Genomic DNA, 54015 nt, shown 5'->3' with positions numbered 1-54015 from the left:
GGTCAGCGCCGAGATGTCTGACCCCGAGATGCTGCGCCAGATGGTGCTGGAGCTGGTCGGGCGGGCCGGGCAGGCGGCGTCGATGGGCGAGGGGGCCAGTGTGATCTTGCCTGCCGAGGTGGTGGGTCCCGAGGCGATCACGGCCAATGCCGATGACATCCAGTCGGGCGCGCTGACCCAATATGTTCTGGGTCTGGCGCAGGACAAGTTGAAAGAGGGTGTGACCCTGTATGCCGCAAGTGATCTGCACGCCGGTATCCGGGCGCAGGCGGGTGAGGATGGCGTGGCCCTGGACCTGTCGGATCAAGCCATTGCCGCGCTGCTCATGCAGCATTTGCAGCCCCGGTTCCGCGCCGTGCTTGAGGGGGTGATCAAGTAGCCATGTCTGATCCCGATGCCTATGTCGCGCTGGTGTCCAGCCTGCCGAGTTCGGAGCGGTTGTTTGTGGCCAAGCGGCCCCCGTTGTCACGCTTGCGGCTCAACAGGCGCCTGTCGGCGCTGAGCGAAACACATGCGCAGACGCTTGCGCGGATGGAGCGGTTGCTGAGCTGGTCGGCCTATGATCCGGGGTCGGACCTGGACACGTTGGTGGGGCGGGCAAAGGAGCTGATGGCCGATCTGCCATATCGCACGTTGCGTCGCATCGTGGACGAACGGATGGAGTTGCGCACCGCCGTGGCCGCGCTGCGGATGCGGCATGGTGGAGCAAAGCCGCCTGAAACGGATTGGGGCTATGGCGTCTGGACCTCTCAGATCGCGGCCAATTGGACCGAGCCCGCCTTTGGCCTTGAGCGGTCACTGCCGTGGCTGCGGCAGGCGGGGCAGTTGCTGGAACAGGGAGACCCGCTGGGCCTGCAACGCCATCTGCTGGACGTCACCTTTCGCCAGTTGCAGCGTCATGCAGGCCGCCATCACTTCGATTTCGAAGCGGTGGTGATCTACGTGCTGAAGTGGAACATCTTTGACCGCTGGGCCAAGGCCGACAGTGTGGCTGCCGCACAGCGCTTTACCGAGCTGTCCGAAGATGCGCTGAAGAATTTCCCCCACCTGCAAGCGGAAGGAGCCACAGCATGACCGCCGCCGTAAAGAAGGCTCAACATCCCGAGGCCGACACCGCTACCGCCCGCATCGTTGCCGTGCAGGAGGGGTTGGTGCGGATTGAATCCATGGACAATCCTGATGGAACGCCGGGGGCATTGGTCAAGAACGAGATGGTCTATATCCTGCCCAGCCGTCCGGCGGCGGGAGGCCGGCAGGAGCGGCTGAAGGCCGAGATATTGCGCGTGCGGGGCAATACTGCAGACGCGCAGGTCTATGAAAGCACGCAAGGCGTGGCCGTGGGCGATCCGGTGGTGCAAAGCGGGCAGCTTCTGTCGGTGGCGCTGGGGCCCGGGTTGCTGGGGCAGGTCTATGACGGGTTGCAGGCGCCGCTGAAGCAGGTGGCCAATGCTTATGGCATTTTCCTGCCGCGTGGCGCGGATGTGGACCCGCTGGATCGCGCGGCCAAGTGGTCGTTCACGCCGTCGGTGAAGCTGGGTGACACGGTCATCGCTGGTCAGACCATCGGGACGGTGCCCGAGGGCCGCTTTACCCACAAGATCATGCTGCCGTTCAACTGGACGGGCACCTACACCGTCAACTGGGTGCAGAAGGGGGCTGTGACCGTCAATGACCCTGTCGCGCGCCTGACCTCGGATGGCGGGCAAGAGCATGTGATCCCGCTGTCGCAGCGCTGGCCGGTGCGGCGGCCCATGGCAGGTGATCTGCTGAAATCGGGTGCCGTACAGCGCAAGTTTCCCGACACGCCCATCCTGACCTCGCAACGGTTGATCGACACGTTCTTTCCCATCGCGCGGGGTGGAACGGCGTGTATTCCCGGACCCTTTGGGGCGGGCAAGACCGTGTTGCAGAACCTGATCGCGCGCAATGCGCAGGTGGATATCGTGATCATCGTGGCCTGCGGGGAACGCGCGGGCGAAGTGGTCGAGACCATCACCGAATATCCCGAGATGACCGACCCGACCTCGGGCGGGAGCCTGATGGATCGCACGATCATCATCTGCAACACGTCGTCGATGCCTGTGGCCGCACGTGAAGCGTCGATTTTCACCGGGATCACCTTGGGTGAGTATTACCGCCAGATGGGGCTGGACGTGCTGCTGATCGCCGACAGTACGTCCCGCTGGGCGCAGGCGATGCGCGAAACGAGCGGGCGGCTGGAGGAAATCCCGGGCGAGGAGGGATTTCCCGCTTACCTCGAAAGCTCGATCAAGGGCCTTTATGAGCGTGCTGGGGTGATCGAGGCTGCGGATGGGGCCACGGGTAGCCTGACGATGATTGGCACCGTGTCGCCGGCGGGCGGCAACTTTGACGAGCCGGTCACGCAAGCGACCCTGTCCACGGTGAAGTGTTTCCTCGGCCTGTCGTCGGAGCGCGCCTACAAACGCTTCTATCCGGCGGTGGACCCGCTTCTTTCGTGGTCGCGCTATCTGGACCAGATGGCGGACTGGTATGATCGCCATATCGAACCGGGCTGGACGGGCAGGGTGAAGGCGCTGCAAGCCCTGCTGGAGCAGGGCGAGCAGATCAGCCAGATGATGAAGGTGACGGGTGAGGAGGGTGTGACCCTTGGCGACTACGTGACCTTCCAGAAGGCACTGTTCGTCGACATGATCTTTCTTCAGCAAGACGCGTTTGACGACGTGGACAGTTGCGCGCCGCTTGACCGGCAGCAACGTGTGTTCGGGCTGATGCAGCGGGTCGTGGATGCCACGATGACGCTTGAGGACAAGGGTGCGATCCGCAGCTGGTTCACCGAGATCACCGGCCTTTTCAAGAACTTCCACTACGCGGCGGATGGCACGCCGGAATACAAGTCGCTGCTGGCGCAGATCGAAGCGAAGATTGCGGAGCTGTGAGTGCGCTTTACGCCGCTGTCGAGGCCGTGTTGTTTTTCTTTTCGATGATCACGATGCCGGGTTTCAAGGCTGGGTCGGCCTGTGTCAGCGTGAAGCGTTTGCCAACCAGTTGCAGCGTGACCAGCGCGCCATCGGGTTCATTCATCAGGTGGCCTTTGGCCCTCACGACCGCGTCGGTGTCGGCAAGGGACTGGGCAAGCGCGTGGGCATCGACTGGTCCCGGCGGCGTGAAGGTGCGGGAGGTCAGTTCAATGTGGTGCGGCCCCGCGTCAAATACAGCGGGGCTGCGCTGCGAGATGTCCGGCGACAGCACGTGGTGCAGGATGTCGCTGCTGTTTTCAACCAGAGTGGCGCCGCGCGCGTGGCGGCCGATACTGAACCGGCTGGCGTTCAACTGGTCCTGTGTGGCGAGATCGGTTTTTGTCAGCACGACAAGGTCTGCGGCCCCCAGTTGCCGGGTGATCGTGTCGGCCAGATAGTTGTCCTGAAGCTGTGCTGGCAGTCCCTCAGCGTCTGCCAGCACGACGACGCCCAAAACCTGAATGTCCTTGCCGAACAATCCGACCGATGCCGCGATCTTGTCGGGCAGGGCCACGCCGGATGTCTCCAGCAGCACGTGATCGGGCTTGGGATCAAGGGTACGCATCTTGCTGAGCGCCAGCATGAGATCATCGCCATAGGAGCAGCAGACGCATCCACCCGCCAGCGCAATCAGGTCCTCGTCCTGCGCTTCGATCAGATCGGCGTCGATCGGCAGTGCGCCGAATTCGTTGACCAAAACGGCCAGCCGTTGCCCGTTTGCGTTGCGCAGGATCTGATTGATCAGGGTCGTTTTACCTGCGCCCAGATAGCCGGCAATGATTGTCATAGGCAGGGTGTCAGACATCGGCGGCTGCGAAGGGTTTTCCGCCAAGGACGGTGCCCCAGACCCGTGTGTCTTTCAGCCGTTCGGTGCCCATTTCTTCCGGGTCGTCTTCGAGCACGGCGAAATCCGCCCGCTTGCCGGCTTCGATCGAGCCGACCTCTCCATCCATGTGGAGGGTATAGGCGGCGCCGAGAGTGATAGCGTAAAGCGCTTGATCGAGCGTGATCTTTTCCGCTTCTCCCAGTGTCCGCCCCGATGCGGTTTTGCGGTTCATGGCGCACCACCCGGTGAACAGGGGACCAAGTGGCGTGATGGGCGCATCCGAATGAATGCCGAAGGGCACGCCTTCCCGTGCGGCGGTGCCTGCGGCGTTCATGCGTTCGGCCCGTTCCGGGCCGACCGTCAGGTCGTAGTGCTGGTCGCCCCAATAGTGGTGGTGGTTGGCAAAGAGGTTCACGCACAGGCCCAGTTCCTTGATTTGTCGGAATTGGGCCGTGTCGGCCAGTTGGCAGTGTTGCAGGGTGAAGCGGTGGTCGGTGGACGGCGTTTTGCGCAGGGCCTTGCGCATGGTGTCGATGACAAGTTGCGTCGCCTCGTCCCCGTTGGTGTGGCAATGCACTTGTATGCCTTTGGCGAGCGAGGTTTCGAGGATGTAGGCCAGTTGCTCGGGCGCGATGTACCACAGCCCGTTGGGTGCACCATTATAGTAGCCGGGCGCGCGCAGACGTGCGGAGAACCCCTGGATCGAGCCGTCGACCACGATCTTGATCCGGCCCAGGCGCAGCTTTTCGGTGCTTTGCGGGGCGAGCGCCTCGACATGTTTGATCAGATCCTCGGGGCTGACACCGTGGTGAAAGCGCAAGGGGACGATGCGGGCGGGGTAGGCGGTGTTGTCGGTGACTTTGTGCATCAGCTTAACCGCATCTTCGGGCAGGCGCGCGGCAAGGTCAGTTGCCGTTGTGACCCCAGCCCGCACGCAAAGCTTGCCGAAGCGCCACATGCCCTGTTCGTCGCAGGCGAGCATGTCGCGGTCGAAGCCTACGTGGATGGAGACGGGGCTCATCACATCGGGGCCTTTCAGTTCGCCGGAGGGCAGGCCGTCTGGCCCAAGCGGCACGCCCTCGTGATTGATTCCGGGTTTCATCAGTCCTGCGAGTTCCAGCGCCTTGGAATTGACGTTCATGATGTGGCCCGAGGCATGCATGATCCCGATGGGGCGGGTGGTCGAGATCGTGTCGAGCTGCGCACGGTCTACGCGCTGGTTGTCGAAATAGATCGGATCGAGCGACCAGGCGGGCAGGGGGGCGTCGGGATCGTCAAGCTTCGCCTCTGCCGCGGCCAGCTTGGACAGGACGGCGTCGAGGTTTTTGCAGCCGGCCTGCATGTCCCCCTCGGGCGACATGCGGTCGAAGAAGCCGACATAGGTGTGGGACCAAAGCGCGCCTTCCTGCAGATGGCAGTGCCCTTCGACAAGGCCGGGCATCAGCACTTTGTCTGCAAATTGGGTGTCGAGCTCATAGTCGCCCCAACCCTTAAGCTCTTCCAGTGATCCTGCGCCAAGGATGAGGCCATCGCGTATGGCCACATGGGTTGCGTGCGGCTTTTGTGGGTTCATCGTCAGGATTTTGCGGGCGGAGAGTATTTTGATCACGTGTGGGGGCCTGCGGCTGAAAACGTCTGTCGTGCAAGGCTAGGCGGTTTTCTTTTTGCCAAAAACTGGATTTAATCGCCGCATAAATACTATTTTATGGGGGAATGATGGCAGTCGGTCTGACGTTGAAGCAGATGCGTTACGTTGAGGCGACTGGACGGCTGGGATCAATTGCGGCTGCAGCAGAAGCGCTGAGCATTTCACAAAGTTCGATCACGGCGGCCATTGATGCGCTTGAGGCGGAGTTGGGGTTTGGCATTTTCACGCGGGTGCCGGCCAAGGGCATTCAGAAAACCCCCGGCGGGGCCGACACGCTGAAACTGATCAGTCGCTTCCTGGCCGACTACAGGGATTTCGAGGCGGAGCTTTACGCGCTTGGCGGGGCCGTGACGGGCACGATCCGGTTGGCCTGTTTCGCAACGGCGGCGGCGACATTCCTGCCGCCTGCGATCAAGCAGTTCCAATCGGAGTTTCCCAATGTGCAGTTCGAGCTGGTCGAGGGCGACATGGACAATGTTGCGGAGTATCTGGACACGGGTGCGGCCGATATCGCCTTTACCTATGATGAAGTGATCGGGAGCCACCATGACTTCGATCTGATGGTCGAACTGCCGCACTATGCCATGGTCAACACGCAGGACCCGCTGGCACAGCGAAAGTCGGTGAGCCTTGCCGATTTGCAGGACCAGCCGATGATCAATCTGCAATTGCAGCGGTCGGGCACGTATTATTCGGACCTGTTTGCCGATGCGGGTTTGACGGTGCGCGTGGCCCATGCCACGTCATCGGTCGAGATGATCCGTACGCTGATTGCCTCAGGATTTGGCTTTTCCATTCTGAATGCCCGTCCTGTAAGCGCGGCGCTCGACAGTCGAGGCATCACCGTTCTGCCCATCACCGACCCGATCCCGGCGCGGCGCTTTGGCCTGGTGACCCAATCGCGGGTCACGCTGCCCTATCCCGTGCAGCGGTTTATCGAGCGTTGCCATGCACTTCGCGACGATGGGGTGTTTGAAAACCTGGCTGTACGTGCCGAGTGAGTTGAGATGATAAGAGCTATTTTTTAGCGCTTTCACACGTATTAAAACTATTTTTTCGAATGATGGGTGCCGCCTAACCTTCTCTCAACAAAAAAGAGACCCTGGGAGAAGAACCGATGAAGATCGCTGTGTTGAGACACCTGGCCATTGCCGCGGGGGTTGCCGCCCTGCTGGGAACGACGGCCATGGCCGAAGACCCCGTGCGTGGCGGGACCCTGATCACGACCCTTCCGCAGACCCCGCGTCACCTGAACCCGGCCGTCCAGTCAGGCATCGTGACGGGTGCGCCGGGGGCGCAACTGTTCGCGGCGCCGCTGCGCTATGATGAGGATTGGACGCCGCAGCCCTACCTTGCCGAAAGCTGGGCGTGGTCGGATGACGGCCTGTCGATGACCCTGAACCTTGTGCAGGGCGCCACCTTCCATGATGGCGAACCGATCACGTCCGAGGACGTCGCATTCTCGGTCGAGACCATCAAGGCGAACCACCCGTTCAAGACCATGTTCGGTGTGGTTGAGGCGGTCGAGACGCCGGATGATCACACTGCCATCCTGAAGCTGTCACAGCCGCACCCGGCGCTGCTCCTGGCCATGTCATCGCAGTTGATGCCGATCATTCCCAAGCATATCTACGGCGATGGTCAGGATCCGAAATCGCATCCCCGCAATGGGAAGGATGTGGTTGGCTCTGGTCCGTTCAAGTTCGTGGAGTTCACGGCAGACCAGCAGGTTATCCTGGAGCGCAACGACGACTTCTTTATCGAGGGGCGTCCGTATCTGGACCGCATTGTCTATCGCATCATCAAGGACGCGTCGGCCCGTGCCATCGGCATGGAAAACGGTGAGCTGCATATGACGACGTTCGAGAACACCGTGCGCAACATCAAGCGGATGTCCGAGAACGATGATCTGGTTGCCACGGACGAAGGCTATGCCGCCATCGGTCCGATCAACTGGTTGGCGTTCAACACCGGGTCGGACGGGCCGCTCGCCGACAAGCGGGTGCGTCAGGCGATTGCCTATGCCATCGACAAGAATTTCATCCTGAACGCCATAATGCTGGGGCTGAGCCAGGAGTCGAAGACGGGTATCCACCCCGGTTCACCGCTCTACTACCCGGATGTGAACGGGTATGATCTGGACATCGACAAGGCCAATGCGCTGCTGGACGAGGCGGGGTATGAAAAGGGCGCAGACGGCATCCGCTTTTCGCTGACCATTGACCATGGCAACCCGACAACAAAGCCGCAGGCCGAGTTCACCAAGGCGTCGCTGGCCAAGGTTGGTATTGATGTCAGCGTGAATTCTTTTGTCGACTTTCCGACCTGGGCCAACAAAATCTCGAACCACGATTTCGACATGACCTGGGACACTGTGTTCAACTGGGGCGACCCGGTGATCGGGGTGCACCGCACCTATGACAGCCAGAACATCAAAGAAGGCGTCATCTGGTCCAACACGCAGCAATACGCCAACGAACGGATCGATGAGCTGATGGCGGCAGCGGGGCAGGAGATTGACCCCGATAAACGTGCAGCGCTTTACAAGGAGTTCCAAGAGATTCTGGCAGATGACCTGCCGGTCTATTGGACCAATACGCTTCCGTATCACACGATCTACAACAAAAAGGTCGGTAACCCGCCTCTGGGCATTTGGTCATCCTCCTCTCCCTATGACCTTGTCTTCTTGAAAGAGTAAGTTGTCCTGAGAAAGACCTTCCTGCCCCGATGTTCGGGGCAGGTTTTCATTGAGGTGGTGGTGCATGGGATTTCTGGTCGTACTGGCGCAACGCACCCTTTACGGGTTGCTGCTGTTGCTAGCTGTCCTGGTGCTGAATTTCACCATGATCAATCTGGCACCGGGCGATGTGGTTGATACGATTGCCGCCGATATGGGCGGGGCCAGTGCCGAGCTGGTGGCTCAAATCCGGGCCGAGTACGGGTTGGATCAACCCGTTATCGTGCAGTTGGGCAACTACATCTGGCGGGTGTTCCAGTTCGATCTGGGCCAATCGTATTTCTACAATCGCCCCGTGACCGAGATGATCTTTGAGCGTTTGCCCGCCACGTTGCTGCTGGTGTTTTCCGCGCAGATCTTTGCGCTTGTGGTGGGCATTCTGTTGGGCGTGTTCGCGGCGCAGCGGCCCAACGGTATCCTGAGCCATATTGTGACGCTCTTTGCGCTGTTCGGCTATGCCGCGCCTGTGTTCTGGACGGGTATCCTGCTGCTGATTGCCTTTTCGCTGAAAGTCCCGCTCTTTCCCGTCGCAGGGATGCGGGACGTGACGGTTGAAGGTTTCTTTCCCCAAGTGCTGTCGGTTGCGCACCATCTGGTGCTGCCGATGTTGACGCTTGGGTCGATCTTCATCGCGCTTTATTCCCGCCTGTGCCGCGCCTCGATGCTGGAGGTTCTGGGATCGGACTATGTCCGCACGGCAAAGGCCAAGGGGTTGTCGCCGCGTGACGTGACGATGAAGCACGCGCTCAAGAACGCGCTGCCGCCGGTTGTGACGCTGGCAGGTTTGCAGTTTTCGGCCGTGATCTCGGGCGCCGTGCTGGTCGAAACTGTGTTTTCATGGCCGGGGCTGGGGCAGCTTGCGCTGACCTCGATCCTTGCACGGGACACCCCGACGATTTTGGGTATCCTCTTTTTCTCCGCACTTGTGGTGATTGTTGGCAACCTGCTGACGGACCTTGTGCTGCGCCTGATTGATCCGCGGGTCAGGGGGAAGGCATGAGCGAGCAAACGCAACTCAAGGCTCGGTCGCCCTTTGCCGAAGCGTTCGAGATGTTTCGGCGCAACCATGCGGCGGTGGCGGGGCTGGTTATTCTGCTGGCGATCGTTGCCATCGCCCTTCTTGGGCCGGTGCTCTATCCCGGCAACCCGTTTGACATGGTCTGGGCTCCGTTCACCCCGCCTGGGACAGAAGGGTATCTGTTTGGCACCGACTACCTTGGGCGGGACCTGTTGTCCCTACTCATCCACGGTGCGCGGGTGTCGCTGACGGTTGGCCTTGCCGCTGCCTTTGTCACCGTCACCATCGGCATCACCATTGGCGCGCTTGCCGGGTTCTATCGCGGTTGGGTCGAAGAAGTGTTGATGCGCCTGACCGAGTTTTTTCAGGTCCTGCCGACGCTTTTGTTTTCCATGGTCATTGTTGCGCTGTTTGGCGCGTCGCTGATGATGATCACCATTGCCATTGGCCTTGTCAGCTGGCCTGCCGTGGCGCGGATCACACGGGCGGAGTTTTTGCGCATCCGCGAGCTGGAATATGTCACCGCCGCCCGCGCCGGGGGCGTGCGCAATGGCGGGTTGATGTTCCGGGTGATCCTGCCCAACGCGCTGCCACCCATCATCGTGCAGGCGGCCCTCATGGTTGGTTCGGCCATCCTGTTCGAGGCGGGCTTGAGCTTTCTGGGTCTGACTGACCCGAATGTCGCCAGTTGGGGCCAGATCATCGGGTCGAACCGGCAGTATATCCTCGACGCCAGCTACACCGTCACCGTGCCGGGCATCGCCATTTTTATTACCGTTCTGGCCATCAGTCTTGTGGGTGACGGCCTGAACGACGCCCTGAACCCAAAGCTGAGGGAACGATGAGCGCACCGCTTCTTTCTGTCGAAAACCTGCGCATCGAGCTGGCCACTCGGGGCGGAATGGTGCCGGTTGTCGATGATCTGTCGCTTTGGCTGAACCCCGGTGAGACCCTGAGCATTGTGGGCGAATCCGGCAGCGGCAAATCGATGACTGCGCTTGCGGTTATGGGGCTGCTGCCGCGCATTGGCCGTGTCGCCGCGGGCCGGATCATGTTCGAAGGTCAGGACATGACGCAGATGGAAGACGCCAACCTGCGTCGCATCCGGGGCAACCAGATCGGCATGATTTTTCAGGAGCCGATGACATCGCTCAACCCGGTCTATACCGTAGGAGAGCAGATTGCAGAGGTGCTGCGCCATCACCAGAACCAAGGCGTTGCGCAGGCCTGGGCCAATGCTGTTGATCTGCTGGATGCGGTGCGCATTCCCAACGCCAAGGGCCGTGCCGGCACCTATCCGCACGAGATGTCCGGCGGGCAGCGCCAGCGGGTGATGATTGCCATGGCGCTGGCCTGTCGGCCCAAGATCCTGATCGCGGATGAGCCAACCACGGCCCTGGATGTGACTGTGCAGGCCGAAATCTTTGACTTGATGCGCGAGCTGGCGAAGGAGACCCAGACTGCGACGATCCTGATCACCCATGACATGGGTGTGGTCGCCGAAATGGCTGATCGGGTGGTTGTCATGCTCAAGGGTGAAAAGGTCGAGGATGGCACTGTCGCCAACCTGATCAACCGCCCGCAGCACGCATACACGAGGTCGCTGATCGCCAGCGTGCCGCATCTGACGCCGGAAACGCGCGACCTGAACGAACAGAAGGCAGAGGTTGAGCAGCCCCTTCTGAGTGTCCGCGACCTGACCGTGCAGTTCCCCGTGAAGAAACGCTGGGGCAAGCGCGAGATGTTCACCGCTGTGAACGGCATCAGCTTTGATGTGGAGCGGGGCAAAACGCTGGCCATCGTGGGGGAGAGTGGGTCGGGCAAGACCACGGCAGCCCTTGCGGTGGCGCGGTTGGTGGCGGCGCAGGCTGGGCAGGTGACTCTGGATGGCACGGACATGCTGTCGCTTGAGGGCGAGGCGTTGCGCCGGGCGCGCACGAATGTGCAGGTGATCTTTCAAGATCCCTATTCGTCGCTCAACCCGCGCCTGCGTGCGGGCGCTATCGTGCGCGAACCGATGGACAATCTGGGCAATTTGCCCGCTGCGCAACGCGATGCGCGGGTGGCGGAGTTGTTTGAACAGGTGGGGCTGGAGCGCGAGCAGATGCACCTGTTTCCGCACCAGTTCTCGGGTGGGCAGCGGCAACGGATCAGCATTGCGCGGGCGCTTTCCACCAACCCCAGTCTGATCATCTGCGACGAGGCGGTGTCCGCCCTTGATGTGATCATACAGGCTCAGATTCTGGATCTGCTGCACGACCTGCAAAGAGATCTCGGCCTGACCTATCTTTTCATTAGTCATGACCTCGGCGTGGTACAGCAGATGTGTGACGACGTGGCGGTCATGTATATGGGCGATATCGTTGAATACGGTACGCGCAACGCGGTGTTTGCATCGCCGCAGCAGGACTACACGCGGAACCTGCTTGCCGCCGTTCCATCTGTGGAGAGTGTAAGAGAACATCCGGCGCAGTGACTGGTTGCAAACGTCCTACCCGCCGAGTGCTTTAATCAGGTATTGCGATACGGCCATATTAGTGGTTTTAAGACCGTAACCCGGGTCCCCAGCCGCTTGCCAGGTCAGCCCTTACTCTCGACCGAGGAGCATGACATGGGGACAACGTTTGCACGTCTTTTTGCATTGATCTTGATACTGGCGCCCACGGCGGTTGCTGCCCAAGAGACCGATGTGACCGGCAAGGTGGCCGTCGAGTTGAACACCGTATCGGACGGGGAGGGGACCTGTACCCTGACCTTCATGGTCACCAACGGCCATCCTGTTGATATCGACAAGCTTGTCTATGAAACCGTGCTGTTTGATGCCGCCGGTCGCGTGGACCGATTGACCCTGTTCGACTTCGGAGCCTTGCCGGTGGGTCGCCCGCGTGTCCGCCAATTTGCCGTGCCGGAATTGTCCTGCGAGGGCTTGGGTCGCGTGCTGTTCAATGGTCTGCATACCTGCACGGCCGAGGGTCTGGCGCAGGGCGACTGCGCCAAAGGCCTGCTGCCGTCGAGCCGGGTCGAGATCGAGGTGCTGGGCTGATGTTGGATGCGATTTTTGCACAATTGATGGCCGTGTTCGATCTGGGCGGCCCCGTGGTTATGGTGCTGATCGGGGTGTCGGTCGTCACCCTCGCTGTTGTTCTCTACAAACTGTGGCAGTTTTCGGTGGCGCATGTCGGTCACCATGCGGCGTTGCGCACGGCTGTGGCGGCTTGGGACGCAGGCGATCGGACAAGTGCGCGGACGGCGCTTGAGCAATCAAAGAGTTATCTGGCACCCGTTGTGGCCGCAGCATTTGAAGGGCGTGACAAGGACCGTCTGCTGGCCATGGCGGAGGAGCGTTTTTCCCAGTTGGAGAGGGGATTCCGATACTTGGATTCTGTGGCACAACTGGCCCCTCTTCTGGGGCTGTTTGGTACTGTTCTGGGGATGATCGAGGCGTTCCAGTCGTTGCAGGCCGCGGGGGCACAGGTGGACCCCTCTATTCTTGCGGGTGGGATATGGGTGGCGCTTTTGACCACGGCTGTCGGGCTGGTCGTCGCTATGCCGACAGCACTGTTGCTGTCCTGGTTTGAGGCGCGGATGGAGGCGGAGCGGGTTGTGGCCGACACCTTTGTTCTGACGGCTCTTGCTCCTGCCAATCGGGCGGGTGCATCCGACCCGGGCGCGAACATGATGCCCGCCCATGGCTAGAACGCGACGGGTGCGGCGGTTGTCGATGACGTCGCTGATCGACGTGATCTTTCTGTTGCTGCTGTTCTTTATGCTTACGTCGACCTTTTCGAAATTTGCGGAGGTCGAGTTGACTGCCGGAGGGCCAGGGCAGGCTGCAGCACCCGCAGACGTGCCGCCGCTGTTTTTGCAGGTCGGTGAGGAGATGTTGGCGCTGAATGGTGAACGTGTCGGGATCGCGCTGCTGGAAGCATCGTTGCGTGACACTGTGCCTGCGGCAGAGGTGCAGCCACTGATTGTCAGCTTGCAGGGTGGGGTGACGGCACAGCGGCTGACCGATGTGCTGGTTGTCCTGCGTGCCGTTCAAGGATTGCGCGTCACCGTGTTGGGGGATGCGTGATGCGTGGGCGTGCGCCAAGGTCAAGGCGAGAGCCGACCATTGCCCTGATCAACATCGTGTTCCTGATGCTGGTGTTTTTCATGGTCGCAGGCACGTTGGCACCGCCGTTGGATCGGGACATGACCCTTGTCAGGACCGCCGATCTTGAGGGGCGGCCCCCATCGGATGCGCTGGTCATTCGCGCCGATGGGACTTTGAGTTTCCGTGGCACTGATCAAGCGGATGCAGAGATTTATGTGTCCGGGCTTGACCCCGAAGCGCGGGACGAGGTGCGCATTGTGCCGGACCGCACGCTGCCCGCCGCTCAACTGGTCGCTCTGGGCAGAGATTTGCGCCGTGCCGGTGCTGGAAAGGTGATCATCGTAACTGAACGGGGGCTGGAATGATTGCCGGGTCACGTTCTGTCGCAGTGCTGGCGGTTCTGATGGCTGCCACCCTTCATGTGGGTGGGTTGATTCGTCTGGACCTTATCAAACCTGTCGAAATGGAAGGTGGGCAGACCGGGGCGACCGAGGCGTCACTGGGCAATGCTTTTGCCGATCTGGCCCAGGGCACGTTGACCGGCATCGAAACCACCGATGTGACGGAACCTGTCCCGGTTGAGCAGACAGTGGAGACGGTTGAGCCGACTGAGCAGACGATCAATCAGGCGCCCATCAAAAACATCCGGGTCGCGGAGCCAGATACACGTGTCGAACAGCAAGACGTGGATGACACAATACCCGGCGTCGAGCCAGATCAGGTGACGGCCAGTGCGTCTGCGATTGATGCAGCGCCGGTCCCACAACCCACTCTGCGTGTCGCGCCCTCTGTTTCCGAGACACCGCCCGCGCTGCAACCAGCTGCACCACCCGACACCCTGACCGCGGTAGACCCTGACCGGTTGAATCTGACGCAATCGTTGCGGCCCAAGGTCCGCACCCGTGCCTTTGAAGAGCGCAACAAGCCGGATGATCCGCCGCCAGCGCCGCGTCAGACAACACAGCAGACGGCAAGCCGAACCCCTGATCCCCCTGCGCCGCGTGGCAATCAGGCGCGGACGAACACGCGCGCTGGGGCGGCAGACGGCACGGCGGTGCGTGCGGCACCGCGGGCAACGGGGAACGCGGGAGCAGCGCAGGCAGGCAACGCGGCAGCATCGAACTATCCCGGCGAGATCATGCGAAAGCTGCAACGTGCACGTCGCCCGCGTGTCGGGGATCGTGGTGTGGCCACCGTCAGCTTCCGCATCGCATCGAATGGTGGATTGAGTGCCGTGTCGGTGGCACGCAGCTCCGGCTCTCGCGATCTGGACAACGCGGCCTTGCAGGTGATCCGGGGTGCCGCACCGTTTCCTGTCCCTCCACCGGGCGCGCAGCGGTCGTTCAGCATCCAGATCAAGGGGCGATAATAAGTTCGCAGCGGTTGGTTTGGGAACGACAACGCTTTATCCCCGCGCTCTTAGTGCGGTTGCAACGGGAAGCCGGGCAGCTGCAAATGCGGGTAGAGCCCCGCCGACCCCTCCGATGGCAACGCCCACCAAAGCGGTGATCGTCATCACATCGGCATTAACGACAAATCGGAACGCCATCTGGGCGCCGTTGGCCCCCATCGTGCTGGTTTGCCAGCCGTTCAGTGCCAGCCACGAGAGGGTGAGACCAAGACTGGCACCAACCGCAGAGAGAAGGAACGCTTCCAGCCAGGTAGAGAAAAAAGCAGAAAAGCGATTGAAACCCAGCGCACGAACCGTAGCGATTTCGACCGTCCGATCCGACAGCGAGCTCATCATGGTGTTGAGCGCGCCCGCGGTGGCACCGATCGCCATCAACAACGAAATGGGCCAGCCGAACATTCGGATCAGTTGGGCGGTTGCCTCGGATTGCCCGGCGTAAAGATCGGCTTCGGTGAAGGCCATGAGCTGTGCGTCGGCAAACTCGGACATGGACAATTTGAGCCTGTCGATTGCGGTAGGTTCGGTCAGCTTCAGCCGCAGGCTTTGCACCTCTCCCACGCGGTTGAACGCCGAAGCGACCGCGTCGAAACCTCCCCAGATCTCGGACTCGAATGCACTTCCACCGGCGGAAAAATGGCCGACCACCGTCCAGACGACCGGGCCCAGCCGGATGTCGTTTCCGATGTCGAGGCCCGGATATTTTGTTGCCAGTTGTTCCCCCACCAGAATCTCGCGCGCGCCTGATGATACGAGGCGACCTGATGAAAGCGTCACGCCCGATCGGATCGTCAGACCAGAGGCCTCCATTCCGCGGAGCGCCAGCGTCGTTCCCGCTGTGTCGAGCTGCGTGCGATACTCAACCGGGACCACAAGTTCACGTGACAGGATTGGTGTGCCTGAAGCATTCCGCAGGACGCCGATGTCATTGCCTTTTGCCATGATGGACCGTGCGATATCAGGAGGGATTTCGGAGTTCACTTCCTCGCGCGTGCCGCCGCCCAGGATAACGGCAACGTCGGGTGATCCGGCGCTTTGGAGCGTGATTTCAAAACCGCGCGCCATGGACAGGAAACCGCTCAGGACGCACACGACCAGCATGATTGATCCGACCATTGAGAGCGAGATGGCCATGCGCCGAGGCACACTGAGCAACGTGGCCCGGCTCATTGCCATGGTTTGTCGTATGGAAGCCATCATTGGTGTTACCTCGTTCTGAAAGCTGACAGGATTGGCGTGCGCATGGCCGAAAGTGCCGGAAGTGCTCCGGAGGTAAGACCAAGCAGGAAAATCAGTGCAAAGGCCCGGAGGGCTACATTTGTGTCCAGAACCAGCCCAAGCGCGGGTGGGGCGGCAAGGCTGGCCAGCTTGGCCAGGCAAATGCCGATCGTGCCGCCGACCAGGAACACGAAGAGCGCTTCGGCAAGAACCATCATCATGATCCGGGATGACCGAAACCCCAGAACCTTCAAAACGCCGATTTCAAAGCGGCGCTCGCGGAGCGCAAAAACCAACGTGTTTACGACAATCATCAAGAGCGTCACGAATGAGACGCTGACAACCAGCGTGACCACGCGTTTGACATCGGCGTATTGGCTGAGGAACGCGCTCAGAAACTGCTTTTCGGACAGCGTGCGCGTGGGCGCCGCCGAATTGGCAAAAAGCGCATCGATCCGCGGCGCCAGTTGCTGTGGGGAGACATCCGGTTCAGGGCGCAGCGCGAAGGTGGATACTGTATCCCTGTTTTTGCCTCGTGCGTTGTTGATGTAATCATACTGGGCGAGGATGAAGTAGGTGTCGGTGCTGGGGCTTTTGCCATCGAATATGCCCGCAATTTCGAAACGCCAGTCTCGGCTTCCATCGGCTTTTCTGGTGCGAAAGGCCGTCACGGTCAGTGTGTCGTCGATGCTCCAACCCTGTGCTTGGGCCAGTGCGCGGCCAACAAGAACCTTGTCGCGCCCATCATCGAGCGCATCGACCATAGCGTTTGTCAGCCCGAGTTCTTTGCCGCTGACTGCAAGTAACTTGTCCGGGTTGCCCGCGCTGACTGCCACGACGTTGCGTGCGTCGCCCACACTGCCGCGCAGGCGCGTTATTGGGCTGACCGCGGCAACGCCCTGCAGTTCAGTGATCCGAGGTAAGTATGCCAGCGGCAAGGGTTGTGCCCGACCAGCAGCATTCATCACGCCAAGAAGATCATCGCTGGCGGCGGCTGTACCCTGTGATCCGGCGATGAAGCTGGCTGTCAGCCCGTAGATCAGGAAAGCCATGGCGACGGAAACGATCAGAAGACTGCCTCGCAGCGGTTTGCGCACCGCGCTTTTTCGGATGAGGCCAAGAAAAGTCATGCTGCCACCTGCTCGTTTTCGACAAAGACTCCTTTGTCCAGATGCAGTGTCCGATTGGCGGCGTTGGCCGCTTCGGGATCATGGGTCACCATGACAATGGTCTTGCCCAATTCGCGGTTCAGATACCCGAGCATGGCCAGAACGTCGTCGGCGGATTTGCGGTCGAGATCTCCGGTTGGTTCGTCACAGAGCAGGAGGCTTGGGTCGGCCACGATGGCGCGGGCGATGCTGACGCGCTGCTGTTGACCGCCCGACATCCGCGTGGGGTTCTGTTTGCCACGTCCGCCGAGACCAACCAGGTCGAGCACCTTGGCGACCCGCTCACGCCGCACGGATGCAGGGATCGGCTTGAGCAGCAGCGGCAGTTCGACATTCTCCGCCGCCGTGAGCATCGGCAACAGGTTGTAGAACTGGAACACGATCCCGAGGTGATGCGCGCGCCAGGCTGCGCGAGCCGCCTCGCCCATGTGGTCCAGTCTTTGGCCGGCGATTTGAATGTCGCCGGTGTCGGCGTGGTCGATGCCGGCAAGCAAATTGAGAAGTGTTGATTTGCCGGAGCCGGAAGGGCCCATCACGGCAACGAAATCGCCACCTTGGATGGTCATGTCGAGATTTGTGAAAATTGGTAAGCTCTCATTGCCGGTTCGGTAGGTTTTGCTGACGCCGCTGAGGGCAATGAACGGGCTTTCGGTTTTTAATGTCGTCATCAGTTTCTGGCTCCGGTTTCTTGTGTGTCGTGCGAGGAGGAAGGGGACAGCGCAATGCGGATGCGGGCGGCCATGCCGGGCCGGATACCCGGCGGCGGCGCGATGGGTGCAAGTCGCAGCGCGACAGTTCCTCTGGCTGCGTTCACGTATGGTGCGACCCGGTGGAGTTCGAAGTTGAAGGTGTGATCTGGAAAGGCGTCCAGCACAGCCTCGCCAACGAGGTTCGCCTGAAGGCGTCCGATTGCCTTTTCGGCCACATCAGCATCGATCGCCAAGGTGTCGAGCCGGGCAATTATCATCAGACCGATCCCGTCGTGGATCGCGTCAACGCGGTCGAGCACTGCGTCGCCGACATGCGCCGAGAGTTGGGTCACCGTGCCCGGGATCGGCGCGCGCACGGTTAGGTCGGCAACCCTGTCTTCGGCGATTTGTAGCGCCAGCTCCGCGTCGTCGAGCGTGGCCTTGGCCTGCTCGACAGAGTTGGCTGCGATGAGGAAGGCATGTTCTGCGTCTTCAAGTCGTTCGCTAGCGATCACCCCTCGTTGGCGCAACTCCGTCCGCCGGTTCAAAATGTTCTTGGCCTGCGCCTCGGATATGCGTGCGGCTGCAAGCGTCAGCTTCGCTTCAGTGTGCGCGAGCTGTGCCTCTTGGGCGGCGAAGCGGACACCGGACTCTTCGACCAGAAGCAAAGCTTGCCCTGCAACCACGTGATCCCCGGGCTCGACCAGAATGTCGGTGATTGTACCACCGCGTTCGGCGTAGATGACGGCCATGTCCGGGGCGATGACGTAACCTGATCCGGTAATCTCCCGAACCATAGGTGCGGCTACCGAGGGCGAGGCCTCTGACAAAGGTGGAAGTTGTTCTTTCGCTGCCGGCGCGCTTTGGAATGGCGTTTGGGTCCCTTCTGATCGTAGGCCGAAGGCGGCACCGGCCAACAGCAGTGCAGTGCCGGCGAGGACGGCGGCCAATTTCAGAGGAAAGCGCCGGAGCGGTGTTGGCACCATGTCGGGTGATGGGACTGGAGACATTGAAAGCTCTCGCAATGTCTCTGCCATCTGGCGGTTGTGATCGGTGAATGTGTTCATGCCACCAGGATCGGCGGCGTGCTGTTTGTCCGCGACCTAGATCACGATCCGGGACGTTCAAAATCGCGATTTAGTCACTTCAGGTGGCTGTCAGGCTTCAAACTCTTGTTGCAATCCTTTGGCTTTGCGCCACTCCAAAGGGGTCATGCCGGTAACGCGACGGAACTCGCGGTTAAAGTTCGATTTGGTCTGAAACCCGGCGTCGAACATGATTTCTGTTACCGACTTGGTGCCAGATCGTAACTGTTCGCAGGCTTCGCTGATGCGGAAATCATTGACGTATTGCGAAACATTCTTTCCCGTCGTTCGATTGATGGCCCCGGAGATTTGCCGGGCCGGGGTGATCAGCCGTCGTGCGAGCCGATCAAGGTTCAGGTCAGCATCCCGATAAATACGGGTTTTTGTCATCAGCTCTTCGATCTTGTTCATGATCACCGGGTCATCCGGGGCCTCTGGTTCCGGCTGCATCCGAACCGGCGGGGGTGCGTGATCTTCCGGTGCTCGGCCTCTGCTTGCAACAGCACCGGCTATGGAGAGGAAGAGCAAGGTTGCGACATTCCCAACCGAAACCAGTTGCGGCACGTGGCGCGCGTCCATGAAGGCAATATCGAAGGTGATCAGGGTGTCGATCGCTGCCGAGAACAGCAGGACGAGCGCTGCAAAGACCAGAGCGCGGTGAACGGTCCCCACGCCTTCAAGCGCAACCAATCTGAGCGAGTCTTCGCCCGACCGCAGAAGAAGCAGCAGCAGGACTGCGTAGACAATGAACGTGCCGATGATGATGGCATCAAGCGCAAGCGGCCAAGCCAGCATGGAGAGCGAGACGAGCAGCAGTGGAATACCATGAGACGCAACTGTCAGGGTCTTTGCATAAGGGCGTGGCTTGGCGAGATGCAAAGACCCAAAATACACCACTGGGGCCATCACGCTTGCAATGAGGGGCGAGAGAAACCGCAACCACTCAACCCCATAGCCGAAGCGCAGGCCGATGAGAGCGGATTGCATTGCGGCCAAGGCGATGAGTGCAAGAAATGCGAAGTTTGTCGGATGTTCATTGTTCCGCTGCACCACACTGAGGAAGAGGAGCACCAGCAGAAGCGCAACGACAAAAGGCAGCGGGATAAATATCATGGACTCATATCGACCTGATGGCTGTTACATCCTGCATCTGACCGAAAGATGCGCCACACACCGCCATTGGTCTAGGGGCGTGTCATCGTTTGCTTTCTGTTCCAACCGCCAAAGAGTTTTTGATTTTCACCATGTCAGGGCGGCGGTTGGCAAATTCCAAATCCAAGCGGCGAGAAGGGCCCACGCAAAAAGGGGCATAGCAGCGAAGACCACAAACCGCTCCGTTCGCATTGCATTTGCGCTTTGCAGCGGGCGTAGAAGCCATGCTGCGGACCACACAAGGGTCCCCACGGCAGCCGCATAGAGGCAGGTTAGAGTCCAAAGACCGATACCTGCGGAGGCATGAGAAGAAAGGTCTCGACCATTCAGCAGTGGCACCAGGACAACCATGTAAATACCGACGCCCACTATCCAGCCCAAGCCCAACGAGCAAGTCATACCTGTCAGGTGGCTTTTTGAGCGCCACGTTATCACCGCGCCCGCCAAACACAGAAGAGAACCGGCCAAAGCCGCCCACAGCGCTGAGTTTAGTGAGGCTGCGCTGTGCCAAAACCCTGTGCGGTCGAATGTGTGAATCCCGCCGCTAAAGTGAGCGCCGATGACACCGCCGGATACATCGCGTCGAAACCCAAGACGAAAATCGCCTTCTGGCGTTTCGAATTGGTCCTCCGCTATTGCTTGAAACAGGCGGGAATGGTCAAGGCCGGACAAAAGAAGCATATCGTCATCGGCGATTTGTAGGTCCATGCGATGGGAATTGAGGGCATGCAATCGATCCAGACCAGTCTCGTTGCGCCGCGTGGGGATGTAATGACCAGTGAAATCGCGCAGGCAGGCGGTGTCGCAGTCGGAACGCGCCGCAACCGGACGTTCATGCGGTGCAATCACTTCTCTGAGCACACGGCGTGGCAACCTCGTGAGCGCACTGCCACTGGGACCATTTGCGGCAACAAAGAACCCCAGGTCCATGGACGGGACGAGCACCATATTGGTGTGGAACCCAAAATGGCTGCCGCCATGGTGGTAGACCGTGTGACCGGCCCAGCGTTCGGTCCAGTACCCAAGTGCGCGCCCGGAAAACTCTGCAGCGTCCGGCCACGCGGGTTCGTACATCTTATTAATGCTGGTTGAGGTCAGAGCAGGCGTTTCATCGCCGGTGCCTTTCGCCAGCAACAGTTGCATGATCCGGCCCATAGCTTCGGCCGTCAGCGCGAGACCGCCCGAGCTTAGATGTATCGCGTGAAAAGGCGATGGATCGATGGCGACATAGCGACCGGTATCCCAAACATGAAACGGGCTGGTCCCTCGAAGTTCGGATGGCTCATGCATGAAGCGGGCGTTGTCAATTCCCAAAGGGGACAGGATGGTATCGGTAATATATTCTTCGAACGGCTGGCCCGAGACTTGAGCAATGATTTCACCCAGCAAAACGTAGCTGGCATTCGAGTAGGATATGACATCTTCGGGTGGACGAATCTGCCGTGGCAGGATTTTTGAAATCTGTTCAATCGCCGGTGTGTTGCCCTGTTCGCCATGCACCGCGAAATATCCCGAATAGCGTTCTTCCAGCCCCGCTGTATGGCTGAGCAGATGAGCAATTGTAACATCACCGAAACGCTGGTTCAGCTGTAGCCTGGGAAGGTGCCGCGCAATGGGGTCGTCCAAGGAAAGCCGACCGTTGTCTTCCAGTTGCAGGATCGCCAGTGCAGTGAACACCTTGGTGACGGATGCCAGCGGGATGATGTCAGCCTCGGGGCTCATAGAGCGTGCGGTTCTGACATCCGACAGCCTATAGCCACGTGACAGGATGACGTCATCGCCGGAGACGATAACCACCACGGCACCCGCAACGGCGTCCTGATCCAGACCGGTCGTTACGAATCCATCCACAAAGCCTTCCAGCGTTTCCTGCCACTGCTGGTTCGCGGTAGCTGTTCCGGTCGAGCTGGCGCAAACGAGTGCGATCAACAGAAGGCGGTGGACAGCAGACAGAGCATTCTGCCGGAGCTGGTGGATCATGTCACGGAGCCCATTTGTACTGGCGATTTTCGCCGAAAGTATTTGAACAAGGTCGATAGCCACCAATATCGGTGCTGTCTGCGTTTTTTGAAGCGGACCCAAGCACAAAAAGCGATTTATGTTGAGGCAGCTCAAAGCATACGCGGTTGCGTCAAAGCGGACGCGTTTACTTAGGCGTCTGCCGAGATTTCCTGTATCACTGAGAAGCCTTCGAACGTTGGTGCGCCCTCGTGCAGCTTGGCCGTGTTGCCTGCGTCCTTGTGCGCTGCACGGAAGGCGTCTGACCGGGTCCAGGCGCGAAATGTCTCTTCCGATGACCAGACCGTATGCGAGGCGTAGAGCCGTGTGCCGTCTTCGTTTTCGGGTCCTTTGAGCATGTGAAATTCGACAAAGCCATCCATGGTTTTCAGGTGGCTGTCGCGCCCGAGCCAGAGCGCTTCGAATGCCTCTGCTTTATGCTTGGTTACGGTGAAGCGGTTCATGGCGATAAACATGGGCGGCCCTTTCAGATGGCGGTCAGGTGGTTGTCGAAGGCGAGCGTGTATGTCGTGCGGTGTGTGAGCGTGTCACGCGTCAATGTGTGGACCTGGCCGGTGCCGTCCGTCACAAGGCAGGTGTCGTCCGGTGCGGCACACAGCCCGCAGACGTCGTGCATCCGGTACGTGCCAACCTGCTGACCTGTTTGGTCGAATTGAAAAGCCAGACCGCCGCGGGGTGAGGACGCTGCGTAGTGCCCTGTTCCGAAGGCGCTAACGCTGCCGATATATCCGTCCAACTGGTAGAGCATTGTTTCGTCCATATCCGTTGGCTTCAATGTGCCGTTGCCGGTGTAGAGCGCCACCAGAGGGGGTGTGTCGAACGGATCGCCCTGCCATTGGAAGCCACAGACGACAGTTCCGTCGGGAGCTGCCGCGATATGGCGGAGGGAGTTGTGGTGACGGGCCTCTGGCACTTCAGCGAAATCCGTCATCCGTCCGCTCGTGTCAAACAGCGCGAGGTTGGGTCGCATGGTATCGAGGTTGAGCTTGTCTCGTCCTGTTGCGGGATGGGTGCGGATGCCCCCGTTGGCGACGGCGAGCGTGCCGTTTGGCAGGCGCAGGATCTCGTGCGGTCCGATTCCGGCTGATGTGAAATCATCGAGCCGTCTGTAGCCTGCGCTGCAGTCCCAGACGCCGATGCGTCCCTGTCCCGTCGCGATGTCGTTTTCCGGGGTGAAGAGCAGGGTGCCATCGCCGGAGAAGGCGCCGTGCCCGTAGAAGTGCCGCCCTGTCGGTGCGCGCAGGGTTTGGGTGACGTCACCGGTGCTGCAGTCGATCACCTTGGCAAAGGTGCCGGGGCGGCGGGCGATAGCAACGGCTTCGGCCAGGTGGGGATGGGCGGCAGCCGCATGGCCACGGGCGGGCAGGGGGATGCGAAAGGCGATGTCGCCAGCGGCCGTCAGCCCAATAAGCAGGTAGCGCCCCTCGCGATCCATCGCGGCGCTGAGTGCGATCGGGTTGCCCACATCTGCCCATCCGAGCGTGGGTGTGAGCGAGGCCGAGGTCAGCCCGGCAAGGAAGGCGCGACGCGAGGGCATCAGTCTCCGTCGAGCGCGTTGAACCCGGCAGTGATGCCGAGGGGTGTGCCGATCTCGTCAATCACGGCGACCTGTACGGCGCGCACGGCCTGTTGCAGCACCTCGACCTTGAAGCGTTGCTCGGCGTCGGCGACGCCCTGCAGAGCCGGGTCTTCCAGGGCGTCGGCCCGTGCCTGCGCTTCGGCAAAGGCAGCGCTTGTCGCGCCAAGATCGGCGTTGGTCATCGCTGCGGCGAGCCGTTCCAGGGCTGCAAGCTGTAATTCGATATGGCGGAGGGACCGTTCCGAGCGCCGCGCTTCGGCTCGGCTGGGCCGAGGGCGGTCAAACGTTCCAAGGGGGCGACCAAGGCGTTGATCATGCAGGAATTCAAGACCGGTGGACAGGGCCGTGTAGAGGGCGCGTTGCGCCTCCATATCGCTTTGAAAGCGGGCGTTACCGCCGGTGCCTGCGCTCAGCATCTGGTCGGCGAAGGCGGGCCAGGCAGCGTTTAGGCTGTCGGACTTCTGCGCCAGACCCGTGGCGATGGCCTGTGTCAGACGGCACGCGTAATCCGCATCGGGCTGCGGATCGTAGAGCATCCGTTCGAGGGCCGTGAAGCCCTGAGCCGCCGCAGAAACATCGCCAAACGCTTCTGGTTGATCGACGATGGGATCAGCAGCAGTGGTCAAACGTGCGAGCGCTTTGCTGGTGCTGTTCTTGGGGTCGGGCCAAAATGACATGGTGAGTGTAAGCGCCTGATCTTCCAACGGCCCGAAATGGATGTGGCTGATGCTGATCCACGCGTCATACGCGGCGTGAAACGCCGGTTGCAGCGCGTCGGGGGTGCAATCGGCCTGTGCCGCCTCGGCGAGTTTTGCCGTTTCGTCCGCAAGGCGCATGTAGCCGGGCAGGATGTGATCATCCAATGCCGTCTGCACGTCGGCAAAAGCGGGTAGGGCGAGGAAGGGGAGGATCAGGGCAAAGCGCATGTCAGAGGCTTTCAAGGAAACGGATCAAGGCGGCGCGGTCGGGTGGCGGCATGTCGATGACCGTTTGTTTGTGTGGTTTGGCCTCGCCCCCGTGCCAGAGGACCGCTTCAAGCAGGTTGCGGGCGCGCCCGTCGTGTAGGAACAACGTGTGGCCGGACACGGTTTCCGTCAAGCCGACACCCCAAAGCGGCGGTGTGCGCCATTCCTGGCCATTCGCGCGCGCCTCGGGCCGGTTGTCGGCCAGACCGGGGCCCATGTCGTGCAGGAGCAGATCGGTATAGGGCCAGATCAGCTGAAAGCTTTGTTCGGGTTGTCCGTCGAGCCGGTGCGTGACGTGCTTGGGTGTGTGGCAGGAGATGCAGCCGGTATCATAGAACACTTGCTTGCCCCGTAGCACCTGCGGATCATCGATATCGCGGCGCGCGGGCACGCCAAGGTTCGAGGAATAGAACGACACCAGTTCAAGCCCCACATCGCCGATCTCGGCATCGTCGTGCGCCGTTGTATTGCCGTTGGGTGCCGTGCGGCATTTGGTCTGCGCTTCGGTACAGTCGCCGTAACCTGCGGGGTGCAATGTGGTTGAGATACCGATGTCACCGGAAAAAGCGCCTGCCGATTGTTCCCAGACAGAGGGCTTGCCCGCCTTGAGGCCGAACCGCCCCAACATCGGCACATTGTATGCGCTGGACATGACGATTTGGGCCTTGCCCGAGATGCCATCACCATCCGCATCATCGGGATCGGCCATTGCGAGGATATCCGCCGCGGGGATCGCGTCGAGCAGGCCCAGCCCGATCATTTGCGGCGCCACGCGCGGGCTCAGCATCACATCTGGGTGCAGCGGGCCGTAGCCGAGGTTGATCAGGTCATAGGCGGGGTGTCGGAGGGAGGCGGTTTCACCGCCCGAGAGCGCGATGACCTCTTCGGTATAGGTGATTTGCAGCTTTGCCTCGGCATCGACCCCTGCGACCGAGAAATCCTGAATCTGGCCGCCGTAGTTCGGGTCGGGCTGGGTGGTGATGTAGTCTGCAATGTCCTCGAGGGATGCGCCGCCGGGGATTGACACGCGCACGAGCATTGATGTTGCTTTGTCGTCTGGCCCCGCAGGTGGATGACCCCGCCCGTCTTTCAGGTGGCAGCGCTGGCACGACCGCGCGTTGAAGAGTGGCCCTAGCCCGTCGGATGCAAGTGTGGACGAGGGCGAAGACACCCACAGCTTTTTGAACAGGCCGTTGCCGACTTTGAAATCCAGCTCTTTTTCAAAGCTGATATTGCCCGATGGCTGACTGAATGCGTTGCGTGTGTCGCTGACGCGTACAGTCGCGGCCCCGGCCGGATTGTTTTCGAATTGTTCGGCTTTTGTGAAATCGGTGGTGGGTTGCGTGACAGCCGAGATACGCTCGGCCTCGGCCGCTGTTCTTGGAATCACAGGCAGGTGTAAGTCTGTGAGTTCGGCCACTGCACCGGCAGGAAATGTCAAAAGTCCGACAAGTATGGTCGGGAATATGCTTGTGATCTTACTCATAGCTTATAAATATACTCAGGAATTTGTATTGGCGAGGTGATTCCTGCTTCGCACCCTTGGAGAGACCTGCGACATGGTGCCCTTGCGATTGGATATGGTGGCTGAACCGCGGCCCATTCGGCCAGTATCAGCCGAGGCGTTTGCCTTTATCAATCACTTGCGTTTCATGTCCATGTCATGCCGGTCCAAACCGCGCGCCGACTTGTTTGAAGCCTGCGCCTTGTTGCATGTGACCCGCACTGCCTCGCAAGAAGCCCATGCCGAGGCGTTGATGCGATGTTTGAGCCAAGCCCTTGGAAAACCCGCGCGATTGCATACGCCCGGCACGCTTGAGATGTCTTTTGATGAGACGTGGCTGATACAGCTCGGTCAGGCTGTGGTGCGTCGGGATGAGGCAAGCGTCGGCTTTCTGCTGAGGTCCCGCGTGCTGCCGGAACACCGTCGTTTGGTCCGTTTTCTGGTGGGCCGTATTTCAGAGTATTTTTCTCTGAGTTAGAATTGTTCTAAAAACCACTTGCCTATCTGATCTGGGTGCCTAACTAATACTGGGCAAGCCAGCCAGCACCGTGCAAGCCAGCGTCAAAATAAAGAGGATTGTAGGGATGACTCAAACAGCTGTTGCGCTGTCTACTGATGCACGCGCTGCCATTGCCGAAGCGTTGAACCAGTCTGTTGCGGAAACCGCGGTGACGACGATGCTGGCGCAGAATTTCCATTGGAATGTAAAGGGCATGGCCTTTGGCCCGCTGCACGACCTGTTTCAGAAGATTTACGAAGATCATTTTGTTGCGCAGGACGATCTGGCCGAACGTATCCGCGCGATCGATGCGTTTGCCGAGGGTACGCTTGCGGGCATGTTGGCGCGCTCCAAGGTCAAAGAGCATGACGGCCATGCGACCGACAAAGAGATGATCAAGATCATGCAGGAAGCGCAGGAAACCCTGGCTGCAACACTGGCGGGCTGTGGCGAGTTGGCAGCCGAGCATGGCGACACACTGACCGAAGACTTGTGCATTGCGCGCGGTCAGGAGCACGAAAAGTTCGCATGGTTCCTGCGGTCCCATCTGGCGTGATGTGAGCAAGCAGTAATTTTTGAAGCCGTTCCGCTGGGGCGGCTTTTTTCTTGTCACTCAAGGGGTGCCGCCGCCCCGAAGGGTGGGGTGAGTGCCATTTGGTCGACACACACGCTTTTGTCTTCGAATGACGAACCAAGGCGGCAGGCGCCGATGATCATGTCGTAACGCTCGACCTCGGCGCAAGGCGCGTTGGGCGTTTCGAAAACCGCTGACACCGAAGCGCCGGGCGCGACATTGAAAAAGGAAGCGCCCTTGGACCGCCCACTTGTTTGTCGCCGATATAGTTCAGAAAGAACGCGTTGATTTCAGTCAGATGCGCATCACTGTCATTGGTCAGGGCCACGGTGATCGTACAGTAATAGTCGCGTTTGCCGGTGTCCGTGATGGCCAGACTGTAGTCGGCAACGGCAGGGGTAGAGAGAAGGAGACAGGTGGCAGGAAGGCGGAGCATGGCGCGATCCTTGTGTCAGGATGTCAGGCCGCGTCGCGCACCGCCTGAACGGATTTCGCTTTCTTCTTGAGGCATTTGCGCAGGTATTGCGGCACCCAGTGCTTGTACTGGCCGAGCATCTTTTGCTGGGTCACCACCATCTCGACAAAGGCTGCGCGGTGCTTGTCCTTCTTCAACTGCTTGAACATCGATTTCTGCGTCTTGGTCATGGAACAGCCGATACAATGACCTTCGCGTTTGAACTTGCAGACGTCGATGCAGGGGCTTGGGGTCTTGGCCATTCGGTAACCTCGCTGTTGCTGAGCTGAGCTGGGTATTCAGGTCTGGATTTGCAACGCGCGCACCGGAAACGCGGAAACATCCGGTGCGCGCGAGGGGGCCACCCGGAGGATGGCGATGTGCGCGGCGGGGTTTAGGGGAACCCCGGTGCCACGCATGGGGAACCGTTACTGGAACACAGCGTCGGGGTTGTCGAGGCTGTCCGAGCCTTCGAACTCGATCGCGTCAACGCCAAGGGCTACCACGGCCCGTTCGATAGACCGGGTTTGATCCACCAGCGCTTCAACTGCGCCCATGATCAGCGCCTCGCCCGCGTCATTGCCGCGCTCAAGCATCATGTCATAGGCAAACCCGGCTTCGGCGGCCGTTTTCATCTCTGACATTTCCAGCATCGTTGCATCCAGCTTGGCGCGCAGTTCGGTGTCGACACCCGCGTCAGTCGCAGCGACGAGCGACGACAGACTTTCGCCCGACACGATGGTGCCGTCGATGGACGTATAGCTGCCCAGATAGACGTTGCGGATGCCAAGCGCGTCGTAGAAGTGACTGTTATGCGTGTTGTCCGAGAAGCAGTCGTGCTCTTCCTCGGGGTCGTTCAACAGCACGCCAAGGCGCATTCGCTCACCGGCCTGCTCGCCGTAGCTGAGCGAGCCCATGCCGGTCAGGATGGTGCTGATGCCTGCGTTTTCGTCTGCGGTCAGTTGGGTGCGGGCATCCCCGCCGTCCTGCCATTGCGCGACCATCCATTCCAGATCTGACACCAGCAGCTCCGTTGCTGCTGTCAGATAGTCGGCGCGGCGGTCGCAGTTCCCGCCTGTGCAGGCGTCACCCGCGGCGTAGTCCGTCCAGGGGCGATTACCTGCACCTGCGTCGTGGCCGTTAAGATCCTGACCCCACAGCAGAAATTCGATGGCGTGATAGCCGGTCGCGACGTTCGATTCGACGCCGTCCGCCTCGTGCAGCGCACCTTCGAGCAGTTCAGGCGTGATGTCTGACGCGTCAACAGTCTCACCTGATAGGGTGAAGGTTGCGTTCGCCACAACATTCAATACGGCATATTCGTTTTCATCTGTCGCCCCGCCATAGGAGGCGTCGACATAGTCGATCAACCCTTCGTCCAGTGGCCAAGCGTTCACCTTGCCTTCCCAGTCATCGACGATGGCGTTGCCAAAGCGGTAAACTTCAGTCTGTTGGTAGGGCACGCGAGACGCCAGCCATGCCTCTTTCGCCGCCTGCAGGGCTTCGGCCGAAGGGTTTTCGGTGAGGTCAGTTACCGCTGCCAACAACGTTTGAGCTGTGGTCAGGCTGTCAGTGTATTTGGCAAGCGCAATATCAGCATAATTGTCTAAAACGGCGGCCTTATCCGCAAGTGCGGGGGCGGCTGCCAATAGCACTGTCCCGAGTGCAGTGGTCATTGTCAGTTTCATAGGTGGCTTTCCCTTATTTTGTTTTCTGACGGGTTAGTGCAGGCGCACCTCGTTGGGTTTGGCTGCGGGTGGTACTGGTCTGTGGATGCGTCGGATCGTGGTGCCGACTTCGCCCGCCATAAGGGCGATGTGCTCAGCGTGGGCCGGACCCGACAGCAGCGTTGCAATCAGCGCTGCGTCGTTCAGATGTCCGTCGGATGCCGTGCGGACAAGGTTTACGAAAACGCATTCGTCCGAACCAACGCAGTTGCACCCCACCTCGTGCCGGACAAGCGGTCGGGAAGCGGTGCAGATGATCTTGTTCAGCAGACCTTCAAAGGTTTGCCATGCGCGATCTGCTTCGGGCGCGGGGAACACATTACTATAATCCTGGCGCGCCTGCGATTTGCCGGCAGGCCCTTCGCACCACAGGCGCAAATTCAGGACAAGGTTGGCTTCCCATTCGTCCATGCGGTTGAGAGCGGCGACGGCCGCACCTCCACGGGCGTGATGTGCGCTGCTCATTTTGTGAGGATCAATTTGCCTGCGCGGGTGATGCGCAGATAGTAAACCTGTCCATCCAGCACGATGGACGCCTGCACACCGTCCTTGATCAGATCGCGTGCGTCATAGGTATCGATCTGCTGCGGGTCGGGCGCGGTTGTTGTGTTCGGGACCTGTGTCATCGCATTCATGATGCCCGCTCCAGATGATCAAGCATGCGCTCAAGACATTGATCATCGCCGTAGAGCCCACCAAGGGCACCCTGCAGCAGTTCCTGGCAGCACGGCTTTTCACAGCACCTGCGGGCTTTTTCGCGTCTGCTTACGTGTCGTCTCACCATGTCTCACCTCCTGTTGGGCCAGCGGCGTCCGGGCTGCCCGAATAGGGTGGCTGAGACTCATTGCAGATATGTTGATTGTTTTTGTCGGGTACGTCAATCCTGACAATTCCAGTAGGAAAAGAAAAGGCGCGGTCTTTTACCGCGCCTTCCTAATTCTTCATCGTTTGAGCGGAATTACTCCCAGCCCACCTCGTTAAAGATCTTCTGAGCGGTCGGCACGTTCTTGGCCACCTCGGTCAGGTCCACGCCATCGGGGCGGAACAGCCCAAGCGCAGCCACCGATGGGCTGAGGCCGACGCCAGGTACGGCAGGGTATTCATCGTTGCCAGCCGAGAAGTATTGCTGCGCCTGATCGCTGGCCAGATACTCCATGAACGCAATTGCGTTTTCCTTGTTCGGAGCGTTTGCCGCTACGCCGCCACCTGACAGGTTCATGTGCGCGCCTTCGGCATTCTGCGCGGGGAAGACCCAGCCGATATTGGCGCGGGCATCGGCAGGCAGACCATCGACATCTTTGCGGATGGCGCGGGCGAAGTAGTAGGTGTTTGAGATCGAGATGTCGCACTCGCCAGACACCAGACCGCGCAGCTGGTCCGTGTCGCCGCCCTGGGGCGAGCGGGCAAAGTTGTCGACCACACCCTGTGCCCAGCCTTTGGCAGCTTCTTCGCCGTGGTTCTGGATCACAGCCGACAGCAGAGTTTGGGAGTAGACGTTCGAGGACGAACGGTGACACACTTGGCCTTTATAGTCAGGGTCCGCGAGATCCACATAGGTCGCGGGCGGGTTTGCCACGTCATTCTTGTCATAAAAGATGATGCGCGCGCGCTGGCTGAAGCCGAACCACTGATTGTCGCCGTCCTGAAGGTTGGCGGGGATACGCGCTTCGAGCGTTTCGCTTTCGATCGACTGCAACACGCCTGCGTCCTTGGCGCGTTCCAGGCGCGAAGTATCTACTGTCAGTAGGATGTCGGCGGGCGAGTTGGCACCTTCGGCTTTCATCCGCTCGATGAGCTCGTCGGCCTTGCCTTCGATGCGGTTGATGGTGATGCCGGTGGCTTCGGTGAATTCTGAATACAGGCGTTCATCGGTGTCGTAGTGGCGTGATGAATACAGATTCAGTTCGCCTTCGGCCGCAGCACTTGCGGCGGTGATGGCCGCAGCAGCAAGGGTGACGAAATAGGTTCTTGCAGTCATGGAAATACTCCCTGTTCCCACAGATCTTAATCTTACAGAAACAGTCAATTACAGCAGCCCCGGCGGAAAGCAAGCCTTTCCGAGCAAAATTGTCGGAAATGGCTTGCCGAATCCTGAGTTTTTCTATCATCTTTCTAAAACCAAGCCGCGAAACCAATCGTATGCCCGGGAATTCTGTTGTGAATGGGGGCTTTGGCGATGTCACGAGATCTACCGGGGATACTGCGGCTGCTGGATTTTGCAGCCAAGTTTGCGGACGGAGTAAAGCCTGATCTGCTGCGAATGCGAACGCATCCGATGGATGTCTATTGCCATCGGGTCTTGCCTGAACGCGGGTCCGCAACTGTCGCTGACCGTGACGGCCGACCCGCCAAGGATGAGTATCATGGCTGATAGACCACACAATTGTTGCCACCTTATGTCTATGGGCGACACGTCCTTAGAAGCGTTAGATGCGGATGCCGTCGAGTACGGATTCCTGTCCGCCGCGCGGTATTTCTGTGTGTCCTTTTCTGAACCGCTTGGCGGCGCATGGGTGACGGCCATGCTTGGGGCGGACTATTTCTTTCCCGGCCCCGACAGCGCGGAAAAGATGCGCAGGGCCTTGGCGGTCGTACACGAAATGCGCACGTCCCGTCGGTCGACCTTTCGCTTTTCCAATCCCCGATGCGAAGGATGTTCCAGCATTGTCACTGAAGACGAACGGCACTTGCTGCAACTGGTGCAGCATGCGCGGGCGCACCGTGTATCCATGCTGGCCTCATCAGCTATGCTTTTGTGCGAGGGCCATGCGACCGACCGCGTGATTGCTGCCGCGCGCGGCTTTGCCGATTGTGTCGGTGCAACGACGCGCGACACGATCCGGGTGTGATCTCAGGCGTCTTCGACTTCGAACAGGGCGGGGATGGCCGGGCAGGGCACCAGTTCATTGTCGATCACATCCGCCAGCGTTGTGCGGTGCAGGAACACATAGACATGCGCACTGAGCCCTTCCCAGAGGCGGTTGGACAGAGACTGAGCCTGCGTGCCTGACGCGCCGCCCTTGGCCCCGGCACCCTGACGCAGCGCATTTACCGATTCGTCCACGGCGGCCAGTACAGCATCGATGCGGATGTCATGGGGTGCGCGGGCCAGCTTGTATCCACCGGCGGGGCCGCGTACCGAGATGACAAGCCCGTGCCGCCTAAGCTTTGCAAAGAGTTGTTCGAGATATGGCAAAGAGATGTCTTGCCGCCGGCTGATGTCGTTCATCGACACCAGTCCGGCATCTTGGTGAAAGGCGATGTCGACCAGAGCGACCAGCGCGTATCGTCCCTTTGTGCTGAGCTTCATGGCGCGTCTCCTTACTCTGCGAAACCTGCATTGCCAGATGCATCGATGCTGTGCGGCAACACGAATGGGGCCATGCCTTGCGGCGCCGTATTGACCCGCAAATCACATCCATAAGCGCGCGACAGCACCCCGTCTGTCATCACGTCGGCAGGGCGGCCTGCGGCCAGCACCTGGCCTTCGGCCATGACAAGGACCTGATCGGCGAACAGGCCCGTCAGATTCAGATCGTGCATCACGGCCACGACACCGCCACCTGCGCGCGCGAAGTTCTGGGCGATCCGCATCACTTGCAATTGATGCGCGATATCGAGGCTGGAGACCGGCTCATCCAGCATGAGCCAGTTCGGGCCACTTGCAGTAGCGGGCGCCCACGCCTGCGCCAGTACGCGGGCCAGTTGCACCCGTTGCTGTTCGCCGCCTGACAGTTCCTGATAGTAGCGGTTGGCGTAACCGGCTAGGCCCACCCGCGCCAGCGCGGCGCTCGCCCGCCCTTCGTGATCTGCTTCCGTGCCTGAGGTCAGGCCGATCTTGACCACCTCGATGGCGTGAAAGGGAAAGGCAAGGGTTGAGGTCTGGGGCAACACCCCCCGCACGGCGGCCAGTTCCCAGGGCTGTGCACGGAACACATCGATGCCGTTCAGCGTGATGGTGCCGTCATAGGGCAGGTCGCCGCACATTGCCTTGATCAGGGTCGATTTGCCGGACCCGTTTGGCCCGACGATGGCTGTCAGTGCGCCGGGCAGCGCGTCAGCGTACAGCCCGTCGATGACGGTCTTGCGTCCATAATGCACTGCGAGGTTGCGCACCGTAAGCGTCACAGGTCCACCATCCCGCGCTGTCGCAACAGGATCCAGAGAAAGACTGGCGCACCCAGTACCGCCGTGACAATGCCAATGGGCAGTTCGGCAGGTGCGATGATGACCCGCGCGATCACGTCCGCCAGCACCAGCAGCAACGCGCCCAGCAAGGCCGCGTTGATCAGGAGCGGGCGGTGGTCGGGACCCATGGCCAGCCTCAGCAGGTGGGGTACAATAATTCCGATGAACCCGATCCCGCCAGATACAGCGACGGCGGCACCGGTGGCGGCTGCCACTGTCAGGATTGCCATATTCTTGACCCGCTGCACGTTCAGTCCGATATGCGCTGCCGTTGCTTCACCGAGTGCGAGCCCGTTCAGGCCGCGACCCAAGGCACAGGCCGCCAGAACTGAGATCACGATGATCGGCCCAGCGGCCAGTGCCTTGGCCCAGCTGGCGCCACCAAGCGATCCCAACCCCCAGAACGTCAGATCCCGCAGCTGTCGGTCGTCAGAAATGTAAACGAGGATGCCTGACAAGGCCCCGGCCAAGGCGCCAAGGGCGATGCCCGCAAGTAACATCGTTGCCACAGACGTGCGCCCGCGCCGCGTCGACACCCGATAGAGCAAGAGCGTGCTGCCCCATCCGCCCAGAAAGGCAGCCACCGGGACCAGGTGATCCCCAACATTCCGCACAAGCCATGCAGGTGCAAATCCAACCAAAACAATGGCAGAGATCGCCCCCAGACCCGCACCCGCGCTGACGCCCACCAGTCCGGGGTCCGCGAGAGGATTGCGAAAAAGCCCCTGCATCACCGTGCCGCCCACGGCCAGCGCAGCCCCAACCAAAACACCAAGCGCCAGCCGCGGGGCGCGAATGTCCCAAAGCACGATGGCCTCGGTCCGTGTCAGGGCTTGCCCCCTCACCACCTTTTGCAGTGCCGGGCCCAGCGACACATCCGTCGCGCCAATCGTCAGGCTGAACAGGCCGACAACCACAAGGGTAACCGCCAACCAGACATGCATGTGCCGCGCCCGTGACACACGGCTTTTCGGCATATGATCAGCCAGTGCCAAGGGCGCTAGATCGGATACAGGGCGCGGTGCAGCGCAGTGACCGCATCCGCCGTGCGTGGGCCGAATCCCAGCAGGAACAGCCCATCCATGCGCACTACATCACGTTTTTGCGCTGCGGGTGTTGCCAACAGGGCAGGCAGCGCAAACAGCTCTTCGTCGGTCGAGGCGTGATCGCCACTGCGGTCCATCATCAGGATTGCGTCGGGGGCAGCGGCACTGACCGCTTCGTCCGACAGGGGTTTGTAGCCTTCGAATTCGGACACGGCATTGGTTGCCCCCGCCATTCGGATGATCCCGTCCGCCCCGGTGCCTGTGCCGGAGGCCATGATCCGACCCCCTTGGGTCGACAGGATGAACAGCACCCTCTTCTTCTCCGCGTTCAGGCGTGTCGCGCGATCCTGAGCCGCGTAAAGCGCGACACGGGTTTCGGCCGCGAGGGTCTGGGCCAGTTCTTGCACATCGAGGGCAGCGCCAACCGCGTTGATCTTTTCCACGATTGCGCCGGCATCATAGCCTTCCGGCACTTCGGCGAAATTCACTGCCGCGGACCGAAGAATGTCGATCACCTCGGGCGGGCCAGCGCCTTCGGCCGAGACGATGAGGGAGGGGGCGAAGGACAAGACACCTTCGGCGGACAAGCTACGCATGTAGCCTACATCCGGCAGCGCCTGCGCCTCTGCCGGGAAGGTCGAGGTGGCGTCGCGCGCGAGCAGCCGGTGCCCCTGACCAAGTGCATAAATGATCTCGGTCACGTCGCCGCCGATGGCGATGACGTCTTGCGCATCGCTGGCGGCAAGAGCGTGGGTGGGCTGTGCCGCGGCGAAGGCCAGCGACAGGGCGATGAAGTCGCGGCGGTCCATCACGTAGCCACTCCGTCCAATTCCGCGACAATGGCGCGGAAGGCCGGGCGGCTATCACGGCCTTCCTTGGGCACGCCGAAGATCTGAAAGATAAGCGCGCCGTCGGCATCGAATGCTTCAACCGATGTGGCGGTGCCGCGTTGGGTGGGTTTGTCTACGGCCCAAACCTCGGCCACGTGATCACGGCGCAGGTGAAGGTTGAAGCGCGGGTCCATCACATTCTGCCAAGGCCCCATGGGTTTGAGACTGTGTAGCGTGCCGGTGTGGATCTGGATGCAGCCGCGATTGCCGACAAAGAGCATAATCTCGGTTTCCGTGCGTTGCAGGTCGGTCAGCAGCGTGTCGACAGCGGATGGATCGAGCGACCGGGCAAAAGGTGCCCCCGCCGCACGGTAGGCGCCCAGCCGGTTCATCTTGAGCTTCGATACCAGCCGCAGGAATTGGTGCGTGTCTGTCAACCGCTGCCATTCCTTGCGCAGAATGTCGATCTTGTCCTCAGCGATCTTGGGCGCTTCGGGAGCTTGGCGTTCGGCAAACATGGCTTCGGGTGACTGGTTGTCGGAGGCCAGTGTCTTGACCAGATCGGCAAAGGCTGCGCGGTTCGAGCCGTGTTGCAGGATGATCTTGTGCACCGCGTCGCCTGCGGCATCGAACACCTGGAGGCTGCGCCGCGTGCCTGCGTCGCTGTCCCGTTCGACCAGAAAAGCATGTTGCCAGTGGCTGGGGAAGATGCGCAGGTCGATGTTTTCGGTCAGGATCATCGCGGCGTGGTGGCCGGGGTGATAGTTGTCGTAGGTCCCGATTTTCTCGTGCACGCACGAGGCGTTACGGGTGAGGGCCATGACCTCGCCCAGCTTTTGCGCCGCGTCCATCACCGTGTCAGGATGCGGGTCGATGCGGGTGACGCCACGGCTGCAATAGGCGTCGACCAGCATGCCTTCGCTTATGCCGAGGCCGTCGGCAAAGTCGCGGTCGCGGGTGTCGGGGTTGTCCGCGCGCCGGGCGCGGATCGTTTCGGCGGAAAGGTGAGGTGCAGACACGCGGCCAGATCCTGATGCTTGAAAAGGGCAGGGGGATGGCTGGGCCGGGCGGCTTGGCTGCGTTCGGTGATTTCCGATAAAAATAGTAGACTTTAAAGGCGAGGACAAGCGGCGATGCATATTGCACCGCCGGCGGTCATCAGAACGTGATGTTGACCTTGACCGCTTGCGACCGGTCACCAGCCAGTTCGAAGGCGTCGACCGCTGCGTCGATGTCGATGGCATGGGTGATGAGCGGGGTCACATCAAGCCGTCCGGTGCGCATCATTTCGACGGCTGTGAAGAACTCCGCATGGAAGCGGAAGGACCCTTTGAGCTGCAGCTCTTTGGCTGTCATCGCCTGCATCGGCAGGGTCATGTCGCCCCCGAGCCCGAGTTGCATGATGGTTGCGCCGGGGCGCATTGCCGTGACCGCCGAGGCGAGGGCAGAAGCCACGCCGGAGCATTCGAAGAGCACGTCGAAATGGCCTTTGTCTGCTTCGAATTGGCTAAGCCCGTCGGGGGTTTCGGCGACGTTGACGGTGTGATCTGCGCCCACGTCGCGCGCCTTGGACAAAGTGAAGTTGGAGATGTCTGTGGCGGCGATCTCGACCGCGCCTGCCGCCCGCGCGACCAGAACCGCTAGAAGGCCGATGGGGCCGCAGCCGGTGACAAGCACCCGTTTGCCCATCAGGTCGCCTGCCTGTTTGGCGGCGTGCAGGACGACCGACAAAGGTTCGGCCATTGCCGCCTCGCCTGCGCTCAGCTCGCCTGCCGGGGCGCATTGGGTGGCCTCGGCCACGATGTATTCGCGGAACGCGCCCTGGATGTGGGGGAAAGGCATGGCAGAGCCGTAGAACCGCATGTTGAGGCAATGATTCTGGCTGCCCTCAGCGCAGTATTTGCAGGCGCCGCAGGGGCGGGAAGGGGACACGGCGACAAGCGTGCCTGTATCCAGGTCTGTGACGTTGTCGCCTACAGCCTCGATATGTCCCGCGACTTCGTGCCCGAGGATCATCGGTTCCCGCAGTTGGATCGGACCGAAGCCGCCGTGGTTGTAGTAGTGCAGGTCCGAGCCGCAGATGCCGCCCGCGGCCATCTTGACCAGCACCTGGCCCGGGCCGGGTGTTGGCATGTCGCGGGTTTCGACCCGCAGGTCCTTGGCCGCGTGGGCAACGATGACTTTCATTGTGTGGCCTTTCACAGAACGGGGGTCAGCAGGGCGTCGCCTGCGAAATGGGCAGTCAGGTTGTCGCGCAGAAGCTGGCCCATGGCCTTGCGTGTCTCGATTGTACCTGAGGCGTGGTGTGGCTGCACCAGCACATTGTCGAGGTCCAGAAAGCGGGGGTCGAGCGCCGGTTCCTTTTCGAACACGTCGAGCGCTGCGGAGCCAAGCGCACCGGAGCGTAGAGCTTCGATCAGCGCATCCTCGTCGATGTTGGAAGCGCGCGAGATGTTGATTATCATGCCGTCGGGGCCGACCGCTTCGATGATGTCCTTGTTCACGATATGACGTGTTTTGGCTGAGGCGGCGAGGGTGACAAAGAGGAAGTCGGCGTGCTGTGCTAGCGTCAAGGGATCATTGATGAAGGTCCAGTCTGGCGCGTAGTCCTTGGCCGCGATATCGGAATAGGCGATGTCCATGCCAAAGCCCGCCAATCGCTTGCCCACCTCGAACCCGATGCGGCCAAGTCCCAAGATGCCCGCCTTGCGCCCGAAGACGCGGCGTTTTAGCGGATAGAGCCCCTTGTCGGCCCAAGAGCCATCGCGCACCCATGTCTCTGCCCCGACCATACCCCGGGATTGGCACAGCATCATGGCGACGCCGAGGTCCGCCACATCCTCGGTCAGCACGTCCGGGGTGTTGGTTACGCGGATGTTGCGCGGCTTGCAGGCGCTTAGATCGACGGCGTCATAGCCCACCCCGTAGACTGAGATCAGTTCGAGCGCGGGGCAAGCGGAAATCATGTCGGCATCGGCGCCCAGCTCGCCCCGCGTGGCGATGGCCCGTACATGTGGGCCATGTGTGGCAAGGAACGCAGGGGCGTCTGATGCCTCGAACAGACGTTTGACGTCAAAGGCTGCGTCGAGCGGGTCTTGGTCCCAGTCCGGGTAAGGGCCGACTTGGAGGACGATGGGTTTTGGCATTGCGATTCCTCGTTGACACGCGATGTTATCGGTATCATGTTATCGATAACAATTGGCGGCCGTCAATCCCGCCCCACATATTCGGAGTGTCGCATGTCAGACCTTTTCTCGCTTACGGGCCGCCGCGCCCTGATCACCGGATCATCGCAAGGCATCGGCTTTGCTTTGGCCAAAGGGCTGGCGAAGGCGGGGGCCGAGATCGTGTTGAACGGACGCGATACAGGCAAGCTGGCGACAGCGGCTGAGGCCTTGGGCGGTAAGGTGCATCAGTTGGCGTTTGACGCGACGGACCATGATGCAGTGCGCGCTGCGGTGGACGGGTTTGAGGCTGACACAGGCGCGATCGACATCCTGATCAACAACGCCGGGATGCAGCATCGGACGGAGTTGGAGAATTTTCCCGCTGACGCGTTCGAGCGGCTGCTGCAGACCAATATCGCGAGCGTTTTCCATGTGGGCCAAGCCGTGGCGCGCCACATGATCGCGCGCGGGGCGGGTAAGATCATCAATATTGCATCCGTGCAGACGGCACTCGCACGCCCGGGCATTGCCCCCTACACCGCGACGAAGGGGGCAGTTGCTAACCTGACCAAAGGGATGGCAACGGACTGGGCCAAGCATGGCTTACAGTGCAATGCCATCGCGCCCGGGTACTTTGACACGCCGTTGAACGCGGCCCTCGTGGCTGACCCTGAGTTTTCGGCGTGGCTTGAAAAGCGTACCCCGGCGGGCCGCTGGGGTCAGGTTGAAGAACTGGTGGGCGCGGCTGTCTTCCTGTCCTCGCCCGCATCAAGTTTCGTCAACGGTCACACGTTGTTCGTGGACGGCGGCATCACGGCGTCGCTCTAATGCGGTGCTACGTTCTGATGGGAGTGTCGGGCTGCGGCAAGTCGTCGGTTGGCACGGCTTTGCAGGTGCTATGCGATATGGAGTTCGTTGATGGTGATGATCTTCATCCGCAAGAAAATATCGACAAGATGGCGAAAGGTGTGCCGCTGGATGATGACGACCGCGCGCCCTGGTTGGCCGATGTGGGCCGAATGCTGGCGAGGCACGAAGGCGCCATCGCCATTGGCTGTTCAGCGCTGAAAAAGAAGTATCGTGACTGGATTCGGGCGCATGTCGACGAGCCGGTGCACTTCCTGCATCTAGACGCGCCACGCGATGTGCTGGCCCAGCGGGTCGCCCATCGGCCCGGACATTTCATGCCTGCGTCCCTACTCGATAGTCAGTTCGCGACGTTGGAACGGCTGGATCGCGATGAGTGGGGGGGAGAGATCGATATCGCGCGCCCCTTTGAGCAGGTGGTCGCGCAATCCGAGGATTACGTGAGGGGGACGATGATATGAGCGATAAGATTGCCTTGATCGGGGCGGGCGCCATGGGCGGCGCCATTGGAACAAGGTTGCTGGAGACCGGAAATTCCCTGCATGTCTTCGATCTGGATAAGGAACGGGTAGACGCACTGGTGGAGAAGGGGGCGGTTGCGGCTGCCTCTGCGACCGAGGCAGCGCGCGACGTGGACTTCGTGATCACCAGCCTAAACGCTTCGCGCATCGTGGGCCTTGCCGCCTTTGGCAAAGACGGGATTGCAGACGGGGCGAAGCCGGGCACTGTCATTATCGATATGTCCTCGATCGAACCGGATGCGACGCGTAAGTTTGCAAAGATGGCTGCAGAACGTGATCTGGCCTGGGTCGACAGCCCATTGTCTGGCGGCGCACCCAAGGCGCTCATCGGCGAGTTAACTTTGATGGCGGGGGGCGAGGCCAAGGATGTGGAACGTGCCCATGTGGCGCTGAAGCATGTGGCGTCGAACTACACTCACATGGGGCCGTCCGGTGCCGGGCAGACCACGAAGCTGATCAACCAGGTGCTGTGTGGTTTGGGCTTTATGGCCGTGGCAGAGGCCACGCAATTGGCGCTGGATGCGGGTGTGGATGCCGAAAAGATCCCGCAGGCGCTCAAGGGTGGGCGGGCAGATTCAGCTCTGTTGCAGGAGTATCTGCCCCGGTACGCCAACAAGGATTACCGCCGTACGGGCCGCATCGACAACATGGTCAAGGATTTGAACATGGTGAACGATCTGGCACGGCAAACCGGCACGTCGATGCCCATGACTGCCCTATGTGCCGAAATTCACCGGATGCTGACCGCTGCCGGACTGGGCGGAGAAGATCAGGCAGCGCTCATGGAATTCTTCCAAGGCGCAAAAGAGGAGATAGAAGTATGATCACGCGGTTTGCCCTGTTCGAAGGATCGGTGAAGCCTGGTCAGGCCGATGCCTTTCGCGCTGCCGTGCTGGAGCGGTTGGTGCCCTTGTGGAAGCAGTTTCCCGGCAATACGGATGTGCGGGTGATGTTTAGCGACGACCGGGACGAGGGCGCGCCAGAGTTTCCGTTGATCCTCGCCATTACCTATCCCGATGCCGCCGCGATGCAGGACGCGTTGGACAGTCCGTTCCGCGCGCAATCGCGGGACGTGACCGGAGAGATTGTGGCTGAGCATTTCGATGGTCGCATTCACCACCACGTCACCCAGCTAAACGAATTTCGGGCGTAAGCCATGGGTGCGCGTGTCACCATGCGGGACGTGGCGCAGGCGGTGGGAATGTCGCCCATGACCGTCAGCCGCGCCCTGCGCGACGACCGCACTGTGAACGCCAAGACGCGCGCGAAGGTGCGGCAAGTCGCAGATGATCTTGGCTATGTCTATGACAGCACAGCACAGGCCTTTCGCACGCAGAAAAGCGGGTTTGTTGCGGTTACACTTCCGTCGGTGAACAATGCAAATTTTGCCGAAACGTTCCGGGCGCTTACAAACGGGTTGGGTGAGTCCGGATTACAACTGCTTCTTGGCAGTACGAATTATCGGGTTGAACGCGAGGAAGAGTTGGTGCGCCAATTGCTGACCCGCAACCCCGAGGCTCTGGTGCTGACGGGTGGCCACCACACCGATGAAACCCGAAAGCTGGTGCAGGGCCGAGACCTGCCGGTGATTGAAATGTGGGATTTGCCGACCGATCCGTTGGGTCATGTCGTCGGATTTTCGAACAGTGATGCCATGGATCACATCGTGGAGCATCTGGCGCAAACGGGGCGGCGCAAGTTGGCCTTTGTCGGTGCGTCGGAAGGCGCGGATATGCGCGGCGCAGTGCGTCGGGCTGGTGCAGTCGAAGCTGCTCGTGCCCGTGGACTGCCCGCTGTCGCAATGATCGATGCCGGTCCTGCGCCGGTCTCTATGCGTCACGGCGCTGCCGTAATTGAAACGATGGGACGCGAAGTGGCACAATATGATGCTCTGGTCTGCGTGTCCGACCCGGTGGCATTTGGCTGTTTGAGCGCAGTGCAACGTATGGGTCTGAGCGTGCCTGATGATCTGGCAATCACGGGATTTGGCCACTTTGAGGTCGCCAAAGTGTCAAACCCGCGGATAACCACCGTGGACGTCCAGGCCGAGGATATCGGGCGACAGGTCGTGTCTTTGTTGCATGGAATATTCAATGAAGAGATCGACGCACCAGTCAGAATTGATGTCGGTTCTGCTTTGGTGGTGGGAGAGACAAGCTGACCCAGACCGTTTCGTCAAACGTTTGAACGTGAGCCTAATATGAGCCAATAATCATAGTTATGTAAATTATTAAGCTGATGTTTGGTGCGTTATCTCGGCACCAATGGCCGTAAGCGCTGCCCGTGCAACGTCCTTATCCTGCTCAGGTGTGCCCGATCCAACACCAATACCGCCGATGCATGTTCCATCAACATAGATCGGCAACCCGCCACCAAGTCGTGTAACGTCGTTGCCCGTGGCGGCCGCAATGTAAAGGCCGACCTGTTCCGGGATTGCATCGCTGGGCGCGCGGATCGAGGCGGCAGTACGTGCCTTGGTTTCGGCGCTTTTGAGGCTGAGGAATTTTGCTCCGGACATCCTGATCTGACCCAGAGCGACCCCACTGGCATCCACGATAACGATACATTGCGGTTGCCCCATTTCTTCTGCTCTCGAAACGGCGGCCTGCAGCATTGTCAGGACAGCCCGGTGTGTCAGCACCAGTGAGTTTTCGACATGCATGGCTTCCATCCTTCGATCGTGTTTGTTATCGGTAACATAACAGTGCCACACAAAAGAGGAAAGCACATGTCTGAAGCAGAAATCGGTGTGATCGGGTTGGGCACAATGGGTGCCATGTTGGCGCTGAACATTGCCGACAATGGGTTTTTGGTGGCGGTTCACAATCGTACGTCGGAGCGCATCCCTGAGTTCATGGACAAGGCGGGTGATCTGGCCAAGCATATTACGGGCCACGCAGAGCTTGAGGATTTTGTGCAAGGTCTGGCCAGCCCCCGCAACATTATCCTGATGGTGCCGGCGGGCGATGCAGTGGACGCGCAGATCGCACAGCTGCGTCCACTGCTAGATGCCGAAGACATGATCATCGATGCGGGCAACGCGAACTTCCACGATAGTGAGCGGCGTGCGAGGGATGCTGAAGATTCCGGCGTGCCGTTTCTAGGTGTTGGAGTGTCAGGCGGGGCAGAAGGGGCGCGTTTTGGTCCGTCGATAATGGGCGGTGGGACATCGGCGGCATGGGACCGTGTGGCTCATATCCTTCGAGCGATTTCGGCAAAATACGACGGCCAGCCCTGTGCCACCTACATGGGTACAGGCGGTGCCGGGCATTTCGTCAAAACGGTGCACAACGGGATCGAATACGCCGACATGCAGCTGATTGCCGAAGCTTACGGGGTCATGCGGGATGGTATGGGGATGGATGCAACTGCCTGTGGTGCCGTGTTTGATCGGTGGAATGAGGGCTTGCTGCAAAGCTATCTGATCGAGATTTCGGGCAAGGTGTCTGCCGCGACAGACCCTGAGACTGGCAATCCGGTGCTTGACATAATTCTGGATCGTGCGGGGCAAAAGGGAACCGGGCGCTGGACCGCAATTGAAAGCCAGATGCTGGGTGCGCCAGTACCGGTGATTGAGGCGGCGGTCTTTGCTCGAAATATGTCGGCCGCACGGGACTTACGCTTGGCGGGCGCGGATGCGTTTGGATCGACCGGCGGTGCGATGTCGGATGGCGCGGTGAGCTTCGATGATCTCGAACAGGCGCTGATTGCAGGCAAGGTGCTGTGCTATGCCCAAGGCTTTGAATTGTTGATCAAAGCCAGCGCGGATTATGGTTGGGAGCTACCCATGGCAGAGATTGCCGAGGTCTGGCGCGAGGGATGCATCATTCGTTCCGCCATGTTGAACGACATGGCATCTGCGCTGACAAATGCGCCAGAACAGAACCTCGCCCTTGCTCCGTATTTTGCGGACATTCTGAAAACGAATATAGCCGGGCTGCGTAAGGTTGCCGTCGTGGCGATGGGTGCGGGGCAGCCGGTGCCTGCACTGGCTGCGGCGCTGAACTACTTCGACACGCTGACCAGCGCACGGACGACCGCCAACATGCTGCAAGCACAGCGCGACTATTTCGGAGCGCATAGCTTTGAGCGCACCGACAAGGACGGTGCGCATCATGGCCCGTGGCTGGATCAGCACCTAAACGGGTGAGACCCCGTTTACGTTGAGGAAGACCGAATAGAGCGAGGTTGTGCCGGCGATAAAGAGCCGGTTCAGCTTCTCCCCTCCGAAACACACATTCCCGACCAATTCGGGGATGTGCACTTTGCCGATCAGCATGCCGTCGCTGTTGATGCAGTGCACGCCATCGGCGGCTGAGCTCCAGATCCGGCCATGGGTGTCGAGGCGGAAGCCATCGAACAGCCCTTCGGTGCAGGTGGCGAACACCTCGCCACCGGACAGTGTGCCATCGGCGTTGACGCTGTGGCGGCGGATGTGCTTGGGGCCGTCTGCGTCGTGGGTGATGCCGGTGTCGGCGATGTAGAGCAACGCCTCGTCTGGTGAAAAGGCGAGGCCGTTGGGTTTGACGTAGTCGTCGTCCGCGATGCTGATCTCGCCCGATTGGTCGACGCGGTACACGTGGCAGGCACCGATTTCGCTGTCGGCGCGGTCGCCTTCGTAGTCCATGAGAATGCCGTAGCTGGGGTCAGTAAACCACACCGAGCCGTCGGATTTCACGACCACATCGTTGGGCGAGTTCAGCCGCTTACCTTGGTAGTTGTCCGCAATGACTGTGATTGAGCCGTCATGCTCGGTGCGCGTGACCCGGCGGGCGAGGTGTTCGCAGGACACCAACCGCCCTTGCCGGTCCACCGTGTGGCCGTTGGAGTTGTTGGACGGCTGGCGAAAAGTTGAGACTGACCCATCCGTGTCGTCGTAGCGCAAAATGCGGTTGTTTGGGATGTCGGACCACAGCAGGTATTGCCCAGCGGCAAACCACACAGGCCCCTCGGACCAGCGGGCGCCTGTCCAGAGCCGCTCGACCCGCGCGTGGCCCACGAAGCATTCCGCAAATTCGGGTTCAATGACTTCGAACCCGGTCCCCTCGATGACGCCGAACATCGTCTCTTCCTTCTTCTGTTTCGCCCAGTCGGCGCATCCCCCAGCCGGGGGCTGGCCCCTGATTGCCAGGATGGTCGGGGTCGGTGCCCCAGATCGCCTGATATGTGTCCACGGCCATCCCTCGTTTTTGCATCAGCACGAATACGGCCAGCAGTGTCGTCCACCATATCGCCAAAACCAGCCACATCCAGACCGGTCCGTTGGCTTTCCACAAGCCCAACGCGATTGTTAGGATTGCCAGCAGGATGACCGCATATCCAATCATCTTGTGCAATGCTTCGAACATGCGCCGCCAAGGTGTCATGTCGTAGTGGTGCCCGCGCAACTGTGCGTCTGTGGGTCCGCCTTTGGAACCCCGGCACAGCCCCAGCACGACTTGCAACAATGCGCCCACCAGCACGACGTAACCGAGCCAATTGTGCAGGTTCATCGTGGCAAGATCGCTTGGCAGCACCAGCGCCAGACCAAAGATCGACAGACCGACCACCAGAGACTGTCCCATCCAATGGCTGCGCCACCAGACCTGGTTGTCCAGTTCACGTGGCCAATCCTGCCCCGGCATCACCTTGAAGAAGCGGGCGATAATTACTGCCAATGGCGCAAGTATGCCCCACGCCAGCACCATCGACCGGGCGTGCCACGAGATGGCGAAGCCCACCTCATGCGCACGCGTCGGATCGATGGGGGCGAGAAGCCAGTCCATCAACCTTTGACCGCCCCTGCCGTCATGCCGGTGATGATCTGCCGGCTGGCCAGCAGCGTGAAGATGATGGGTGGTATGGCCAGCAGCATGCCCGTGGCCATGATAACCCCCCATTCCACGTTGAATTCCGACATGTTGTTCACGATCAGGATCGGCACAGTGCGCGTGTCACGGTCCGACAGGGCGGATGCGAGCAGGTACTCATTCCACGCGATGCGGAAGGTGAAGATGGCGGCAGCGGCGAGGCCGGGTTTGATCAGCGGCAGGACGACTTTGAAGAACACCTGAAAAGGCCCTGCCCCGTCGACGCGCGCGGCCTCTTCCAGTGAGCGCGGTACCTGAACGATGAAGCTTTGCAGGATCCAGATCACAAAGGGCAGGTTCATCGCCACGTAGATCAGGATGATACCGGAGTGCGTGCCTGCAAGGCAGACATCACCCCGGCCGCCAAACGTGTCCCGGATCGCTCCGCCAATGAGGCCATCGCGATCCAGACAGAACTCGTTATTCCACAAACCAAACACAGGGACGAGCAGCACGGCAGGCGGCACCATGCGGACCATGAGTGTGCTAAGCGACACGGTATCCCGCCCCATGAACCGGAACCGCACCAAGGCGTAGGCCGCCATGCACCCGATCACCAGCGTCAGTGCGGTCGAGACCAGCGCGATGATTAGCGAGTTGATGAAGGCGTTGCCGAACTTAAGTGAGCAGAAGTCTATGTGGTCCGGCTCGTACCAGAGCACATCGCACAGCGCCTTTTCATAGTTCTGAATGGTGGGCAGGAAGATCAGACCAGAGGTGCCCGAGATGATGTCCACGTCCAGTTTGAACGAGTTCATGAACATCAGGATCACGGGGCCGACAGACATGAACACCAGCAGGGCAATGACAGCGTAGAATGCCGGATTGGCGCGGGAATTGGGGGTCGACATCAGCTTTCCTCCTCGACCAGCGCATTCAGGCGAGCGGCACGTGCTTCCTGCCAGCGGTTGAAGGCGAACATGCCGACGGTCAGCAAGAGCAGCAGGATCAGCAGGTAGTTGGACATGGCGGCGGCGACGCCGAGTTCACGGAATTCGGTGGCGGTGCGGCTGATCCGCAGGGCCAAGATTTCGGTCGACAAGCCCGGGCCGCCTTCGGTCATCACGAGGATCACTTCCAGCACTTTGAAGGCGTCGATCAGGCGTAGAAGTGCGGTGACGATCAGAACGGGCATCATCAAAGGCAGTTTGATGTGGATGATCTGCTGCCAGGCGGTGGCACCGTCGATCCGGGCCGCCTCCAGCGCAGACCGCGGCAGCGATTGCAGAGCAGCAAGCGAGAGAATGAAGATGAAAGGCGTCCATTGCCAGATATCGGCAATAATGACTGACGTCAGCGCATAATCCCCCAGCCAGTCCACGCGCGGCAGGCCGATGCTGTCGAGGAAGCGATTAAACGTGCCGACCGTTGGGTGGTACATGTAGCGCCACATGAGGCCGACCACGACGGGAGCGATCATCATCGGCAGGATGAACATTGTGCGCAGGATCGAGATGCCACGGATCTCGCGGTCGAGCAGCAGCGCGAGGCCCACGCCGATGATCATCTCGATGGTGACGACAAAAAAAGCAAAGCGCAGCGTGACGCCCAGGCTTTCGTGAAAATTCGGGTCGTTCCAAAGGAAGATGTAGTTCTTAAGGCCCACGAATTCGGCCTCGCCAATGGTCTGGCTCGGATTCCAGTCGCGGAAAGAGCCCCAGACCATGTAGCCCAGCGGGTACATCAGCGCGATTGCCATAATGATCACGGCCGGTGCCATGAACATGTAGGGCGTCAGTCGGTTGGCCATCGCGGTGCGCATGGGTCATTCTTTCCAAGGTCGTAAGGGAAAAGACCGGGGCGCGGGTGTGACACCACACGCCCCGGCAGGAGGAAAGGCTTACTGCCAGGTGTAGTAGCCAGCGTCGTCCATCACGGCGCGGGTCCGTTCGGCCACGCCATCCAACGCTTCCTGAATGTCCAGATCTTCGGTCAGCACCTTGGACATGGTCGTGCCGATGTCCGCGTTGATCTTGCCCCAGACGGGGATGATCGGGCGCCAGTCGGGATCCGCATATTTCAGAGCTTCACCAAAGGTCGCGGCGAACGGGTATTTTTCGTTCAGGCCCGCATCCTGGTAGGTCGAGAAGCGTGAGGGGTTACCACCTTCCATGGCGACCATAAGGTCACCCTGCTTGGAGGTCAGCCACTGCATGAGCAAGAAAGCAGCTTCCTTGTTCTCTGCATTCTTGGGGATACCGATGCCGAAACCACCGGTTTGGCTGCCGCGACGCACACCTTCGGGATGCATGGCATAGCCGACCTTACCTACAACTTGGCTGCGCTCTGGATCTTCGAACCCTGGCATGAACGCGATGGAGTCCATGAACATTGCCGCCTGACCGCTGGCAAATGCGTTTGCTGCTTCAGACGGGCCAAAGCTCATCGCACCTTCGGGGCCACAATCCACAATCGTTTTCAGCGCATTGGCTGCTTCGACACCCGCGGCGTTGTTGATGATCGGGTTCCATGCGTCGTCAAAGACGCGACCGCCTAGCGGGGCGAGGTGCAGAAGGAATGCGTGACTGGCCTGGTGGCCGGATGCCGCGCGCGAGGCCATACCACCCATGCCAGGCTCGACCTCGGGAATTTTGCAAGCTGCATCAAGCAGTTGGTCATAGTTTTTGGGTTCGGCGATGCCGTGCTTTTCAAAGATGTCCTTGCGATAGGCAAGAACAGAGGTTTCCGAGCCGAACGGGATACCAAAGAGCGATCCGGTCTTGCCCGGCAGATATCCCTTGGTGCCACCTGCAACGCCGATGTTCTCGACATAGCCGTCGATCAGGTCATCGGCGTCATAGCTGGGGTCAGCTAGCTTGGGGTTCATGAAATACTTGGCAAGGTTTTCCAGTTGGTCGGCAAAGACATAATCCGCCTTGGAAAACACGACGTAGGCAATGAGGTCATATTCGCCTTCGTCCTGCGCCAATTCCAGCGTCTGACGCTCGCGCATCTTGAGGTAAGGTAGCTGATCCACCTCGACCTCGATGCCCGTCTCCTTGGTGAACTCGGGCAGTACCTTCATCGCGGCGTTGTAATGCGGGTGTGCGGGGAAGTTTACGATCAGGGTCGTGCCCGCGTATTCCTCGTAGGGATTGGCAAATGCCGCCCCCACCATGATAGCGGCGGTCGTCAGACCCACCGCCGTGGTTTTTAGTGCTTTGAACATGTGTTCCTCCCTTAGAACTTTTTTGGTTTTCAAAGTGCGATTTCAGTTGTGCGGTCGAACAGGTGCACGCCGCGTTGGTTGACTGCGAAAGTGAGGGTCTGGCCAAGGGCGACGGGCGTTTCCGAGTTCACCTCGACCATCACCTGCGCTGATCCGCATTTGCACAGCAGGACGGATTGCGCGCCGACATATTCCGACACTTGCACGTCAAGGGTGAGGGCTTGTGCCGGGTCGGCGTCCTCTGCGTAGCTCAGGTCCGATGGGCGGATGCCCAGCGTGATGTCGCGGCTGGAATGCGCTTTGGCCTTGGTTGCGATGTCACCCGATAGCTTCAGATCGAACCCGTCACCGGTGACCCAAATGTCCCCTGCCCGCTCGTCCAGTGTGCCGTCGAGGAAGTTCATCGGCGGCATGCCCATGAAGCCCGCCACGAACTTGTTGACCGGGCGTTTGAACAGCTCTTCGGGTGTTCCTTGCTGCTGGATGTAGCCGCCGTGCATAACGACGATGCGGTCAGCCAGCGTCATCGCCTCGATCTGGTCGTGGGTGACGTAGATCATGTTTTTTTGGACACGCTGGCTCATCAGCGCCAGTTCTGCCCGCATCTGGCCTCGCAGCTTGGCATCTAGGTTCGACAGCGGTTCGTCGAACAGGAATATGCCCGAGTCTTTCGCCAGCGCGCGGGCCATCGCGACCCGCTGGCGTTGACCACCAGACAGGGCACCTGGTTTGCGGCCCAGAAAATCGGTCAGACCAACCATTTCGGCCACGTCCTTGACCTTGGCGTTGATCTCGGATTTCGGGCGGCGGGCAAGGCGCAGGGCAAAGCTGATGTTCTGCGCCACGTTCATGTGTGGGTAGAGCGCGTAGTCCTGGAACACCATTGCCAGATCGCGTTCCTTTGGCTCTAGATGGCTGACCGGCTTGTCGTCGACGTAGATCTCGCCATCTGACACGTCTTCGAGCCCAGCGATCATGCGCAGGGTCGTGGATTTGCCGCAGCCAGAGGGGCCTACGAGTACGGTAAACTCGTTCTCGGCCATCTCAAGTTCGATCCCGTGCAGGACCTCGACGTTGCCGTAGCGTTTTACCAGATTGTCGAGCCGGATGGTGGGCATGGGTACACTTTCGTTCTGTGTTACCGGTCACATTAACAATTGTGACCGGTAACACAAGGAAAATTGCCCTGCGTAAACGCCTGAAAAGCCTTGGTTTCGTTATTTCGTGCTGTCGCGGAAGGTCAGATTGACTGGCACAGGGATCAATGTGCGACTCACCGGATTGTCGTCTGACAAGAGGCGTCCGATCAGTCGCCCGGTCTCGCGTCCGATGGTCTTGGGATCGACGGAGACCGTCGAAATTGTCGGCGTGGCAAAGCGCGAAACCTCGAAATCACCAAAGCCGGCGATACCGATGTCTCCGGGCACGGACTTGCCCAGTTTCAGCATTACCGACAAAACGCCAAAGGCGGGTGCGTCGGACACGCAAAACACGCAATCGGTGTCCGGAAAGTCGTTCAGCAAACGGGTGGCGGCGGCAGCACCCTCTTCGATGGACAAAGGTGGTTTGCCGATCTTGAGCGCCCGGTCCATGGGCAGGCCCGCCTCTTCCATCGCGTCGAGATAGCCTTTGCGCCGCGCGGCGCCGCGGGTCCAGTCGTCATCGGCTTCGCCCACAAAGGCGATGTTGCGATAGCCTCGGTCAATTAGAGCGCGGGTCATGTCTGCCGCGGCCCGCCGGTTAGAAAAGCCGATCGTGTGGCCGATGGGATTGTCAGGTCGTTCCCACAACTCGATCACAGGGATATGTGCGTCGCTTAACAGCGCGATGGTCCGATCCGAATGCCCGTCGTAGGACAGAACAATCGCCTCGGGTCGGCGTTTGAGCATGTCTTCGACGAGTTGTTCCTCACGCTCAGGAGAATAGTCGGTGTGCCCAAGCAGGATCTGTTGCCCTATCCCCTCCAGCTCTTCGGTGAGCGCCTGCACCGTTTCTGCAAAGTGTAGGTTGTTCAGAGAGGGAACAAGCACGGCAACAAAGCCAGAGCGTTTGGTGGTAAGGCTGCCTGCCATCTGATCAGGCACATAGTTCATTTCCCGTACGACCTTGAGGATCCGGTCGCGCGTGTCCTGAGAAACAGGGCTGTCCTTCTTTAACGCTCGACTTACGGTCATCCGCGACACGCCTGCGGCGCGCGCCACGTCACGCATTGTGACGGGACCGGTTGATTTGGCGGGGTTATGAGACATGGGTCTTAGGGTGTTCGCGGTAACATGCCGCGTCAAGATGGTATTTCATGGGAACACAAAAACGCATTCTCAGATCGCCCAGTAAGCGCCGAATAAGATAGTGCGGCCGTGATCGGAACAGGCTGGCTCAGCCACTATCCGGTGTCATACGGCTACGGTTGGCAATCACGCATCGTGTGCAAATGCTTTATCGTTTGCTGGATCGAAACGGCCTGTGATCGCTGGTTCTGGTTGAACCGGGGCTGGGGCGGGAGCGGAAGCGATTGGTTACCGGCGGACATATGGTTCGCGGGCGAGATTTATCTCTGAATTTTTGTAGGCCGCCAAATCAAGGCTGGCTCACATCAGTCGATCAATCGTGCGCGCTTGATCATCGAGCTGGTGGCTGGTCTCTTTTTTCGCGGACCGAGGCCGGGTCCTTTTCAGTGCGCATGAGGTGTAAGCCAGCTTGTTAGCTATATGCTTGGCTGACCAGCCCATAGACAGCTGGTGCGCCCTCTGGAGCACGTTCAATAGTGCCTCGGATCATCACCGTCCCCCAGCTTGCTTTTTTCAGCCCTAGGGCTGGTAAACGATCGCTCAGCCCAAGCGTCGGGTCGCTGTCGATGCGCATATGTGCGCTGGGACGCGTGGCGAAACAGTGACGCACCAGCGTTTCTGCCATCTTCAGGTCCTGGGCCACAATCGGGCCAATCACCCTGCCCTGTCCTACTGCACGGTCGAACACATAGGCTGTAACACCATCCCTGTTCCGCAAGCTCTAACAGGTTGCGCCCCCCGCAATCAAACTGCGCAAGACGTGGCTTCGGTCCCAGCCCCGTGCAGCTGCGTCCAATACCAGCACTTCGTCACTGAAACCGGCCTCAACATCTGGATCCCGGGAAAGCGAAACAGGGACGCCCCGGCATGTGTCTACCATCCCTACCTTCTCAAAGCCCAAACGTGCGTATCCACGGCGCGCCATGTCGGTCGCTGTCAGTACCACAGGAAGATCACCTATCCGATCCAGCGCAGCTTGCACGAGCCGAGCAGCAATCCCCTGCCCGCGATGCTCTTGATCGACAATCACCATGCCAAGGGTCGCGGCACGATCATGTGTCCACGAAAGTGTGGTCCCCACCACTTGCCCGTTTTGCAGGGCCGCCAAACCCTGTCCCAACGCCAGCATTTGCTGCCACTCGGCCACTGTGTGTGGCCATCCCTGTTGCGTCGATAGGGCTTCGGCTGCCAGCAAATACTCTTTGGCAAAGGGGACGATCTGAATCATGCGTTTGCCTGTACAAGGATGCTGCGGCCAACAATAGCTGTTCAGGACACCACGCGGAGCTTTGGGCGACAGCCTGCGTGCCTCTGTTCAGGTACACCGCCGCTAAATCTGGCGGACAGAGTGAGCCCTGCGCGGATTACATGTGGGTCCATTCCGCCAAGGGTCAAAGCCTCAACGGCATCGCGAGCATCCGGTGTCTCGTCCCGCCGCATGTGGTGTAGCATGCGCATCATCGTCGCTTCGTCCGGGGTGACGCGCGTGCGAGCCTCTGTGCCAAAGGGATCATGGAACCCAAAATCGGAACGGGCGTCGTACACGGCTCGCACCAACTTTGCCACGGCATGCGCAGCGGGCAATCCGATATCAGGTCCCCATCGTTCGACGGCAACGGCAAAACCGGTTTGCCAAGCCTGACGTTCGGGTGCCGCGTGGTCAAAAAGAAATACCGAGAAACCGCAAGCAGACCTGCCTCGAATGTGTCAAAATCCAAATCGCTCAGATCCAGATCAACCCTGCCCTCGGGCAATGCGCGCAGTCTCATGCCCGTTTCTGCCCGGGCCGGGGCGCATGTAAAGGCAAACGGGTCACGCCCTCTGGCAACTGCGCTCCCTCCACAGGGGCGGGCGACGTAGCTTTGCTTGGCCAGCGTGTATCGGCCTCGATGGCTGCACGCAGCTTGGGATGCAGGCCACACCCATAAGGTTGGGTCAAGGCATCCATGCGCAACAAATTGGTAAACAGGGTCATGATACAGCCAGCTTTCATCTGAGCGGGGCACTTAGCCCCGAATGTCGAATGATGCCGGGCAAGCAGAGAATCCGCACTCACTGGGTACGCATTTCCTGATAGAATTAATCAGATATAGCAAGGCGTGAAAGAGCACCTTACGCTGACCTTCGTCACGGCGCAAAGAGACAGACGGGCCACCGCGGACCCGCCTGCTGGAATACTTCAATGTACAAGCTCAGAACTCGAATGCCGCCGACACTTTGAGAGACCGCCCAGGCTGCGGCAACTCATTGGGGAAGATCGTGTATTGTTCGTCAAATACATTGTCGATGCCGGCACGGAAGGTGGCGTTCTGCAACGGCCCCTCTGACGGGGACCATGACCCGAACAGGTCGACGACGGTATAGCTTTCGCCTGCGCTCCCAGTTTCGGGGAAATCGTTTTGGTGTCCGGCAAAGGTAACGCGGCCTCCAATCGTCCATTCTGAAGTCGGCCGATACCCGAGTGTGGCCGTCAAACGTGGCTGAGGTATTGAACCCAATTCCTCGCCATCTTCCTTCGCATTGCCATCGGGTAAACTCACTGCAAGTCCGCCAAACCAATTGCCCGCGTCGTAGTCCAGCTCGGCCTCGAACCCGTACAACTCCGCATCAATGTTGCGCTGAAACGTGTCGCCGACTTCAGTGGTCGGAAACTCACCGGGTGCAGGGTTAAGAAACCGGTCAAAATCCGGCGGTGTCACGACAGTGTCAATAAAGTCTTCCACA

General features: G+C 60.1%; 62 protein-coding genes (2 of these 62 running past the window's edge). 24 read left to right on the top strand and 38 right to left on the bottom strand.

Annotation, left to right across the window (positions count from 1 at the left end):
• The 3 genes in view from Q1A51_RS12300 to Q1A51_RS12290 are tightly spaced (at most 2 nt apart) and all read left to right on the top strand, a layout consistent with a single transcriptional unit that may run on beyond the window.
• Nucleotides 1–379 carry the 3' portion of a hypothetical protein gene (locus tag Q1A51_RS12300; protein ID WP_299605314.1) on the top strand. Its footprint begins 299 nt before the window's first position, so only the last 379 of its 678 coding nucleotides appear in the window; its start codon lies off the left edge, out of view; its stop codon occupies nucleotides 377–379.
• Nucleotides 380–381: 2 nt separating this feature from the next.
• Entirely contained in the window at nucleotides 382–1074 is a 693-nt protein-coding gene (locus tag Q1A51_RS12295; RefSeq protein ID WP_299605317.1) for a hypothetical protein, read from the top strand.
• Nucleotides 1071–2918, top strand: coding sequence for a V-type ATP synthase subunit A (locus tag Q1A51_RS12290; RefSeq protein ID WP_299605318.1), 1848 nt, complete (start codon nucleotides 1071–1073; stop codon nucleotides 2916–2918). Before Q1A51_RS12295 ends, Q1A51_RS12290 begins: the two co-directional genes overlap by 4 nt.
• A gap of 7 nt (nucleotides 2919–2925) precedes the next feature.
• Here the strand turns inward: Q1A51_RS12290 and Q1A51_RS12285 are convergent, their stop codons facing one another.
• Together Q1A51_RS12285 and Q1A51_RS12280 are read right to left on the bottom strand one after the other, a co-directional pair.
• Nucleotides 2926–3786: a CobW family GTP-binding protein gene (locus Q1A51_RS12285; RefSeq protein WP_299671351.1), complete on the bottom strand. Its 861-nt coding sequence runs from the start codon at nucleotides 3784–3786 to the stop codon at nucleotides 2926–2928.
• Nucleotides 3787–3796: 10 nt separating this feature from the next.
• Nucleotides 3797–5434 carry an amidohydrolase gene (locus tag Q1A51_RS12280; protein ID WP_299605324.1) on the bottom strand — a complete coding sequence of 546 codons (1638 nt, stop codon included), beginning with the start codon at nucleotides 5432–5434 and terminating at the stop codon, nucleotides 3797–3799.
• Between the two features lie 107 nt (nucleotides 5435–5541).
• Between Q1A51_RS12280 and Q1A51_RS12275 the strand changes: the two genes are divergently transcribed.
• The 10 genes from Q1A51_RS12275 to Q1A51_RS12230 all read left to right on the top strand — a co-directional run bounded on the left by Q1A51_RS12275 (nucleotide 5542) and on the right by Q1A51_RS12230 (nucleotide 14693).
• A complete protein-coding gene (locus tag Q1A51_RS12275; RefSeq protein WP_299605327.1) occupies nucleotides 5542–6474 on the top strand; it encodes a LysR family transcriptional regulator in 933 nt (310 codons plus the stop codon).
• 116 nt (nucleotides 6475–6590) lie between these two features.
• Entirely contained in the window at nucleotides 6591–8171 is a 1581-nt protein-coding gene (locus Q1A51_RS12270) for an ABC transporter substrate-binding protein (protein WP_299605329.1), read from the top strand.
• Between the two features lie 64 nt (nucleotides 8172–8235).
• Nucleotides 8236–9210, top strand: a complete 975-nt coding sequence (locus Q1A51_RS12265; protein WP_299605332.1) for an ABC transporter permease — start codon at nucleotides 8236–8238, stop codon at nucleotides 9208–9210.
• Nucleotides 9207–10073 carry an ABC transporter permease gene (locus tag Q1A51_RS12260; protein ID WP_299605335.1) on the top strand — a complete coding sequence of 289 codons (867 nt, stop codon included), beginning with the start codon at nucleotides 9207–9209 and terminating at the stop codon, nucleotides 10071–10073. Before Q1A51_RS12265 ends, Q1A51_RS12260 begins: the two co-directional genes overlap by 4 nt.
• Nucleotides 10070–11704 (top strand): ABC transporter ATP-binding protein, encoded by a 1635-nt coding sequence (locus Q1A51_RS12255; protein WP_299605338.1) that lies wholly within the window; start codon nucleotides 10070–10072, stop codon nucleotides 11702–11704. Before Q1A51_RS12260 ends, Q1A51_RS12255 begins: the two co-directional genes overlap by 4 nt.
• A gap of 135 nt (nucleotides 11705–11839) precedes the next feature.
• Nucleotides 11840–12271: a hypothetical protein gene (locus Q1A51_RS12250; RefSeq protein ID WP_299605340.1), complete on the top strand. Its 432-nt coding sequence runs from the start codon at nucleotides 11840–11842 to the stop codon at nucleotides 12269–12271.
• Nucleotides 12271–12924 (top strand): MotA/TolQ/ExbB proton channel family protein, encoded by a 654-nt coding sequence (locus Q1A51_RS12245; RefSeq protein WP_299605342.1) that lies wholly within the window; start codon nucleotides 12271–12273, stop codon nucleotides 12922–12924. Before Q1A51_RS12250 ends, Q1A51_RS12245 begins: the two co-directional genes overlap by 1 nt.
• Nucleotides 12917–13303: a biopolymer transporter ExbD gene (locus tag Q1A51_RS12240; protein WP_299605344.1), complete on the top strand. Its 387-nt coding sequence runs from the start codon at nucleotides 12917–12919 to the stop codon at nucleotides 13301–13303. Before Q1A51_RS12245 ends, Q1A51_RS12240 begins: the two co-directional genes overlap by 8 nt.
• Nucleotides 13303–13689, top strand: coding sequence for a biopolymer transporter ExbD (locus Q1A51_RS12235; RefSeq protein WP_299605347.1), 387 nt, complete (start codon nucleotides 13303–13305; stop codon nucleotides 13687–13689). Before Q1A51_RS12240 ends, Q1A51_RS12235 begins: the two co-directional genes overlap by 1 nt.
• Nucleotides 13690–13727: 38 nt before the next feature.
• Entirely contained in the window at nucleotides 13728–14693 is a 966-nt protein-coding gene (locus Q1A51_RS12230; protein WP_299605349.1) for an energy transducer TonB, read from the top strand.
• A 36-nt stretch (nucleotides 14694–14729) separates the two neighbouring features.
• On the opposite strand, the gene Q1A51_RS12225 is transcribed toward Q1A51_RS12230, so the two are convergent.
• From Q1A51_RS12225 to Q1A51_RS12180, 10 genes are all read right to left on the bottom strand, one after another.
• Nucleotides 14730–15866, bottom strand: a complete 1137-nt coding sequence (locus Q1A51_RS12225; protein ID WP_299605351.1) for an ABC transporter permease — start codon at nucleotides 15864–15866, stop codon at nucleotides 14730–14732.
• A gap of 71 nt (nucleotides 15867–15937) precedes the next feature.
• Complete coding sequence (locus Q1A51_RS12220) at nucleotides 15938–17080, bottom strand: FtsX-like permease family protein (RefSeq protein ID WP_299605353.1); 1143 nt, start codon at nucleotides 17078–17080, stop codon at nucleotides 15938–15940.
• Nucleotides 17077–17787 carry an ABC transporter ATP-binding protein gene (locus Q1A51_RS12215; protein ID WP_299605356.1) on the bottom strand — a complete coding sequence of 237 codons (711 nt, stop codon included), beginning with the start codon at nucleotides 17785–17787 and terminating at the stop codon, nucleotides 17077–17079. The genes Q1A51_RS12220 and Q1A51_RS12215 overlap by 4 nt, the downstream gene beginning before the upstream one ends.
• Complete coding sequence (locus Q1A51_RS12210; protein ID WP_299605359.1) at nucleotides 17787–18875, bottom strand: efflux RND transporter periplasmic adaptor subunit; 1089 nt, start codon at nucleotides 18873–18875, stop codon at nucleotides 17787–17789. Before Q1A51_RS12210 ends, Q1A51_RS12215 begins: the two co-directional genes overlap by 1 nt.
• 90 nt (nucleotides 18876–18965) lie before the next feature.
• Nucleotides 18966–20006, bottom strand: a complete 1041-nt coding sequence (locus Q1A51_RS12205) for an AraC family transcriptional regulator (protein WP_299605361.1) — start codon at nucleotides 20004–20006, stop codon at nucleotides 18966–18968.
• Nucleotides 20007–20132: 126 nt separating this feature from the next.
• The gene (locus tag Q1A51_RS12200) at nucleotides 20133–22025 is read right to left on the bottom strand and encodes a serine hydrolase domain-containing protein (RefSeq protein ID WP_299605364.1); all 1893 of its coding nucleotides are present in this window, start codon (nucleotides 22023–22025) and stop codon (nucleotides 20133–20135) included.
• A gap of 170 nt (nucleotides 22026–22195) precedes the next feature.
• A complete protein-coding gene (locus tag Q1A51_RS12195; RefSeq protein WP_299605366.1) occupies nucleotides 22196–22519 on the bottom strand; it encodes an antibiotic biosynthesis monooxygenase in 324 nt (107 codons plus the stop codon).
• An 11-nt stretch (nucleotides 22520–22530) separates the two neighbouring features.
• Complete coding sequence (locus Q1A51_RS12190) at nucleotides 22531–23601, bottom strand: DUF1513 domain-containing protein (RefSeq protein ID WP_299605368.1); 1071 nt, start codon at nucleotides 23599–23601, stop codon at nucleotides 22531–22533.
• Nucleotides 23601–24569, bottom strand: a complete 969-nt coding sequence (locus tag Q1A51_RS12185) for an imelysin family protein (protein ID WP_299605370.1) — start codon at nucleotides 24567–24569, stop codon at nucleotides 23601–23603. The genes Q1A51_RS12190 and Q1A51_RS12185 overlap by 1 nt, the downstream gene beginning before the upstream one ends.
• A 1-nt stretch (nucleotide 24570) precedes the next feature.
• The gene (locus Q1A51_RS12180) at nucleotides 24571–26094 is read right to left on the bottom strand and encodes a di-heme oxidoredictase family protein (RefSeq protein WP_299605372.1); all 1524 of its coding nucleotides are present in this window, start codon (nucleotides 26092–26094) and stop codon (nucleotides 24571–24573) included.
• Between the two features lie 73 nt (nucleotides 26095–26167).
• Between Q1A51_RS12180 and Q1A51_RS12175 the strand changes: the two genes are divergently transcribed.
• The gene (locus tag Q1A51_RS12175; protein ID WP_299206114.1) at nucleotides 26168–26590 is read left to right on the top strand and encodes a hypothetical protein; all 423 of its coding nucleotides are present in this window, start codon (nucleotides 26168–26170) and stop codon (nucleotides 26588–26590) included.
• 106 nt (nucleotides 26591–26696) lie between these two features.
• On the top strand, nucleotides 26697–27167 hold the full coding sequence (locus Q1A51_RS12170; RefSeq protein WP_299206116.1) for a DNA starvation/stationary phase protection protein: 471 nt from the start codon (nucleotides 26697–26699) through the stop codon (nucleotides 27165–27167).
• Between the two features lie 157 nt (nucleotides 27168–27324).
• On the opposite strand, the gene Q1A51_RS12165 is transcribed toward Q1A51_RS12170, so the two are convergent.
• The 5 genes from Q1A51_RS12165 to Q1A51_RS12145 all read right to left on the bottom strand — a co-directional run bounded on the left by Q1A51_RS12165 (nucleotide 27325) and on the right by Q1A51_RS12145 (nucleotide 30001).
• A complete protein-coding gene (locus Q1A51_RS12165; protein WP_299605375.1) occupies nucleotides 27325–27621 on the bottom strand; it encodes a hypothetical protein in 297 nt (98 codons plus the stop codon).
• 23 nt (nucleotides 27622–27644) lie between these two features.
• A complete protein-coding gene (locus Q1A51_RS12160; protein ID WP_299605377.1) occupies nucleotides 27645–27902 on the bottom strand; it encodes a DUF1289 domain-containing protein in 258 nt (85 codons plus the stop codon).
• A 165-nt stretch (nucleotides 27903–28067) separates the two neighbouring features.
• Nucleotides 28068–29327: an imelysin family protein gene (locus Q1A51_RS12155; protein ID WP_299605379.1), complete on the bottom strand. Its 1260-nt coding sequence runs from the start codon at nucleotides 29325–29327 to the stop codon at nucleotides 28068–28070.
• Between the two features lie 33 nt (nucleotides 29328–29360).
• Nucleotides 29361–29831: a hypothetical protein gene (locus Q1A51_RS12150; RefSeq protein ID WP_299605381.1), complete on the bottom strand. Its 471-nt coding sequence runs from the start codon at nucleotides 29829–29831 to the stop codon at nucleotides 29361–29363.
• The gene (locus Q1A51_RS12145) at nucleotides 29828–30001 is read right to left on the bottom strand and encodes a hemin uptake protein HemP (protein ID WP_299206126.1); all 174 of its coding nucleotides are present in this window, start codon (nucleotides 29999–30001) and stop codon (nucleotides 29828–29830) included. The genes Q1A51_RS12150 and Q1A51_RS12145 overlap by 4 nt, the downstream gene beginning before the upstream one ends.
• Before the next feature lie 14 nt (nucleotides 30002–30015).
• On the opposite strand from Q1A51_RS12145, the gene Q1A51_RS12140 reads away from it, so the two are divergent.
• Nucleotides 30016–30195: a hypothetical protein gene (locus Q1A51_RS12140; RefSeq protein ID WP_299605383.1), complete on the top strand. Its 180-nt coding sequence runs from the start codon at nucleotides 30016–30018 to the stop codon at nucleotides 30193–30195.
• A 129-nt stretch (nucleotides 30196–30324) separates the two neighbouring features.
• Here the strand turns inward: Q1A51_RS12140 and Q1A51_RS12135 are convergent, their stop codons facing one another.
• Nucleotides 30325–31344, bottom strand: coding sequence for a Fe(3+) ABC transporter substrate-binding protein (locus Q1A51_RS12135; RefSeq protein ID WP_299605385.1), 1020 nt, complete (start codon nucleotides 31342–31344; stop codon nucleotides 30325–30327).
• Nucleotides 31345–31542: 198 nt separating this feature from the next.
• Here Q1A51_RS12135 and Q1A51_RS12130 point away from each other — a divergent pair, with 198 nt between their 5' ends.
• Complete coding sequence (locus tag Q1A51_RS12130; RefSeq protein ID WP_299671348.1) at nucleotides 31543–31737, top strand: hypothetical protein; 195 nt, start codon at nucleotides 31543–31545, stop codon at nucleotides 31735–31737.
• On the top strand, nucleotides 31730–32215 hold the full coding sequence (locus Q1A51_RS12125) for a hypothetical protein (RefSeq protein WP_299605388.1): 486 nt from the start codon (nucleotides 31730–31732) through the stop codon (nucleotides 32213–32215). Before Q1A51_RS12130 ends, Q1A51_RS12125 begins: the two co-directional genes overlap by 8 nt.
• Before the next feature lie 2 nt (nucleotides 32216–32217).
• On the opposite strand, the gene Q1A51_RS12120 is transcribed toward Q1A51_RS12125, so the two are convergent.
• The 7 genes from Q1A51_RS12120 to Q1A51_RS12090 form a co-directional block, all read right to left on the bottom strand.
• Nucleotides 32218–32676 carry an Rrf2 family transcriptional regulator gene (locus tag Q1A51_RS12120; protein WP_299206136.1) on the bottom strand — a complete coding sequence of 153 codons (459 nt, stop codon included), beginning with the start codon at nucleotides 32674–32676 and terminating at the stop codon, nucleotides 32218–32220.
• An 11-nt stretch (nucleotides 32677–32687) separates the two neighbouring features.
• A complete protein-coding gene (locus Q1A51_RS12115) occupies nucleotides 32688–33494 on the bottom strand; it encodes a heme ABC transporter ATP-binding protein (RefSeq protein ID WP_299605390.1) in 807 nt (268 codons plus the stop codon).
• Complete coding sequence (locus tag Q1A51_RS12110; RefSeq protein ID WP_299605393.1) at nucleotides 33491–34531, bottom strand: iron ABC transporter permease; 1041 nt, start codon at nucleotides 34529–34531, stop codon at nucleotides 33491–33493. Before Q1A51_RS12110 ends, Q1A51_RS12115 begins: the two co-directional genes overlap by 4 nt.
• Nucleotides 34532–34554: 23 nt before the next feature.
• Nucleotides 34555–35409, bottom strand: a complete 855-nt coding sequence (locus Q1A51_RS12105; RefSeq protein WP_299605478.1) for an ABC transporter substrate-binding protein — start codon at nucleotides 35407–35409, stop codon at nucleotides 34555–34557.
• On the bottom strand, nucleotides 35409–36449 hold the full coding sequence (locus tag Q1A51_RS12100) for a ChuX/HutX family heme-like substrate-binding protein (RefSeq protein ID WP_299605396.1): 1041 nt from the start codon (nucleotides 36447–36449) through the stop codon (nucleotides 35409–35411). The genes Q1A51_RS12105 and Q1A51_RS12100 overlap by 1 nt, the downstream gene beginning before the upstream one ends.
• Nucleotides 36450–36588: 139 nt before the next feature.
• Complete coding sequence (locus tag Q1A51_RS12095) at nucleotides 36589–37617, bottom strand: L-idonate 5-dehydrogenase (RefSeq protein WP_299605399.1); 1029 nt, start codon at nucleotides 37615–37617, stop codon at nucleotides 36589–36591.
• Nucleotides 37618–37628: 11 nt separating this feature from the next.
• On the bottom strand, nucleotides 37629–38576 hold the full coding sequence (locus Q1A51_RS12090) for a 2-hydroxyacid dehydrogenase (RefSeq protein ID WP_299605400.1): 948 nt from the start codon (nucleotides 38574–38576) through the stop codon (nucleotides 37629–37631).
• Nucleotides 38577–38669: 93 nt separating this feature from the next.
• On the opposite strand from Q1A51_RS12090, the gene Q1A51_RS12085 reads away from it, so the two are divergent.
• Genes Q1A51_RS12085 through Q1A51_RS12065 form a run of 5 tightly spaced genes read left to right on the top strand, consistent with a single transcriptional unit; the run spans nucleotide 38670 to nucleotide 42146 of the window.
• Nucleotides 38670–39425, top strand: coding sequence for an SDR family oxidoreductase (locus Q1A51_RS12085; RefSeq protein WP_299605402.1), 756 nt, complete (start codon nucleotides 38670–38672; stop codon nucleotides 39423–39425).
• Nucleotides 39425–39925 carry a gluconokinase gene (locus tag Q1A51_RS12080; RefSeq protein ID WP_299605404.1) on the top strand — a complete coding sequence of 167 codons (501 nt, stop codon included), beginning with the start codon at nucleotides 39425–39427 and terminating at the stop codon, nucleotides 39923–39925. Before Q1A51_RS12085 ends, Q1A51_RS12080 begins: the two co-directional genes overlap by 1 nt.
• Entirely contained in the window at nucleotides 39922–40809 is an 888-nt protein-coding gene (locus Q1A51_RS12075) for an NAD(P)-dependent oxidoreductase (protein ID WP_299605407.1), read from the top strand. The genes Q1A51_RS12080 and Q1A51_RS12075 overlap by 4 nt, the downstream gene beginning before the upstream one ends.
• Complete coding sequence (locus tag Q1A51_RS12070; protein WP_299605409.1) at nucleotides 40806–41138, top strand: antibiotic biosynthesis monooxygenase; 333 nt, start codon at nucleotides 40806–40808, stop codon at nucleotides 41136–41138. The genes Q1A51_RS12075 and Q1A51_RS12070 overlap by 4 nt, the downstream gene beginning before the upstream one ends.
• A gap of 3 nt (nucleotides 41139–41141) precedes the next feature.
• Entirely contained in the window at nucleotides 41142–42146 is a 1005-nt protein-coding gene (locus tag Q1A51_RS12065) for a LacI family DNA-binding transcriptional regulator (protein WP_299605412.1), read from the top strand.
• Between the two features lie 69 nt (nucleotides 42147–42215).
• Here the strand turns inward: Q1A51_RS12065 and Q1A51_RS12060 are convergent, their stop codons facing one another.
• Nucleotides 42216–42647 carry a heme-binding protein gene (locus Q1A51_RS12060; protein WP_299605415.1) on the bottom strand — a complete coding sequence of 144 codons (432 nt, stop codon included), beginning with the start codon at nucleotides 42645–42647 and terminating at the stop codon, nucleotides 42216–42218.
• 66 nt (nucleotides 42648–42713) lie between these two features.
• Here Q1A51_RS12060 and gndA point away from each other — a divergent pair, with 66 nt between their 5' ends.
• A complete protein-coding gene (gndA, locus tag Q1A51_RS12055; RefSeq protein ID WP_299605418.1) occupies nucleotides 42714–44135 on the top strand; it encodes an NADP-dependent phosphogluconate dehydrogenase in 1422 nt (473 codons plus the stop codon).
• Here the strand turns inward: gndA and Q1A51_RS12050 are convergent.
• The 12 genes from Q1A51_RS12050 to Q1A51_RS11995 form a co-directional block, all read right to left on the bottom strand.
• A complete protein-coding gene (locus Q1A51_RS12050; protein WP_299605421.1) occupies nucleotides 44124–45047 on the bottom strand; it encodes an SMP-30/gluconolactonase/LRE family protein in 924 nt (307 codons plus the stop codon). The two genes, gndA and Q1A51_RS12050, sit on opposite strands and share 12 nt — an antisense overlap.
• On the bottom strand, nucleotides 45007–45750 hold the full coding sequence (locus tag Q1A51_RS12045; RefSeq protein WP_299605424.1) for a cytochrome b561 domain-containing protein: 744 nt from the start codon (nucleotides 45748–45750) through the stop codon (nucleotides 45007–45009). Before Q1A51_RS12045 ends, Q1A51_RS12050 begins: the two co-directional genes overlap by 41 nt.
• Nucleotides 45750–46685, bottom strand: a complete 936-nt coding sequence (locus Q1A51_RS12040; RefSeq protein ID WP_299605427.1) for a carbohydrate ABC transporter permease — start codon at nucleotides 46683–46685, stop codon at nucleotides 45750–45752. Before Q1A51_RS12040 ends, Q1A51_RS12045 begins: the two co-directional genes overlap by 1 nt.
• Entirely contained in the window at nucleotides 46685–47554 is an 870-nt protein-coding gene (locus Q1A51_RS12035) for a sugar ABC transporter permease (protein WP_299605429.1), read from the bottom strand. The genes Q1A51_RS12040 and Q1A51_RS12035 overlap by 1 nt, the downstream gene beginning before the upstream one ends.
• A 120-nt stretch (nucleotides 47555–47674) precedes the next feature.
• Nucleotides 47675–49003 carry an extracellular solute-binding protein gene (locus Q1A51_RS12030; protein WP_299605431.1) on the bottom strand — a complete coding sequence of 443 codons (1329 nt, stop codon included), beginning with the start codon at nucleotides 49001–49003 and terminating at the stop codon, nucleotides 47675–47677.
• A 29-nt stretch (nucleotides 49004–49032) separates the two neighbouring features.
• Entirely contained in the window at nucleotides 49033–50121 is a 1089-nt protein-coding gene (ugpC, locus tag Q1A51_RS12025; RefSeq protein WP_299605433.1) for a sn-glycerol-3-phosphate ABC transporter ATP-binding protein UgpC, read from the bottom strand.
• Nucleotides 50122–50220: 99 nt separating this feature from the next.
• Nucleotides 50221–51252 (bottom strand): LacI family DNA-binding transcriptional regulator, encoded by a 1032-nt coding sequence (locus tag Q1A51_RS12020; RefSeq protein WP_299605435.1) that lies wholly within the window; start codon nucleotides 51250–51252, stop codon nucleotides 50221–50223.
• Nucleotides 51253–51703: 451 nt separating this feature from the next.
• Nucleotides 51704–52009, bottom strand: a complete 306-nt coding sequence (locus Q1A51_RS12015) for a hypothetical protein (protein WP_299605437.1) — start codon at nucleotides 52007–52009, stop codon at nucleotides 51704–51706.
• Nucleotides 52010–52012: 3 nt separating this feature from the next.
• A complete protein-coding gene (locus Q1A51_RS12010) occupies nucleotides 52013–52519 on the bottom strand; it encodes a GNAT family N-acetyltransferase (RefSeq protein ID WP_299605440.1) in 507 nt (168 codons plus the stop codon).
• Nucleotides 52520–52560: 41 nt separating this feature from the next.
• Nucleotides 52561–52857, bottom strand: coding sequence for a hypothetical protein (locus Q1A51_RS12005; RefSeq protein ID WP_299605443.1), 297 nt, complete (start codon nucleotides 52855–52857; stop codon nucleotides 52561–52563).
• A 199-nt stretch (nucleotides 52858–53056) separates the two neighbouring features.
• Entirely contained in the window at nucleotides 53057–53266 is a 210-nt protein-coding gene (locus Q1A51_RS12000; protein ID WP_299605446.1) for a hypothetical protein, read from the bottom strand.
• A 217-nt stretch (nucleotides 53267–53483) separates the two neighbouring features.
• Nucleotides 53484–54015: the 3' portion of a TonB-dependent hemoglobin/transferrin/lactoferrin family receptor gene (locus tag Q1A51_RS11995; protein WP_299605449.1), read on the bottom strand. The gene runs 1520 nt beyond the window's last position; 532 of the gene's 2052 nt are visible here — the last part of the coding sequence; the start codon falls outside the window, past its right edge; its stop codon occupies nucleotides 53484–53486.

Origin of the sequence: uncultured Tateyamaria sp. (assembly GCF_947496075.1) — a bacterium.
In the GTDB taxonomy this organism is placed as follows: Bacteria; Pseudomonadota; Alphaproteobacteria; order Rhodobacterales; family Rhodobacteraceae; genus Tateyamaria.
Note: the sequence above shows the minus strand (reverse complement) of the source record. Positions and strands in the feature narration are given on the sequence as shown.

Excerpts from the sequence above, each read along its gene's own strand:
- Q1A51_RS12295 (WP_299605317.1), top strand. The coding sequence starts at position 382 with ATGTCTGATCCCGATGCCTATGTCGCGCTGGTGTCCAGCCTGCCGAGT.
- Q1A51_RS12290 (WP_299605318.1), top strand. The coding sequence starts at position 1,071 with ATGACCGCCGCCGTAAAGAAGGCTCAACATCCCGAGGCCGACACCGCT.
- Q1A51_RS12285 (WP_299671351.1), bottom strand. The coding sequence starts at position 3,786 with ATGACAATCATTGCCGGCTATCTGGGCGCAGGTAAAACGACCCTGATC.
- Q1A51_RS12275 (WP_299605327.1), top strand. The coding sequence starts at position 5,542 with ATGGCAGTCGGTCTGACGTTGAAGCAGATGCGTTACGTTGAGGCGACT.
- Q1A51_RS12270 (WP_299605329.1), top strand. The coding sequence starts at position 6,591 with ATGAAGATCGCTGTGTTGAGACACCTGGCCATTGCCGCGGGGGTTGCC.
- Q1A51_RS12265 (WP_299605332.1), top strand. The coding sequence starts at position 8,236 with ATGGGATTTCTGGTCGTACTGGCGCAACGCACCCTTTACGGGTTGCTG.
- Q1A51_RS12260 (WP_299605335.1), top strand. The coding sequence starts at position 9,207 with ATGAGCGAGCAAACGCAACTCAAGGCTCGGTCGCCCTTTGCCGAAGCG.
- Q1A51_RS12255 (WP_299605338.1), top strand. The coding sequence starts at position 10,070 with ATGAGCGCACCGCTTCTTTCTGTCGAAAACCTGCGCATCGAGCTGGCC.
- Q1A51_RS12250 (WP_299605340.1), top strand. The coding sequence starts at position 11,840 with ATGGGGACAACGTTTGCACGTCTTTTTGCATTGATCTTGATACTGGCG.
- Q1A51_RS12245 (WP_299605342.1), top strand. The coding sequence starts at position 12,271 with ATGTTGGATGCGATTTTTGCACAATTGATGGCCGTGTTCGATCTGGGC.
- Q1A51_RS12240 (WP_299605344.1), top strand. The coding sequence starts at position 12,917 with ATGGCTAGAACGCGACGGGTGCGGCGGTTGTCGATGACGTCGCTGATC.
- Q1A51_RS12235 (WP_299605347.1), top strand. The coding sequence starts at position 13,303 with ATGCGTGGGCGTGCGCCAAGGTCAAGGCGAGAGCCGACCATTGCCCTG.
- Q1A51_RS12230 (WP_299605349.1), top strand. The coding sequence starts at position 13,728 with ATGGCTGCCACCCTTCATGTGGGTGGGTTGATTCGTCTGGACCTTATC.
- Q1A51_RS12225 (WP_299605351.1), bottom strand. The coding sequence starts at position 15,866 with ATGGCCATCTCGCTCTCAATGGTCGGATCAATCATGCTGGTCGTGTGC.
- Q1A51_RS12220 (WP_299605353.1), bottom strand. The coding sequence starts at position 17,080 with ATGACTTTTCTTGGCCTCATCCGAAAAAGCGCGGTGCGCAAACCGCTG.
- Q1A51_RS12215 (WP_299605356.1), bottom strand. The coding sequence starts at position 17,787 with ATGACGACATTAAAAACCGAAAGCCCGTTCATTGCCCTCAGCGGCGTC.
- Q1A51_RS12210 (WP_299605359.1), bottom strand. The coding sequence starts at position 18,875 with ATGAACACATTCACCGATCACAACCGCCAGATGGCAGAGACATTGCGA.
- Q1A51_RS12205 (WP_299605361.1), bottom strand. The coding sequence starts at position 20,006 with ATGATATTTATCCCGCTGCCTTTTGTCGTTGCGCTTCTGCTGGTGCTC.
- Q1A51_RS12200 (WP_299605364.1), bottom strand. The coding sequence starts at position 22,025 with ATGATCCACCAGCTCCGGCAGAATGCTCTGTCTGCTGTCCACCGCCTT.
- Q1A51_RS12195 (WP_299605366.1), bottom strand. The coding sequence starts at position 22,519 with ATGTTTATCGCCATGAACCGCTTCACCGTAACCAAGCATAAAGCAGAG.
- Q1A51_RS12190 (WP_299605368.1), bottom strand. The coding sequence starts at position 23,601 with ATGCCCTCGCGTCGCGCCTTCCTTGCCGGGCTGACCTCGGCCTCGCTC.
- Q1A51_RS12185 (WP_299605370.1), bottom strand. The coding sequence starts at position 24,569 with ATGCGCTTTGCCCTGATCCTCCCCTTCCTCGCCCTACCCGCTTTTGCC.
- Q1A51_RS12180 (WP_299605372.1), bottom strand. The coding sequence starts at position 26,094 with ATGAGTAAGATCACAAGCATATTCCCGACCATACTTGTCGGACTTTTG.
- Q1A51_RS12175 (WP_299206114.1), top strand. The coding sequence starts at position 26,168 with ATGGTGCCCTTGCGATTGGATATGGTGGCTGAACCGCGGCCCATTCGG.
- Q1A51_RS12170 (WP_299206116.1), top strand. The coding sequence starts at position 26,697 with ATGACTCAAACAGCTGTTGCGCTGTCTACTGATGCACGCGCTGCCATT.
- Q1A51_RS12165 (WP_299605375.1), bottom strand. The coding sequence starts at position 27,621 with ATGCTCCGCCTTCCTGCCACCTGTCTCCTTCTCTCTACCCCTGCCGTT.
- Q1A51_RS12160 (WP_299605377.1), bottom strand. The coding sequence starts at position 27,902 with ATGGCCAAGACCCCAAGCCCCTGCATCGACGTCTGCAAGTTCAAACGC.
- Q1A51_RS12155 (WP_299605379.1), bottom strand. The coding sequence starts at position 29,327 with ATGAAACTGACAATGACCACTGCACTCGGGACAGTGCTATTGGCAGCC.
- Q1A51_RS12150 (WP_299605381.1), bottom strand. The coding sequence starts at position 29,831 with ATGAGCAGCGCACATCACGCCCGTGGAGGTGCGGCCGTCGCCGCTCTC.
- Q1A51_RS12145 (WP_299206126.1), bottom strand. The coding sequence starts at position 30,001 with ATGAATGCGATGACACAGGTCCCGAACACAACAACCGCGCCCGACCCG.
- Q1A51_RS12140 (WP_299605383.1), top strand. The coding sequence starts at position 30,016 with ATGATCAAGCATGCGCTCAAGACATTGATCATCGCCGTAGAGCCCACC.
- Q1A51_RS12135 (WP_299605385.1), bottom strand. The coding sequence starts at position 31,344 with ATGACTGCAAGAACCTATTTCGTCACCCTTGCTGCTGCGGCCATCACC.
- Q1A51_RS12130 (WP_299671348.1), top strand. The coding sequence starts at position 31,543 with ATGTCACGAGATCTACCGGGGATACTGCGGCTGCTGGATTTTGCAGCC.
- Q1A51_RS12125 (WP_299605388.1), top strand. The coding sequence starts at position 31,730 with ATGGCTGATAGACCACACAATTGTTGCCACCTTATGTCTATGGGCGAC.
- Q1A51_RS12120 (WP_299206136.1), bottom strand. The coding sequence starts at position 32,676 with ATGAAGCTCAGCACAAAGGGACGATACGCGCTGGTCGCTCTGGTCGAC.
- Q1A51_RS12110 (WP_299605393.1), bottom strand. The coding sequence starts at position 34,531 with ATGCCGAAAAGCCGTGTGTCACGGGCGCGGCACATGCATGTCTGGTTG.
- Q1A51_RS12105 (WP_299605478.1), bottom strand. The coding sequence starts at position 35,409 with ATGGACCGCCGCGACTTCATCGCCCTGTCGCTGGCCTTCGCCGCGGCA.
- Q1A51_RS12095 (WP_299605399.1), bottom strand. The coding sequence starts at position 37,617 with ATGAAAGTCATCGTTGCCCACGCGGCCAAGGACCTGCGGGTCGAAACC.
- Q1A51_RS12090 (WP_299605400.1), bottom strand. The coding sequence starts at position 38,576 with ATGCCAAAACCCATCGTCCTCCAAGTCGGCCCTTACCCGGACTGGGAC.
- Q1A51_RS12085 (WP_299605402.1), top strand. The coding sequence starts at position 38,670 with ATGTCAGACCTTTTCTCGCTTACGGGCCGCCGCGCCCTGATCACCGGA.
- Q1A51_RS12080 (WP_299605404.1), top strand. The coding sequence starts at position 39,425 with ATGCGGTGCTACGTTCTGATGGGAGTGTCGGGCTGCGGCAAGTCGTCG.
- Q1A51_RS12075 (WP_299605407.1), top strand. The coding sequence starts at position 39,922 with ATGAGCGATAAGATTGCCTTGATCGGGGCGGGCGCCATGGGCGGCGCC.
- Q1A51_RS12070 (WP_299605409.1), top strand. The coding sequence starts at position 40,806 with ATGATCACGCGGTTTGCCCTGTTCGAAGGATCGGTGAAGCCTGGTCAG.
- Q1A51_RS12065 (WP_299605412.1), top strand. The coding sequence starts at position 41,142 with ATGGGTGCGCGTGTCACCATGCGGGACGTGGCGCAGGCGGTGGGAATG.
- Q1A51_RS12060 (WP_299605415.1), bottom strand. The coding sequence starts at position 42,647 with ATGCATGTCGAAAACTCACTGGTGCTGACACACCGGGCTGTCCTGACA.
- gndA (WP_299605418.1), top strand. The coding sequence starts at position 42,714 with ATGTCTGAAGCAGAAATCGGTGTGATCGGGTTGGGCACAATGGGTGCC.
- Q1A51_RS12050 (WP_299605421.1), bottom strand. The coding sequence starts at position 45,047 with ATGTTCGGCGTCATCGAGGGGACCGGGTTCGAAGTCATTGAACCCGAA.
- Q1A51_RS12045 (WP_299605424.1), bottom strand. The coding sequence starts at position 45,750 with ATGGACTGGCTTCTCGCCCCCATCGATCCGACGCGTGCGCATGAGGTG.
- Q1A51_RS12040 (WP_299605427.1), bottom strand. The coding sequence starts at position 46,685 with ATGTCGACCCCCAATTCCCGCGCCAATCCGGCATTCTACGCTGTCATT.
- Q1A51_RS12035 (WP_299605429.1), bottom strand. The coding sequence starts at position 47,554 with ATGGCACCGGCCGTGATCATTATGGCAATCGCGCTGATGTACCCGCTG.
- Q1A51_RS12030 (WP_299605431.1), bottom strand. The coding sequence starts at position 49,003 with ATGTTCAAAGCACTAAAAACCACGGCGGTGGGTCTGACGACCGCCGCT.
- ugpC (WP_299605433.1), bottom strand. The coding sequence starts at position 50,121 with ATGCCCACCATCCGGCTCGACAATCTGGTAAAACGCTACGGCAACGTC.
- Q1A51_RS12020 (WP_299605435.1), bottom strand. The coding sequence starts at position 51,252 with ATGTCTCATAACCCCGCCAAATCAACCGGTCCCGTCACAATGCGTGAC.
- Q1A51_RS12010 (WP_299605440.1), bottom strand. The coding sequence starts at position 52,519 with ATGATTCAGATCGTCCCCTTTGCCAAAGAGTATTTGCTGGCAGCCGAA.
- Q1A51_RS12000 (WP_299605446.1), bottom strand. The coding sequence starts at position 53,266 with ATGACCCTGTTTACCAATTTGTTGCGCATGGATGCCTTGACCCAACCT.